This window comes from Streptomyces sp. NPDC055254 (assembly GCF_053606025.1).
Genome location: NZ_JBSGQV010000045.1, coordinates 1 through 52,569, shown reverse-complemented (window position 1 = coordinate 52,569; position 52,569 = coordinate 1). Strand labels below are relative to the sequence as shown.

At 70.5% G+C, this 52,569-nt stretch carries 57 protein-coding genes; 46 read left to right on the top strand and 11 right to left on the bottom strand.

The annotated features are described in order from the left end of the window. Positions 1-1,030: 1,030 nt before the first annotated feature. The 8 genes from ACWFQ8_RS29405 to ACWFQ8_RS29370 all read left to right on the top strand — a co-directional run bounded on the left by ACWFQ8_RS29405 (position 1,031) and on the right by ACWFQ8_RS29370 (position 12,095). The gene (locus tag ACWFQ8_RS29405) at positions 1,031-5,980 is read left to right on the top strand and encodes a DNA cytosine methyltransferase (protein WP_453789317.1); all 4,950 of its coding nucleotides are present in this window, start codon (positions 1,031-1,033) and stop codon (positions 5,978-5,980) included. Continuing rightward, positions 5,946-7,046: a TniQ family protein gene (locus ACWFQ8_RS29400; RefSeq protein ID WP_453789316.1), complete on the top strand. Its 1,101-nt coding sequence runs from the start codon at positions 5,946-5,948 to the stop codon at positions 7,044-7,046. The genes ACWFQ8_RS29405 and ACWFQ8_RS29400 overlap by 35 nt, the downstream gene beginning before the upstream one ends. A 226-nt stretch (positions 7,047-7,272) precedes the next feature. Then, positions 7,273-8,247, top strand: a complete 975-nt coding sequence (locus ACWFQ8_RS29395) for a hypothetical protein (protein ID WP_453789315.1) — start codon at positions 7,273-7,275, stop codon at positions 8,245-8,247. 65 nt (positions 8,248-8,312) lie between these two features. Then, positions 8,313-8,606 (top strand): hypothetical protein, encoded by a 294-nt coding sequence (locus ACWFQ8_RS29390; protein ID WP_453789314.1) that lies wholly within the window; start codon positions 8,313-8,315, stop codon positions 8,604-8,606. Between the two features lie 382 nt (positions 8,607-8,988). Then, on the top strand, positions 8,989-9,525 hold the full coding sequence (locus tag ACWFQ8_RS29385; RefSeq protein ID WP_453789313.1) for a hypothetical protein: 537 nt from the start codon (positions 8,989-8,991) through the stop codon (positions 9,523-9,525). Between the two features lie 120 nt (positions 9,526-9,645). Then, a complete protein-coding gene (locus ACWFQ8_RS29380) occupies positions 9,646-9,861 on the top strand; it encodes a hypothetical protein (RefSeq protein WP_453789312.1) in 216 nt (71 codons plus the stop codon). Positions 9,862-10,035: 174 nt separating this feature from the next. Further along, the gene (locus ACWFQ8_RS29375; RefSeq protein WP_453789311.1) at positions 10,036-11,007 is read left to right on the top strand and encodes a ParA family protein; all 972 of its coding nucleotides are present in this window, start codon (positions 10,036-10,038) and stop codon (positions 11,005-11,007) included. Continuing rightward, positions 11,004-12,095, top strand: a complete 1,092-nt coding sequence (locus tag ACWFQ8_RS29370) for a hypothetical protein (protein WP_453789310.1) — start codon at positions 11,004-11,006, stop codon at positions 12,093-12,095. The genes ACWFQ8_RS29375 and ACWFQ8_RS29370 overlap by 4 nt, the downstream gene beginning before the upstream one ends. A gap of 604 nt (positions 12,096-12,699) precedes the next feature. Here the strand turns inward: ACWFQ8_RS29370 and tap are convergent. The 4 genes from tap to ACWFQ8_RS29350 form a co-directional block, all read right to left on the bottom strand. Continuing rightward, positions 12,700-14,409 carry a telomere-associated protein Tap gene (tap, locus tag ACWFQ8_RS29365; RefSeq protein WP_453789309.1) on the bottom strand — a complete coding sequence of 570 codons (1,710 nt, stop codon included), beginning with the start codon at positions 14,407-14,409 and terminating at the stop codon, positions 12,700-12,702. Continuing rightward, entirely contained in the window at positions 14,409-14,963 is a 555-nt protein-coding gene (gene tpg / locus ACWFQ8_RS29360) for a telomere-protecting terminal protein Tpg (protein ID WP_453789308.1), read from the bottom strand. Before tpg ends, tap begins: the two co-directional genes overlap by 1 nt. Before the next feature lie 17 nt (positions 14,964-14,980). Then, a complete protein-coding gene (locus tag ACWFQ8_RS29355; RefSeq protein ID WP_453789307.1) occupies positions 14,981-15,925 on the bottom strand; it encodes a hypothetical protein in 945 nt (314 codons plus the stop codon). Between the two features lie 214 nt (positions 15,926-16,139). Beyond that, the gene (locus ACWFQ8_RS29350; RefSeq protein WP_453789306.1) at positions 16,140-16,427 is read right to left on the bottom strand and encodes a helix-turn-helix domain-containing protein; all 288 of its coding nucleotides are present in this window, start codon (positions 16,425-16,427) and stop codon (positions 16,140-16,142) included. Positions 16,428-16,601: 174 nt separating this feature from the next. Between ACWFQ8_RS29350 and ACWFQ8_RS29345 the strand changes: the two genes are divergently transcribed. From ACWFQ8_RS29345 to ACWFQ8_RS29325, 5 genes are read left to right on the top strand one after another with little or no spacing between them, the layout of a single operon-like run. Beyond that, positions 16,602-16,883, top strand: coding sequence for a hypothetical protein (locus tag ACWFQ8_RS29345; protein ID WP_453789305.1), 282 nt, complete (start codon positions 16,602-16,604; stop codon positions 16,881-16,883). A 7-nt stretch (positions 16,884-16,890) separates the two neighbouring features. Then, entirely contained in the window at positions 16,891-17,736 is an 846-nt protein-coding gene (locus tag ACWFQ8_RS29340; protein ID WP_453789304.1) for a DUF2786 domain-containing protein, read from the top strand. Position 17,737: 1 nt separating this feature from the next. Continuing rightward, positions 17,738-17,983: a hypothetical protein gene (locus tag ACWFQ8_RS29335; RefSeq protein ID WP_453789303.1), complete on the top strand. Its 246-nt coding sequence runs from the start codon at positions 17,738-17,740 to the stop codon at positions 17,981-17,983. Then, on the top strand, positions 17,980-18,297 hold the full coding sequence (locus ACWFQ8_RS29330) for a hypothetical protein (RefSeq protein ID WP_453789302.1): 318 nt from the start codon (positions 17,980-17,982) through the stop codon (positions 18,295-18,297). Before ACWFQ8_RS29335 ends, ACWFQ8_RS29330 begins: the two co-directional genes overlap by 4 nt. Then, complete coding sequence (locus ACWFQ8_RS29325) at positions 18,294-18,572, top strand: type II toxin-antitoxin system RelE family toxin (protein WP_453789301.1); 279 nt, start codon at positions 18,294-18,296, stop codon at positions 18,570-18,572. The genes ACWFQ8_RS29330 and ACWFQ8_RS29325 overlap by 4 nt, the downstream gene beginning before the upstream one ends. Positions 18,573-18,633: 61 nt before the next feature. Here ACWFQ8_RS29325 and ACWFQ8_RS29320 read toward each other — a convergent pair whose 3' ends face one another. The 3 genes from ACWFQ8_RS29320 to ACWFQ8_RS29310 all read right to left on the bottom strand — a co-directional run bounded on the left by ACWFQ8_RS29320 (position 18,634) and on the right by ACWFQ8_RS29310 (position 20,773). Next, complete coding sequence (locus ACWFQ8_RS29320; protein WP_453789300.1) at positions 18,634-18,858, bottom strand: hypothetical protein; 225 nt, start codon at positions 18,856-18,858, stop codon at positions 18,634-18,636. A 111-nt stretch (positions 18,859-18,969) separates the two neighbouring features. Further along, positions 18,970-19,641 (bottom strand): hypothetical protein, encoded by a 672-nt coding sequence (locus ACWFQ8_RS29315; protein WP_453789299.1) that lies wholly within the window; start codon positions 19,639-19,641, stop codon positions 18,970-18,972. Between the two features lie 340 nt (positions 19,642-19,981). Then, positions 19,982-20,773: a GntR family transcriptional regulator gene (locus ACWFQ8_RS29310; protein WP_453789298.1), complete on the bottom strand. Its 792-nt coding sequence runs from the start codon at positions 20,771-20,773 to the stop codon at positions 19,982-19,984. A gap of 229 nt (positions 20,774-21,002) precedes the next feature. Here ACWFQ8_RS29310 and ACWFQ8_RS29305 point away from each other — a divergent pair, with 229 nt between their 5' ends. The 18 genes from ACWFQ8_RS29305 to ACWFQ8_RS29220 all read left to right on the top strand — a co-directional run bounded on the left by ACWFQ8_RS29305 (position 21,003) and on the right by ACWFQ8_RS29220 (position 33,335). Further along, a complete protein-coding gene (locus ACWFQ8_RS29305; RefSeq protein ID WP_453789297.1) occupies positions 21,003-21,371 on the top strand; it encodes a hypothetical protein in 369 nt (122 codons plus the stop codon). Then, complete coding sequence (locus ACWFQ8_RS29300) at positions 21,368-21,664, top strand: hypothetical protein (RefSeq protein ID WP_453789296.1); 297 nt, start codon at positions 21,368-21,370, stop codon at positions 21,662-21,664. Before ACWFQ8_RS29305 ends, ACWFQ8_RS29300 begins: the two co-directional genes overlap by 4 nt. Beyond that, positions 21,661-21,846: a hypothetical protein gene (locus tag ACWFQ8_RS29295; RefSeq protein ID WP_453789295.1), complete on the top strand. Its 186-nt coding sequence runs from the start codon at positions 21,661-21,663 to the stop codon at positions 21,844-21,846. Before ACWFQ8_RS29300 ends, ACWFQ8_RS29295 begins: the two co-directional genes overlap by 4 nt. Then, complete coding sequence (locus ACWFQ8_RS29290) at positions 21,843-22,121, top strand: hypothetical protein (RefSeq protein ID WP_453789294.1); 279 nt, start codon at positions 21,843-21,845, stop codon at positions 22,119-22,121. The genes ACWFQ8_RS29295 and ACWFQ8_RS29290 overlap by 4 nt, the downstream gene beginning before the upstream one ends. Next, positions 22,118-23,395 carry a hypothetical protein gene (locus tag ACWFQ8_RS29285; RefSeq protein ID WP_453789293.1) on the top strand — a complete coding sequence of 426 codons (1,278 nt, stop codon included), beginning with the start codon at positions 22,118-22,120 and terminating at the stop codon, positions 23,393-23,395. Before ACWFQ8_RS29290 ends, ACWFQ8_RS29285 begins: the two co-directional genes overlap by 4 nt. Continuing rightward, complete coding sequence (locus ACWFQ8_RS29280) at positions 23,392-23,631, top strand: hypothetical protein (protein ID WP_453789292.1); 240 nt, start codon at positions 23,392-23,394, stop codon at positions 23,629-23,631. Before ACWFQ8_RS29285 ends, ACWFQ8_RS29280 begins: the two co-directional genes overlap by 4 nt. Beyond that, entirely contained in the window at positions 23,628-23,942 is a 315-nt protein-coding gene (locus tag ACWFQ8_RS29275) for a hypothetical protein (protein ID WP_453789291.1), read from the top strand. Before ACWFQ8_RS29280 ends, ACWFQ8_RS29275 begins: the two co-directional genes overlap by 4 nt. A gap of 75 nt (positions 23,943-24,017) precedes the next feature. Next, complete coding sequence (locus ACWFQ8_RS29270; protein ID WP_453789290.1) at positions 24,018-26,288, top strand: hypothetical protein; 2,271 nt, start codon at positions 24,018-24,020, stop codon at positions 26,286-26,288. A 220-nt stretch (positions 26,289-26,508) separates the two neighbouring features. Then, positions 26,509-27,015 (top strand): hypothetical protein, encoded by a 507-nt coding sequence (locus ACWFQ8_RS29265; protein ID WP_453789289.1) that lies wholly within the window; start codon positions 26,509-26,511, stop codon positions 27,013-27,015. 11 nt (positions 27,016-27,026) lie between these two features. Continuing rightward, positions 27,027-27,665 carry a hypothetical protein gene (locus ACWFQ8_RS29260; protein WP_453789288.1) on the top strand — a complete coding sequence of 213 codons (639 nt, stop codon included), beginning with the start codon at positions 27,027-27,029 and terminating at the stop codon, positions 27,663-27,665. A 181-nt stretch (positions 27,666-27,846) separates the two neighbouring features. Continuing rightward, complete coding sequence (locus ACWFQ8_RS29255) at positions 27,847-29,010, top strand: hypothetical protein (RefSeq protein ID WP_453789287.1); 1,164 nt, start codon at positions 27,847-27,849, stop codon at positions 29,008-29,010. A 78-nt stretch (positions 29,011-29,088) separates the two neighbouring features. Further along, positions 29,089-29,856: a hypothetical protein gene (locus ACWFQ8_RS29250; protein WP_453789286.1), complete on the top strand. Its 768-nt coding sequence runs from the start codon at positions 29,089-29,091 to the stop codon at positions 29,854-29,856. 79 nt (positions 29,857-29,935) lie between these two features. Continuing rightward, on the top strand, positions 29,936-30,334 hold the full coding sequence (locus tag ACWFQ8_RS29245) for a hypothetical protein (RefSeq protein ID WP_453789285.1): 399 nt from the start codon (positions 29,936-29,938) through the stop codon (positions 30,332-30,334). A 70-nt stretch (positions 30,335-30,404) separates the two neighbouring features. Next, on the top strand, positions 30,405-30,833 hold the full coding sequence (locus ACWFQ8_RS29240) for a transcriptional regulator (protein WP_453789284.1): 429 nt from the start codon (positions 30,405-30,407) through the stop codon (positions 30,831-30,833). Positions 30,834-30,908: 75 nt separating this feature from the next. Continuing rightward, complete coding sequence (locus ACWFQ8_RS29235; RefSeq protein WP_453789283.1) at positions 30,909-31,655, top strand: NUDIX domain-containing protein; 747 nt, start codon at positions 30,909-30,911, stop codon at positions 31,653-31,655. Between the two features lie 34 nt (positions 31,656-31,689). Then, positions 31,690-32,439 (top strand): RapZ C-terminal domain-containing protein, encoded by a 750-nt coding sequence (locus tag ACWFQ8_RS29230; RefSeq protein ID WP_453789282.1) that lies wholly within the window; start codon positions 31,690-31,692, stop codon positions 32,437-32,439. 51 nt (positions 32,440-32,490) lie between these two features. Next, positions 32,491-32,691 carry a hypothetical protein gene (locus tag ACWFQ8_RS29225; protein ID WP_453789281.1) on the top strand — a complete coding sequence of 67 codons (201 nt, stop codon included), beginning with the start codon at positions 32,491-32,493 and terminating at the stop codon, positions 32,689-32,691. A 104-nt stretch (positions 32,692-32,795) separates the two neighbouring features. Continuing rightward, positions 32,796-33,335, top strand: a complete 540-nt coding sequence (locus ACWFQ8_RS29220) for a hypothetical protein (RefSeq protein ID WP_453789280.1) — start codon at positions 32,796-32,798, stop codon at positions 33,333-33,335. A 251-nt stretch (positions 33,336-33,586) separates the two neighbouring features. Here the strand turns inward: ACWFQ8_RS29220 and ACWFQ8_RS29215 are convergent, their stop codons facing one another. The 3 genes from ACWFQ8_RS29215 to ACWFQ8_RS29205 form a co-directional block, all read right to left on the bottom strand. Then, positions 33,587-33,832: a DUF7848 domain-containing protein gene (locus tag ACWFQ8_RS29215; RefSeq protein ID WP_453789279.1), complete on the bottom strand. Its 246-nt coding sequence runs from the start codon at positions 33,830-33,832 to the stop codon at positions 33,587-33,589. Positions 33,833-33,836: 4 nt separating this feature from the next. Next, entirely contained in the window at positions 33,837-34,274 is a 438-nt protein-coding gene (locus ACWFQ8_RS29210) for a hypothetical protein (protein ID WP_453789278.1), read from the bottom strand. Positions 34,275-34,486: 212 nt separating this feature from the next. Continuing rightward, the gene (locus ACWFQ8_RS29205; RefSeq protein ID WP_453789277.1) at positions 34,487-34,978 is read right to left on the bottom strand and encodes a hypothetical protein; all 492 of its coding nucleotides are present in this window, start codon (positions 34,976-34,978) and stop codon (positions 34,487-34,489) included. A gap of 80 nt (positions 34,979-35,058) precedes the next feature. Here ACWFQ8_RS29205 and ACWFQ8_RS29200 point away from each other — a divergent pair, with 80 nt between their 5' ends. The 4 genes from ACWFQ8_RS29200 to ACWFQ8_RS29185 all read left to right on the top strand — a co-directional run bounded on the left by ACWFQ8_RS29200 (position 35,059) and on the right by ACWFQ8_RS29185 (position 39,651). Then, complete coding sequence (locus ACWFQ8_RS29200) at positions 35,059-36,303, top strand: helix-turn-helix domain-containing protein (protein WP_453789276.1); 1,245 nt, start codon at positions 35,059-35,061, stop codon at positions 36,301-36,303. After that, on the top strand, positions 36,300-36,854 hold the full coding sequence (locus ACWFQ8_RS29195; RefSeq protein ID WP_453789275.1) for a flavoprotein: 555 nt from the start codon (positions 36,300-36,302) through the stop codon (positions 36,852-36,854). Before ACWFQ8_RS29200 ends, ACWFQ8_RS29195 begins: the two co-directional genes overlap by 4 nt. Before the next feature lie 144 nt (positions 36,855-36,998). Next, positions 36,999-39,266, top strand: a complete 2,268-nt coding sequence (locus ACWFQ8_RS29190) for a type IV secretory system conjugative DNA transfer family protein (protein ID WP_453789274.1) — start codon at positions 36,999-37,001, stop codon at positions 39,264-39,266. Next, positions 39,259-39,651: a hypothetical protein gene (locus ACWFQ8_RS29185; protein WP_453789273.1), complete on the top strand. Its 393-nt coding sequence runs from the start codon at positions 39,259-39,261 to the stop codon at positions 39,649-39,651. The genes ACWFQ8_RS29190 and ACWFQ8_RS29185 overlap by 8 nt, the downstream gene beginning before the upstream one ends. A 32-nt stretch (positions 39,652-39,683) precedes the next feature. On the opposite strand, the gene ACWFQ8_RS29180 is transcribed toward ACWFQ8_RS29185, so the two are convergent. After that, positions 39,684-40,115, bottom strand: coding sequence for a helix-turn-helix transcriptional regulator (locus ACWFQ8_RS29180; protein WP_453789272.1), 432 nt, complete (start codon positions 40,113-40,115; stop codon positions 39,684-39,686). Positions 40,116-40,342: 227 nt separating this feature from the next. Between ACWFQ8_RS29180 and ACWFQ8_RS29175 the strand changes: the two genes are divergently transcribed. From ACWFQ8_RS29175 to ACWFQ8_RS29125, 11 genes are all read left to right on the top strand, one after another. After that, complete coding sequence (locus ACWFQ8_RS29175; protein ID WP_453789271.1) at positions 40,343-41,458, top strand: conjugal transfer protein; 1,116 nt, start codon at positions 40,343-40,345, stop codon at positions 41,456-41,458. A gap of 89 nt (positions 41,459-41,547) precedes the next feature. Next, complete coding sequence (locus tag ACWFQ8_RS29170) at positions 41,548-41,802, top strand: hypothetical protein (protein WP_453789270.1); 255 nt, start codon at positions 41,548-41,550, stop codon at positions 41,800-41,802. Positions 41,803-41,837: 35 nt separating this feature from the next. Beyond that, positions 41,838-42,374 (top strand): hypothetical protein, encoded by a 537-nt coding sequence (locus tag ACWFQ8_RS29165; protein ID WP_453789269.1) that lies wholly within the window; start codon positions 41,838-41,840, stop codon positions 42,372-42,374. Further along, positions 42,371-44,929 carry an ATP-binding protein gene (locus tag ACWFQ8_RS29160; RefSeq protein WP_453789268.1) on the top strand — a complete coding sequence of 853 codons (2,559 nt, stop codon included), beginning with the start codon at positions 42,371-42,373 and terminating at the stop codon, positions 44,927-44,929. The genes ACWFQ8_RS29165 and ACWFQ8_RS29160 overlap by 4 nt, the downstream gene beginning before the upstream one ends. After that, positions 44,926-45,549 carry a hypothetical protein gene (locus ACWFQ8_RS29155; protein ID WP_453789267.1) on the top strand — a complete coding sequence of 208 codons (624 nt, stop codon included), beginning with the start codon at positions 44,926-44,928 and terminating at the stop codon, positions 45,547-45,549. Before ACWFQ8_RS29160 ends, ACWFQ8_RS29155 begins: the two co-directional genes overlap by 4 nt. Positions 45,550-45,620: 71 nt before the next feature. Beyond that, positions 45,621-47,630 carry a hypothetical protein gene (locus ACWFQ8_RS29150; protein WP_453789266.1) on the top strand — a complete coding sequence of 670 codons (2,010 nt, stop codon included), beginning with the start codon at positions 45,621-45,623 and terminating at the stop codon, positions 47,628-47,630. A 3-nt stretch (positions 47,631-47,633) separates the two neighbouring features. Further along, positions 47,634-48,407 carry a hypothetical protein gene (locus ACWFQ8_RS29145; RefSeq protein ID WP_453789265.1) on the top strand — a complete coding sequence of 258 codons (774 nt, stop codon included), beginning with the start codon at positions 47,634-47,636 and terminating at the stop codon, positions 48,405-48,407. After that, on the top strand, positions 48,408-49,601 hold the full coding sequence (locus tag ACWFQ8_RS29140) for a peptidase M23 (protein WP_453789264.1): 1,194 nt from the start codon (positions 48,408-48,410) through the stop codon (positions 49,599-49,601). 17 nt (positions 49,602-49,618) lie between these two features. Then, the gene (locus tag ACWFQ8_RS29135; protein WP_453789263.1) at positions 49,619-50,554 is read left to right on the top strand and encodes a hypothetical protein; all 936 of its coding nucleotides are present in this window, start codon (positions 49,619-49,621) and stop codon (positions 50,552-50,554) included. A 391-nt stretch (positions 50,555-50,945) separates the two neighbouring features. Then, on the top strand, positions 50,946-51,284 hold the full coding sequence (locus tag ACWFQ8_RS29130) for a transposase (RefSeq protein ID WP_453789262.1): 339 nt from the start codon (positions 50,946-50,948) through the stop codon (positions 51,282-51,284). Between the two features lie 2 nt (positions 51,285-51,286). Beyond that, a complete protein-coding gene (locus ACWFQ8_RS29125; RefSeq protein WP_453789261.1) occupies positions 51,287-51,850 on the top strand; it encodes a hypothetical protein in 564 nt (187 codons plus the stop codon). Positions 51,851-52,569 lie beyond the last annotated feature (719 nt).

The following is a 52,569-nucleotide window of genomic DNA, read 5'->3' as shown; positions in this document are numbered from 1 at the left end:
TCGTGGGCTCGGAGATGTGAAAAAGTCACTGGGTATGTAGCGGCGAAGCCGCTACAACCAGTGATCGGCTTCGCCGATCACCTGACGCCGTTTCACGGCGTCGTCGCCGGCCGCTTCGCGGCCGTAGTGATCCGCTTCGCGGATCACGGTGGAGCCGTGCGGGTTGAGTGATCTAACTAGGTGGAACCCGCCAAACGGTGCACCCCTGTGGACAACCTCGTTTGCCCAGGTCAACCGGCATTCTCGATCATTTTCCGACCTCGACCCTTCCCACAGGTAATCACCGTAACCGCCAAACCGTGCACCCTTTTTCCACACCCGCAAAATCGAACAGACCCCGGGGGGTGCACAGTTTGGCGGGTTCGGGTTTGACCAGGGAAAACGGCCGATCTTGACCCCTCCTTGATGGGAATGGTTTCCAATAAGCTGTTCGAGTAACACTCGCCAATATGTCACTGACCCTTACCAACTCCGGTGCACCTTTGGCGGTTTCGGTGCCCAATGAGGGTCTTTCCGCTGGTCAGCCCCGAAACCGCCATGCAGTGCACCCCTTTTCCACAGGTGGCCCGATCAGCGCAGATGTCACAGGCGCCCCGTAGGCGCCCGATCTGGTGCTCGTCGGTCTCTCCCGTCCGACCGCGTCACCCTAGGCCAGCACGCGGGCGCATAGGCGCCCTGCCGGGGGTGCACCCGGTGATCCACTCGCGCGGGGGAGGCTGCGGACCCGTTCGGCCGGTCAACCCGCCGCGCGTCGTGGCGGGTTCGGCCGCGGCCCTCGACGCGCGTCGTGGCGGGTTCGGCCGCGGCCCTCGACGCGCGCCGTGGCGGGTTCGGCCGCGGCCCTCGACGCGCGCCGTGGCGGGTTCGGTCGAGGGGTGGGCCGACGAGGGGACGAGTCTCAGTGAAACTCACAGTTCAACTTGCAGTTGTGCTGAAACTTGCCTAGGGTGGGGACCGCGCCAACCGCCGGGGAACCGTCCCGGCGGGTCGGATCGGAAGGAACCCGCGAATGATCGTCAACTCAGCCCCGATGTCTGTCACTTCCGCACTGGAGAACGGCGCCCCTCGGAACCTGGGAGCGCTCGCCGCTGCGGCGACGCGTCGAGGCTGGGGCGCCATGGTGGAGCGGGAAGAGACGCGGGACGAGTGGACGCTCGTCGTCGCCACCCCGTCCGACTCCCGTACGGGCCGCTACGTGTGGCGCGCGGGCAAGTGGGTCACCTTCAACACGCACGGTTACCGCGAAACGGTCGCGTTCTACCGCACGGGCACCGATGGGGCGCCCCGCGCGAACACCCCGGCGGAGGCTCCGGCCGCGGCGGCGGACGTCGTTTCCGACCCCGTGGCGGACGCGGAGGAGCGCGCGGACGCGGAGGCGGCGGAGGCGTTCCGGGTCAAGGCGACGCGTGCCCATGACCGTGTGACTAAGGGGCACAAGCGGGTCGTTGCTGCTGCGGAGCGCGCCGGTAACGCATGGGAGCGCGCGGTGTCCGCGCTGGAGCGCGCCGAGGCTTCCGAGGAGCGGGAGACGGAGCGCGCTTACGTCCGGGTGGCGGAGGCGGACGCGCTGATGTGGTCGCACCGGCCGGGGAGCGCGGAGTATCACGCCGCTTTCGGTGCGTTCCTGACGGCGCGTTTCGATGCTGAGTCCCTGCCGGTGGCGGAGGCGGCGGAGGAGGTACGGGAGTACACGGAGCGCGCCCGTACGGCGTCCGCCGACACGTGGGCGGACGCGGACGGCGAGGAGCACACCGGCGCCGGTGCTGCCCTCGAAACCGCCGACCACGCACGGAAAGAGGTCATGATCGAATACACGACCTTTGAGCGCTCCACCCCCGCCGGTCGGTTCGATGCTGAAACGGCGTGCGACATCATCTGTGGTCACGCGCGCGACATGGCGGCGGCGGTCCGGCACGCGGAAGCGGCGGCCGAGGCGGCGGAGGCGGCGGCCGATCAGGCGGAGTCGTGGGCGGACGCCGCGGAGGCGGAGGCGGACGCCGAGGCGTTCGAGGCTGACGGACTGTTCACCCTGGGCACGGCGGACCGGCGACAGGTTGCGTTGGCGCGTGCTCACTGGGGCGTGTCCGACGTCGTGGCGGACGCGTACGCCGAGGCGGCGGCGGACGGATCGGCCGAGGAGGAGCGGCGCGCGGCGGTCCGCGCGGCCGAGGCTGCGACCGCGGCGGAGCGGGAGGCCGCGCGGCCGGCGGAGCGCGCCGAGGCGCAGCGGGCGGCGGAGCGCGTCGCCGCGGCGGAGGAGGCAGAGACGCACTCCGCGCGGGCGGCCGAGGCGTACGCGATCACGCGGGACCTGATGACGTACACGCTGAGCGCTTGGGCATCGCGGCCGGTCGACAACCTGCCCGAGGCCGAGGCGGCGGAGGCGCGCGCGTTCCTGCGACTCCTCGACCGACGGTCGAGGACGGCGCACACCGTCGATTTCGCTGCCCGGTGGGACTGGTACGACGGCGCCCGGGTGACCGACCCGCAGCGCGCCCGAGACTGCGCGAACCGTGCCCGTGTGCTGGCGGACGGGTGCGAGGCTGACGCGCGGCGCGTGGCCGAACTGTTCGCGTGGACGGAGCACGCGCAGCGTGAGGCGGCGGCCGAGGAGGAGCGGCGCGCGGCGATCCGTTGGGCCGAGGAGGAGCTCGCGCGCGCCGAGGAGCGCGCCCGGAATCAGAGCGGGTACCCGTCCGCCCAGGCTCGCCGGATCGGAGAGGGCAACGCGCGGCGCGCAGTGCAGAACGCCCGGTGTGCGCTCGCCGAGTTGAACGGCCGTCCGTTCGTGGCGCGTGCCGAAATCAGCAGTGCGGGTCACGACCGGAGTTGGTACGTGGTCGACGCGTCCCGGGGGCGCCGGATCATCGCATCCGGTTTCGGGTGCATGGCCGAGGCGGAGCGCGACGCCGAGCGTCGCAACGACGAGCGCGCGGCCGAGGCGGCCGAGGCGGCGGCGGTGGCCCGGAAGGCACAGCGGCGGGTCGAGGAGGCGGAGGAGCGGGCGGCCGAGGCGCGGCGACGGGCCGAGCGTCTCGACGCTGCGGCCGGAGTGCACTACGGCCGATTCGCGGGCGGTCAGCCCATCCTGATGCGTCACGGTTCCGCCCGGGGCGCGCTGCGGGACCGTGCGCGGGGGGACGCTGCGACGCGTCGAGCCATCGAGGCGACGGCCGAGGCGGACCGCGCGGAAGGCGCGGCGCGGAAGGCGCGGCAGGCGGCCGAGCTCGCCGAGACCGTGGCCGGGCGGGCCCGCCCGTGGGAGCGGGCCGACTTCCGGCGGGGCGACGTCGTCGAGGTGCGCAAGATCTACACCGACGCGTATGTCGTGGTGCGCGCGAACGCCAAGACGTTGACGCTGCGGAACGCGAACACCATCGACGACGTCAAGGCGCGTTACGACCAGGTCCTTTCGAGGACGCGCGCCGGCGAGACCCTCAAGGACCCGGGGCTTTCCCAGAAACTTGACGAGGACACGTCAAATGGAGACACCCCCCGCGGGGGTAAGGGGGGTTTTACCCGGAGACTTGACGCGGACGCGTCAAAAGTAACTGTTCCCGCCCGTCCGGTGGACGTGATCAGCGACCCCGGCACGGTCGACGCATGGGAGGGCGAGGGCGGCGCCGTGCCCGGCGTCGAGACCCCGACCCCCCGTCAGGAGCCTGCCCGGACGTCCGCGCTCCTGGCAGACGGGAACGCCGAACACGCGTGGGATCGGTGGGGAGAGTGGAGCGAACACGGCGAGTGGCTGGGATGGACGTGCGCGGACTGCACGACGTGCGCGGGCGAGGCCAGGTGCGCGGACTGCGCGGACTGCACCGAGTTCGCCGCCCCGTGCCCGCCGCACTGGGCGCGGGACTGGCGGAAAGGCGAGCCGGAACGCTGCGTCGAGATCTTCGGCGGACCCGGCGGGATGCAGGAGGCCCGTCGCCTGATGATGGCCGGATGGGACGTGGTGGCCATCGAGTGGGACGAGGGCGCAGCCGCTACCGCACGCGCCGCCGGTCACACGGTGATTGTCGCGGACGTTCGCACCCTCGACCCGCGGCACCCCGCGTTCAGGGACACGCGCCGCTTCCACGGCTCGCCCCCCTGCCCCACGTTCAGCACGGGCGGCAAGCTCGCGGGCCTGAACCCGACCGAGATTATGCGCTTGATGGACCTGTTCAACCAGGCCGGGGAGGCGTTCGGCTGGCTCATGGTCGACGACGTGTGCTCAGTGTTCGGCGGCCCGCATGACTACTGGGGGAACGTCCTCGAAGACAGGGAGGACGACCCGCACGCCCACACCTACGACGGTCCTGACTGCATCGGTGGACTGTTGCCCCCGTGCATGACCCCGGACGAGTACCGGGAAGCCGCCCGCGAGATCGTTTCGGACGAGCGGACGGCGCTCATGGCGGAAATGCTGATCTGGCCTCTGGTGCTGATGAAGCACGGCGCCCCGCTCCAGTCCGTGACGATGGAGCAGAGCAACAACCTGTTGTTGAAGGCCGCGCCGCTGTGCGAGGCGATTCAAGAAGAGCTGCGGTGCGCCGGGTTCGACTACAAGGGCTTTGACTGGGTGTCCTTCCAGATCGCCGACGCCGTCGACCAGGGCGCGGCGTCGCACCGGGTGCGTACGTGGATGGTGGCCACCCGCGACGGAAACCCGTGGGGCGCGTCGTACGACTACGCCCGCGAGAACGCGTGGAAGGTGTCCACGCAACTCGACGACTGCCGAACCTGCGAGGGGTGCACGGACGGCGAGCGGTGCGTGAACCCGGTGGCCCGGTTCGTGAAGAACCCGGCCGGGTGGGGCCCGGAGGGACACGTTTCCGTGGACTTCCTCCAAGACCGCCCCGCGCTGCCCCTCGTCACCATGGCCGCGGCCCTCGGGATCAACCCGGCGAGCACGATCAACACCCGAGGCAAGCGGAAGGTAGACCCCCTCACGGGCTGGGTGAAGGGAGGCGGAAGTTTCCGCGCCGGGGCGGACGCCTCGCAGTGCATCACCGGTACGTGGTACGGCGCCACCATCGAGGACCCCGACCAGCCCGCGCACGTCCCCGCGCGGCGCCTCCGTCAGGACGAGCTAGCTGTCCTCGTCGGCTTCCGCGCCGGGTACCGATGGCAGCACGTCGGACGCGGGGCGGGCATCCGCAACAAGGCGCAGCAGTGCGCCGACGCGGTGTCCCCGTTCGCGGGCATGGCTGTCACGGCGGCCGTGACCGGACGGGACTGGTACGAGGTGGCCAAGGCGTACCGAGCGCGGCTGTACCGGCTCGACGAGGCCACCGGCGAACCCCTCGCCTACGTCGTCGAGCGGGACGCCCACCCCGAACCTGTCACCCGTCGAGCGATCGAGCCGAGGCCCGTCCGCCTCGCCCTTCCCGCTCCTCCGGCGTTGGTCGCGGTGGTGCCTCGGCCGCGCCCGGCCGTCGAGGAGACGGCCCCGGCCGCGCTGGTCGAGGGGACGGCCCGAGCTGCGGCGCGGGGGATGGTCCCGGCGGTGGTGCTGGTGATGCGGACGGCAGTGGCGCGGGTGCTGCGGGCGGTGGCCCCGGGGCGGGGGGCGCCGGGGACGGCCGTCGAGGGGGCCGCGCCGGCGGTGGCGGGCCCTGTCCGCCGGGCCCTGTCGCGTCGTCTACAGACGCGGGGGTTGGGGGGTGTTCGTGCAGGTCACAGCCCACGACAGGGCGCCACGCGACAGGCCACGCGACAGGGGGCGCGACAGCCCACAGGGAAGGCGTTCGGGGGCCGCGGCCCACCGTACCGGGCCGGGCCCGCCCGGCCCGGTAGCGCACAGGGTCAATTCCCAGAACTTGACAGGAGCACATCAAGAACGCGACACCCCTCCCCCGATCCGCTCCCCCCGCCGCCCCCCAAAACCGCCGCCGCGCTCGCCCCGGTGGATACCCCACGAACGCCCCCGAGGCGCCGCCCGGATGTGGGACGGTGCCGACATGACCGGCCCCGCACCCGCGCCCCTCACGCCTGACGATCTCCCCATCCGCGTACCACTGATCCACGGCGAAACCGTCGCCTCGCTCCTCACCCGCACGGCCACGGCCAACGGCCTACCGCTCCCCCGCATCCTCGGCGCCCTCGGCGGTGGGTGCGAACTTCCGGCGGACGGCCTGTCGCCGCAGCGCGAGGAGCTCCTCCTCCCCGCCGAGGCCCTCGCCCGCCTCGCGCTCCTGGTGAACCGAGACCCCGCCCAACTCGCCCGCGCGCTTCCCACCCTGCCCCCCGAGCACACCGCCGGCGCCGAGGCCCTCGCCGTCACGCCGTGGCCCGACGAGCTCGGCGCGGCCCCCCTGCCCGCCTGCCCGCTGTGCATGGAACCGGGGGCGTGGCTTGCCGCCGCCGGGCACCGGTGGCGGCCGTGCGGGTGCGGTCGGCGCTGGATGGCCGGAGATGACGGCGGGTACCTCGTCGACACCGGCCCGCTCCCGGAGCTGGGCCGGGCACTACTGCGGCACCGGGCCCTTGTGCACCGCCTCGGACCGACCGGTGACGCCCTCGCAGCCGACGCACATCAGGTCATGCTCTGGTGGTGGGTCAGTGGACAGGTGCGCGCTCAGGAGTGGCGTGCACGCGAGGACGCCCTCGGCCTCGCCCGGCACCGCCGGCGGGCCGCGCCGGTCGTGGTCTACCCCGAGACCATCACCCTCGCCGAGGCCATGTGGACGTGGGAGGAGAGGCGTCGGAAGCGCGCAGCCGTGCCCGGAAAGTGGGTCGAGGAGATTGGTCGGTTGATCGCCCCAACGGGTGTCATTTCGCGGCGCGAGCGCGCACCACTGGACTACTGGCTAGAGCAGCACCGGCCCGAATCCGCGGGGCGGGTGCGAGGGAAAACCACCATCGAGCGCCGATGGAACCGGCTCCCTGCCCTGCATCAACCGCCGACGGATCACGGACCGTTCCGGGCCCCGCCCTGCCTGATGTGGGTCTACGGTCTGCCTCTCACCTCGACCTCGGCCGTCTGCCCGCGCTGCGACGGACGTGCGCCGAGTTGCCGATGGGTGCCCTTCCCTGGGTGTACGGGACTGCCCGGGAAATAGGGCCGGGACGCGGGCGACGGATCGACGGCGGACTGTCGGCGGTGTGCGCTACGGTCTCCCGCAGGGCAGATACCGCCGCCCACACCGTCCCCGCGTACCCACGCTGCGCAGGCGCCGACGGTAGGAGGTCCCCAGGGATACCGGTCTGTGAACCAGTGAGCTGACGATCCGTTCCGTACCGGGCGGGTGGCGTGGGGACCAAGGCCCGGACCGGGAGGGCATCGCCATGCCAAAGCGCAACGCCGCACAGAAGCGCGCACGGGAGATCCAACAGGCCGAGGGGATCGGGTATCACGACGCGCTGAACCGGGCGCGCTCCGAGCTCGCCACCGAACCCGCTACCGAACCCGCCACCGGGGAGCAGCCGGCGCCCGCCCCGGCCGCCGTGGCATACATCCTCGAACCCACCCCCGCCGAGGCCGCGGCGGGGATCACAGCCGAAGAGCTCGGCGTCCGCGCGCTGCCCGCCGACGCCACCCCAGCGCAGCGCGCGCACTCCGAGGCGGTGTGGCGGCCCGAGATCGACCCCACCCGGCCGTGTCGATGCTCCGGGGTCGACTGCCACCACGGCGAGCCGTGCGCGGAGGAGTGCGACGACGACCCCCAGTGCACGGGGCGCATGGTCCACGTCGACCGCCATCCCGGCTCGTTGTTCGACCTCACGGCCTGGTACGACGTCTACCGCTGCACCGAAGAATGCGAGGGGGCATTCGAGGTCACGGTCACACTGCCTGACCTTCCGTGGGGCGAGGTCCGCAACCGGGACGAGGTCGAGGGCGGCCGATACACCGGCGTCATGGGCGAGGGGCGCGTGACCGTGATCTACAGCGGCATTCGTCATCCCAACTTCCCCGACCGTTTTTTCGGCGAGGACGACGAGGACGACGAGGACGGGCGAGACCCCGACCCCGACGACTACCTCACCCCCGAGGACGACTACTACGGCGACGAGGGCCAGGAGGACGAGGAGCCGCTCGCCGGCGGGGGCCAGGAGGAGGCGCCCGACTACCTCGACGACGGCCCCGAGGGCGACGTCGACCCCGACGGCGGACCCCCCGAGGACTACTACGAAGGCGGGCCCGGCGAGGCCCAGCTCGGGCAGCCCTCCCGGGTGCTGGTGGTCGACCACGACCCGCAGCCGACGGCCGCCGACTGGTCCCCGGTCTTCGATCTCGACAACGCGCCGCCCTCCGCATGGTGAGGCGCGGGCCCCTCGGCGCCCTCGGTTCCCCGCCTCGGAGAGCCGAGATCGACATCGACCCCGAGATGCACATGTACGACTGCCCTGGGACCGGCCCCGGCGGACGCGGCTGTGAGACATGCGAGGGGTGGGAAGGCCGCTCGTTTGAGTCCATCCGGGCCGAGCTCGAAGGCCGGTCCGCGCCCACCCCACGGTGGGCCCCCATCAGGCCGGAGCAGTCCGAGGCCCCCCACCGAGACGGAGCGTGCGAGCGGGACCTCTACGAGGGCGGCATCTGCACCTGCGGCGCCCCCGACGACTACGACCGGGAGCCCGCGAACATGGCCGACCTTGAGGACGGGATCGACCCCAGTTGGTGAGGGCTCCGCTCGCGCCACACAGGCTCTGAACACCGGCCCCCGCCGCAGCCCGCGGCGGGGGCCTCTCGGTGCCAGGGAAAACCACTCGCGCCTCGTCGGCAGCGGTGACAGGGTCGTATGTCCCCAGCTCACAAACCATGAGCAGAGCGCATAGCCCCAGGCGGCGCGGGGGGTGCACCGTTTGGCGGGTTCGGTGTGAGGGGGGTGCACGGAATGGCGGGTTCGGTCTGACCTGCACTTTCTCCCCTCCCTCGCAGCCGGAACGGACGGGGAAGGCCCGCGCGATGGCGGGTTCGGTGCACGGGTGGCGGGTTCGGCTTCCCCGGGGTGCACCAACACGGAAGACTCGGGGCACACCCGCGCCCCCAGGAGGCCACCGCCCATGACCGACACTGCCCACCCGGCGCACGCTCCCGAGCTCGCCGACGCCGAGGAGTGGCTCCTCTCCTTCCTGCGTATGACCGCACGGGACCGCGACGGATGGGCGTACGGCACTCTTGCGAGCCTGCTCCTCGACCGCGGGCGCCTCTTCACCCCCGCCCCCTGGTCCGGCGCCGAGGAGCCCCCCGGCGAGCCGGGGAAGTGCTTCATTGAATCCGTGTCCTGGGCCTGGGCTGCCGGCGGTGCCCTCGCCTACGTCGAGGGCTGGGCATGGGACACGTGGATGCAGCAGGAGGCGCACGCCTGGTGCGCGGGCACGGACGGGACCGCCCTTGACCTCACATGGCGCACCCCGGGGCGGGCGTACGTGGGCCTACCCGTCGAGGCAGAGGCCGCGGCGCGCATCATGGGGGACACGGGCGGGCCGCTCCTGCACGGGCGTGGGGGTCTGATCTCCTCGACGGCTGAGCGGTGGATGCGCGACGGTATCCCTGACGGCCTCCTCGTCGACATCGGCCGCCCCGTTCCTCGAACCTGACCGCGGTACCCCGTGGCGGGTTCGGTCAGGGGGTGCACGGACCGACGCCGGCGGCTGTGGCGGGTTCGGTGACCGGCCGCCGGGATGCCGGGCAGAGGCGCCCGCCGCACCCTGGGAGGTATGCACGGGGCCGCCGTCATCGTCTACCCGCCCGACGAGGGCGGCGGGCGTCGCGTGCGTGCCGGTGACGCGATCCTCGGCCGCGCGGTCGGCCTCCGTGACGTCGTCGAGTTCCTGCGCCGGGCCGGACTGGAGGGCCTCGACGAGAGCGACGTCGCACGGTCCGAACTCATTCAGTGGCGCGGCGGTGGCCCGCACGTCTGGGGTGCACAGTGACCTTTCCGAGCCCTCCGGGTTGGTCCGATGCTCCGGGGCCGCTTCCGTGCCTTCCGCGCGTGCCGTCCGTGCGTGTCCGGATTTCCGGACACCAGTAACCGCAAGGGTTCCGGGCCTCCCAGCGTCACGAATGGGGGTGAGTTCCGGGGTGCGAGTACGTCGCACGGTCCGATCATGGCTACCGTCTACGCCATGACGACACTCACCCCGATTCCGCCCCTTGCGGACGATCTTGAATTCCTGTCGATCGTCAGCGAGTGGAATACGGAGGCACCGCACCATCAGTGGTCCGCTGCCACCCTCGTACCGGCCACCTTCCGCCCCGCCGACCCGGCCCGCGTGTTCGTGGTCACCAACAACAAGGGCGGCGTGGGCAAGACGACTACGGCCGTTGAGCTCGCGGCGGCCTGGGCCGCTATGGGGCTGCGTGTCCGACTGATCGACGCAGACCCGCAGAACGCCGCCATCACGTATTGGCTCGGCGTGCTGTACCCCGAGAGCCTCCCGATGGATCAGCGCTACAGCCTCCGTCACGTTTTCCTCGGCGCCGAACCTGACCCGGCGAACCCGGGCGCCCCCGTGCGGGATGTGACCTTGGATGAGGCCACCTATCCGACGCGGTTCGAGAACCTCTACGTCGTCCCCTGTGGCGCAGACCTCTCCCGCGTCGAGTACGAGCGCACGAGCGGCACGGACAACGCCCTGAGGTACGCCATCGCCGAATCAGAGATGCGGTTTGACGTGACGGTCATCGACGCCTCGCGAACGATGAGCCTCGTCACCCTGGCCTGCCTGATCGCAGCGGACGACGCGATCATTCCTGTGAAGCCGGGCGCCCTCGACGCGCAAGGCGTCCTGAGCATCAGCGACACGATCGCCAAGATCCAGCGACGCGAGAACCCCAAACTCCGCGTTGCGGCCATCCTCACCACCATGTGGGAGCGGACCAATCTCGCCCGGGAGGTCGAGGAACAGGCCGCCGAGGACTACCCCGACGCGATCGTCTCCCCCATCCGCAAGACGACCAGCGTCGGCGAAGCGCCGGCGACTCACCAGCCGACGCGGCTTCATGCTCCCCGAGCTACCGCCGTAGCCGACTACGGACAGGTTGCCCGCCTCCTCCTCAACCCGGTGAGGGTCGCGTGAGCACCGAGACCGGCACCGGCAGCAGGCGCCGGCGAAAGCTCGGCATCGTGACCCGCTCCCAGGCCCCGGACTCCACGGAGACGGCCGAGACGCCGGACGGGACCGCCCCGGCGGCCGACCCTGCCCAGTCGCCGGGCGGGGCGATCGAGCCCGCCCCCGCGGCAGTCGGCACGGTGGGGAACGAGGACCAGGAGGAGGATCTCCTCGCCAACTTCGGCGGCGGCCTGCCCGCTGCCGTCGCCGACCCGTTCGCCCCCCAGCTCCTCGACCGGGCGAGCCTTCCCGACGACCCGGAGGAGCGACTCCTCGCGTACGAGGCGGCGATCGAGACCTCACGGAACAGCCTCGCCCACACCGTCATGAAGGCGCGGTTCCGCGCCGAGATTGAGATCGGCCTCGCGCTCGACGGCATCCGGGGGGATGAGCTGCACATCCCGAAGTACGGAACCATCGAGAACTACGGCTTCGAGCGGTGGGGATACAAGCGCTCAACCCTGTACGAGCTCATGGACACCGCCCCCATCCGCATTGCCGCAGCCGCCGGAAAGAGCGTGTCCGGAAATCCGGACACCAAGGGGCGCAAGGCCCTTGGGCCTCCCGCTCAGCGGCAGGCCCTCGAAGCCGGCGCCCCCAGCACCCAGACCGAGGCGCCCACCCGATCGGTCAAGGTCGAGTTGCCGAAGTCGGCGGCCCTCGAACTCGTCACCACCTGGAAGAAGGAGGGGGAGGAGACCACGCTCGCCATACTGGCCGACGCGGTCGAGGAGGCCGAGACGTCCGGCAAGAAGCTGACGGCCGCGCTGATCAGGAAAACCCGTCTGGACTGGGGTGTGACGGAGACCCCGACCGAGCTCACCCCGTCCGAGGAGGAGCAGCGACGAGCGGTGAACAAGACGCTCGCGGACGTCGCCGCCACGGCCGAGAAGCTCGTCGCGACCCTCGGTAGGCTCGGCGAGGAGGTCCCCCCGTTCGACAGCGTGGCCGCCGACAAGGACGTAAAGGCTATCCGGGCGGCCGGGCGGTGGCTTAACACTCACGCCAAGGTCCCGGCGGGAGTCGAGGTCGTCGAGGCCGAGATCGTCGAGTAACAGAACCGCCCCGAACAGGCCCCCGTACGAGCGGGGGCCTGTCGCGTTCTGTGCGCTACCGAGGGCGCGACGTCGGCGACGTCGTCAGGGCCCGGATCTACCATGGAGGCATGGGCGGACAGGTTCGCCGGTGCGCGTACATCAACTGTTCCAGGCCGCTGCCGGTGACTTCTCGCAGCGACAAGCGGTTCTGCTGCCCGGCGTGCAAAGCCGCCGCGCGCCGGTGGCGCAGCCACCGAATGGAAGCGGTGGCCGTCGGCCTTTGGTACACCCTCGGTCGCGAGACCGAGGCCGTCGCGCGCTGCCCCGCATGTGGCCACCGCTTCGCCCGTGGATACGGCCACCGTCGCGATGCCGTCTACTGTCGGCCAGCATGCCGCCAAGCCGCCTACCGGGCCCGTAGGGCATCTGAGGAGCTACGCGAAGCCGTCACCGTCCCTCCCGTTGTGACGGTTCCCGGTACCCGCTCCACAGCGTTGAGCAGCGATAACACCACGGACTAAGACGTCCTGGTCATGAGGACGTCGGGCGGGGACGGGAGAGGACACAAAGGGGCGGGGCCTCGGCGATCACCGAAACCCCGCCCCTTTGCTGTACGCCCTGCCTACTCCTCGCGCCCGGCGTCCTTGCCCTCCTTGATGAATCTCGCGGGGTTCGCCTCCTTGGCGACCATTTCCCTGAACCAGGTCATCGAGCGAACGCCCTCCTCCTTGACGAACCCGGGATTCGGGCCGAGGCGGAAGCCTCCCGGCAGCGGCGTTCCGTCCGGCTTACGCGGCACCACCGCGCGGGCCGTCGGGTGACCGGACGGGTAGATCACGCAGTCGGAGAGCACCGCGAGCGGGACCAGGCCGGTAGCGGCCCACGTCTTGGTCATCTTGCGGTGGGCGCCGACTCGGGCCGCGCTGATCACCGCCGCCCGGATGTCGGGGCGCCAAGTCGGGCGCTTGAGTGCCGGCCACGGGGCGAACTTCCCCGCCCGCTTGCCCTGGGGCCGCTCGCGCATCTTGCCGATACCGCCCTTTGCGGTCTGCTTGATCGCGGACAGCAGGGCGACGGCCTCGGGGTCGCGTTCCTTGATCGTCGACATGGTTTTGAGGAATGCCTCCTCGTCCATGTCGGCAGTCACGCCGAGGTCCGCGAGGGTGGCCATGTACGCATCCCGCAGCCGGTTGTGCCACAGGTCGAGGTACCCGCCCGACTCCGGGCGCAGCCACGCGGCGATGGGCTGGACGTCGATGCCGAGCTCGACGGCATACGCGAGGGTCTGCGTCGCGTACCAGGCCGGGCCCGTCGGCGCCTTGCCGGTCGGAGTGAACGGCGAGGGGAAGTGGTCCGGAAGGGGCATCCATTCCTTGGTGGTCAGGTGCTTGGTCCGCAGCGTGGCGCCGGACAGGTCGACCAGCCACGAGCCCGGCACCTTCTTGTCGAACCGCGGGCCGTCGGTGTAGACGGCCGGACCCATGCCCACGGTGAGCCGGTTCGCCGCCGCCAGGAACGCCACGTTGAGATCAAGGCCGACGACGTAGGGCGCGCCGGTCTCGTGCTCGGTCGGCTCCCGGTACCAGGCGAGGGCCTCCTCGTTGAGGACGTGCGCCGGGTTTTTGGCCTCCTCGCGCGTCCGCTCGGCGGCGAGGGGGTGCTCGTCGGGCGCCTCGGGCGGAGCGGGGTCGACCGGCTCCGACAGCGACCCGGGCACCGGGACCCGCCGCATCCGACGCGTCCCCTGGTCGTAGACGAGGCGGGTTCGGGGACGTACGGCCTCCATCAGGGTGAGGCTGCATCCGGCGGTCGAGCCGGTCGGACTCACGACCCGCTCGGCGTAGAGGCCGAGGGTGTACGCGAACGCCGACGGGTCGACGGCGACGAAATCCATGTCGCCCCATCGCATGTGCTCGCCGAACGCACCCCACGACACCACGGCGATACGGACCTCGTCGCGGTTGCGGTACAGGTGCGTCCAAGCACCCAGACCCGCCCGCGACATGGTCCACCCCGCCTCTTCCACGCCCTTGACGGCCGGGTGATCGTCCGGCACCCGCAGTCGCTTGCGGTCGTCGAGCTGCGCCGGGAGCCCGAGGGCCTCGACCGCGGACTCGGTGAGGACCAGGAGCGGCGCGGAGTCCTCGCCGAACTCCGACAGCTTCGGGGCGCCCAGGCCGTACGCGAGGGCCCACTCTGCGGCGGACGGCAGGTCTACGACGGCCGCCGGGACGTCGAGCCGCTGGACGTCCGGCCGGTGGGCGACGAGGGAACCCGCGGGCGCGTCGAGGACCAGGAGGGGCGCGGTGTAGGTGGTCTCAGACATGGTCATCACCGGTAGTCCAGTTCGATGTAATCAATGTCGGTGAAATCGACGTCGAGCCCGCGCACACCCTCGGTGTCCGGCTCGCGGAAATACTCCCGGGCGAGACCCTCGGCGATGATCTCCCGGGCCTTGTCCTCGTCGCCGTTGCGCAGCGCTTCGAAGATCTGGGGGACCAGGTCATCGGGGACGTCCTCGGTGAGGCGCCGCATCCGTGCATCGTCCGTCGTCTCGCCGGCGGCGGTGAATCCGAACCGCGCCCGCGTCTCGACGTAGAGCCCGCGCTCCTTGGCCTCGGCCTCGGCCTTGGCCCGTACGCGCGGCTGGTGGTCCTTGGACACTTCCTGGGTGAGGCGGTCGACGATCTCCGGCTTACTCTTGCTGATGTCCCGATCGCCCTTGACGTACCGCTGCACCGTGCGGCGCGAGACGCCGAGACGCTCCGCCACCTTGGCGGTGTCGCCCTTCTCCTTGCGCATCAAGGCGTTGAAACGGCCTTTGATCGTCTTGGGGATGTCGCGGGTCTGGAACCGCGACTTCATGGCGTCGATGATCTTTCCCATGCCGGGCACAACCCCTCTCAGGCGATCTTGAATACGCGGGCGTCGAGCGGGATCACGGCGAGCTCGGGCCGAAGGCAGAAGCCGCCGCCGCAGAGCACCCGGCCGGGCACCTTGGTCTTGAACGGCGTGTCACAGATCGGGCAGTCGACCTGCCGTTCCGCTACCTCGCCCCGCCAGACCTGTTGGGCCGGGATGACGTACTCAGTCGGCAACTTCCGCAGCAACTTGGACAGGTAGCCGCCGGGGTTGTACGCCTGCCGGTTCTCGGACACGTCCAACGCCCGGAGGAGGACCTCCTCCGGCCAACCGTTGCGCAGGCACCACGTCACCGACTTGACCGCGTTCGAGCGCGCTTCCTCGGTGTAACCGACGAACCAGCGGACACGCTCGATCACCCGTGCCGCCACCGCCGGCGCCTCGTCCCACGCGGCCCCGGCGAGCTTCGGCGCGGTGAGTCCGCTCATGAGGGTGAAGCGGTCCGGCTTGCGACCGTAGTTCTTCCCGTCCTCCCCCGAATTCGGCACCACGCGAAACGCGAGGAGGTCCGCGGCGATCAGGTGCGCCCGGTGTCGCTCGGCCGTCCGCTTCGAAACTCCCGCAGCCGCGGCGAGCTCATCCCAGTGAATTTGCCCCTCCCAACCGAACGCAGCGAGGGCGACGAGGCACTTGGCGCACGTCGGGTCAGGCGCCACGATGGCCGCCGCCCACTCCTGGGCTCCCGGCAAGAGCGGCTGACCGAGTCCGCCGACGAGCGGCGTACGACGGTCCGCGTCAATCCGCCCCTTGGCGAACAGGTGGCCAAGGTGATCTTGGGTGGCGCGCTTCTTGAGACCGACCACCTTCCCGATCTCCACCGTGGTGAGCCACGTCTCGGGATCGGCGATCCGGTGATCTTCGAGTGCCGCGAAAACGCGGCGGCAATTTTCGCAGTTGTCCGGGTTGATGTCCCGATGTGGTGCCACAAAACGGCCTTTCCGGCCTGTGCGGTGTAGCGCCCGGCATAGCGTGGCACAATCGCAGTAGACCTAAGAGCGGGTCATGCGGAGAGCCTCATCGGGCGGGAGCTGGTAACTCCCGACACACCCCCGATGGGGCTTTCCGCATGATTGGAGCCGAACCAAGGGGTAAACCCCACCGCGCGTGTGATAGCGCGGATACCGCCTGTGACCAGGCGATTTAAACCGTGAATACCTCTTGTGTGCCGCCGATCGTTTGCGCCAACCGGACGTGCGGCAACTTGCTAACCGCGTGCGACGGACCGGCTACAAGATCCGGAACCGGAACGCCGTAGTGCTTGGACAAAAGGTCGAGATCACCGAAGGACCACGCCGCCCGCCCGTTCTGTTTCCGGCTGAGCTGCCCCTGAGTGATCCGGAGCCCCGCGGCCAACCTCGTCTGGTTCTCGCCGCACGCCCGCATCAGGGCGGCCACCGTCACCCGGAGCGTCGACTCGGTCGAACTCATGGCGCTAGCGAACTTCCCCATATGCTTCGCCCCCACAGTTTGTGAGCTGGACTCATAACGACTGGTGGATCGGTGCGTTGGTTAGTAGCCCCGATCACCGGACACTCTTCCACGGTCGCAGCCCAACTGCAAGTGTTGCTTGCAGCGTACTTGTGAACGTGTCATCCTCACCCCATGACTACCGACACCCTCGACGCGCTCCGCAAGAAGGCCGAACGGTCCAAGGAACAGGCCGAGAAGGACAATGCGGCACTACTCGCCGAAGCCGTCGCCCAGGCCATCACCTCGGACGAGTACGGACACCTGTCCGCCGTCGCCCGTAAGGCCGGCATCGCCGCCCAGTACCTCCGTGACCTCGTCGAGAAGGAACACCCCGGATGGCTCGCCGAGGCCGCCCGCAACCGCAAGGCCCGCAAGGACGCCACCAAGGGCAAGACCTCGCGAGCTGCGGCCTGACCACGTCATGACCGAGTGGGCAGACTGGAGTCTCTCCATCCTGGGTAGCGCCGCCGCCCTCGGAACCGCATGGGTGGCGCTCCACACCTACCTACGAGGCGGATTCGGCGGGGCGCTGCGGGCGCTCGTCCTCGGCGGCCTCGTAACGGCGGCCCTCATGTGGCCCCGAGAGATCGCCGAGTTCGTCCTCGGTCCCGATGCCCCGCAGCCGCCGGCGCCCAGCGAGGAACCTACCGAGGACGGGCCGCTCGTCCCGGCCTGGGCGCTCTGGACGGTCCTCGGTCTCGCGGCAACCGCAGCCGTCGCCGTTCCCGCCGCCAAGCTCAGCAACCGGCGCCGTCGCCGAACGGCCGCACGACGCGAGCGCGCCGCCGCCCAGCTCGCCCGCCGCCACGTCATCGAGACGGACCACGACGAGGTCACCGAGACGTACGGCGAATACGTCTGCGACGTCCTCGCGTTCCTCGACCGTCCGGCCCTCGACGACGTCACCGTGCCCCAGACCGCCGCACTCCTGCATGCCATGGATGCCGCCGGCGACGCCCGCCGGGGGGACGACCTCGCCGCGTACCGGACGGCCGTAAGCGCCCTGAAAACCGCATGGCGGGCCGCAGACGAACACGCACGCAGAACCGGCACCCGCCACGTTCCCCAACCGGAGCGCGCCATCGTCGCCAAGGCCCGCGGCCTCCTCGAAATCGCACTCGACGGACGCGGCGGAGAACACGAGCGACAGGCCGCGTACGCCAAGGCCCGCACGCTCCTCGACGGCGTTCTCACCATCCCCCGGCAGGCAGCCGCGCAACTCGAAACCCAGCACCGGCTTACCCTCACCAAGGCCCAAGGAGCCTGAGATGCGAGAACCGCACGAGATCGACGCCCCCCGTCTCGACCACGGGCAGACGAGGCCCGTCGCGTTCTGGAGCGAGCAGAGCACCCCCGAGGGCAACACCCTGATGGTCGGTACGGTCGGCTGCGGGAAGACTTCCGCAGTCGTCATGCAGCGGGCGATGATGGAAGCCGCAGGCGTGGAGTTCGAGGAGACGACGAACCCCGGCACCGGCACCACCGAGTTCCGATTCAGGAGGGCCGAGGCGTGAGCGCAGCACCCGCCGAGGAACCCATCGACCCGTTTCGCACCCACCCCGACGGCGGCCCGCGGACCGTGACCCAACTCCGTGCCGCACTCACCGCGGCCAGTCCGGCCGACCGCGAGGCGTTCGAGGCCCAGCTCGGCGAGCTCGACCTCGACGACCCCGAGGCGTACGCCACTCTCGTTCGCGTGTGGCGGCACCGGCTTGTCATGCGGACCAACCCCACGATCCTTGCCGCCGTGGCCGCGAGCACAGACCCGGCCGCCCCCCGGTGGACGTCCGCCGACATCCTCGACGCCCCCCAGGAGTCCAGCCGGTGACCGCCGGCGCCTCCTCCTGGTCCGTCGTCTACAGCGACACCGGCCGTGCCGCCCTCGCCACGGCCACCCCCGACGAACGGGCCTCCGTCCTCAAGTTCGAGGCCCAGCTCGCCGACGCCCCGCACCACCTCGGCGAGCTCTACCCCGACCGCGTCGGCGGCCTCTACACCGCCCTACTCACCGTCAGCGGTCGTCCCGCGTGGACGAGCGTCCTCTATCGCATCGACGACGTCCGCCGGGAGGTTCTCGTCGTCGCCTTGGTGTCCGGCCCCTGACAGACGCGCAAGAGGCCCCGCCCCGAAGTTCCCGGGGCGGGGCCTCTCGTCGTTGTGCGGCCTACCTTGTTCGAGCAGCGTCCGGCGCGGCGAGGTCGAGTGTCGCCGCAATCTCGAATGCGGCGTCGCTCGGCCGGTCGGTCCCGAGCAGTGCCCCCAGGACTTCGAGGTACCCAGCGATCCGGCCCTGTCCGTAGAGCCCATCCTCGGGTCGGACAGCCCCGATCCGCTGGACCAGGGCGACAGCGAGCGGGCCCGGAATCTCGGGTGACACGGTCTCAGACATGTTCCCGAGAATAGGGGTGGGCTGCACATCGCGTCGCCCTTTCCGTGAGGACCATCGACGCTCGCAGAGGCCCCCCGCTCGGGAGCGTGGGGCCTCTGTCGTGCCGGGGGACTACCTAGCTACCGCAGCGAGCGGGGACCGCCGCCCTTTCTCGACGGCGCGCAGCGCGGGCCAATCGACCTCGGGGTGAGCGGCGGGCAGGGCGTCGACATCGGCCACCCGGTACATGGGCACGTCGACCGCTCCGGCCCTGCTGGTTCCGAACTGGACCTCCCGCCACTCGGCCGGTGCGATCCACTTCAAGCGCACCATGTGATCCCAGTCGGAACGCCGGACGCCGAGGCGGGCCGCGGCCTGGTCAGGGCCGAGCGGTGAGGCGCCCGCGACGAGTTCGGCCAGATCGGGGCGGGCGCAGACCTCGGCCACCTGGGACGGATGGACGAGGGAGCCGTCGGGGTTAGCGGACAGCTCGGTGAGCAACCCGGCCGCCATGAAGCGGCGCACGACGAACGCCGTGACGGCCGGGGGCTCGCCGGGAATGTTCGGCGTGCCGAGGGCCTCGGCGATCCGGTCCGCGGCTTGCCGGCCGGACAGCGGTTCGCCGGGCAGTCCGGCCGCGATGGCGTCCCGGTCCATCGCCTCGACCGCCGTCCGGGACCACTTCCATTCGGACGCATCCGGCCGGGGCGCGATGCCCGCGTGAATGGCCCAGCGGAACGCTGTGATGGCCACGCGCAGCCGCCCGGCGGCCTGCCTCTCGTCGTACTCGGTGAGTCGTGCCATGGGTGATCGACCTCTCTCTCGGTACGCCCGGGGTGGGCGGGATCGAAATGTGGCAAAACATTGCGAAAGCGTCAAATGCTCCCGAACCATGATGAGTTGGGCGCGCCCCATCAGGCTGCGCCCGCGTACGCGAGGGGGAGAACCACCCGTTCGGACGGCGGGGGTGATGCCCGGAAACGCAAGAGCGCCCGGCCCCTTCCGGGGCCGGGCGCTCGTCCTTCGGGCGGGGCGGTGATCGGTTGAGCGGCACGGGGTAGCACGCCCCCAGTCCGCCGGAAAGGCCGTGTCCGGAAATCCGGACACCAAGGGCGCAAGGCCCTTGGGTCTCCCGAGCGCTCGGTTACGAGCCGGACGTGCGGCCTCTACGGGGTACGCGGACCTGGAGCGGGAGAGGGGAGTACACCAGTTGCAGCCGGTCGGACGCGCCCGTGACCCGGACAAGCTCGATTGCCCGGCCGGTGCGGTCCTTGGTGACGCGGTCGATCACCAGGACCGAAACCCGGCCCCCTATGGCCAACTGGGCGGCCTGCTGCGGTGTCGGCTCCTCGGCGGTCACGTACTCGTCGGCCTCGACTGGTAGGAGACCGGCGGCGAGGAGGGCGGCGAGGATACCGCCCGTGATCTTTTCGGGTCGGTCGAGACTCGCCGCCTGGGCGACGTCGAGGGGGTACCAGGCCTCTTGCAGAGCGACGACGTCCGAGCCGATCAGTGCGCGGCGCCGGCGGCGAACTGCCTGGGTGCCGGGGTCGAGCTCTAGGAGCTCGGCGACATCGGCGGGAGCGTCGAGCGTCTCGGCGGCCGGGGTGGCGACTTCCATTCGTCCGTCTAGGCCCTGTTCGGCAGTCGCGGCCTCCCATGGGCCCCGGGTTCCGCCGGGGTCGAGGACGCGCTCGAACCGATTCAGCGGCACCCGCACACGGCTGCGGTCGCGCACCACTGTTCCGTGGCCGCGGCGAGAGGTCACCAGCCCTTTAGCCTCAAGCTCCTGATAGGCGCGGCTCACGGTCGCCTTTGCCCCCGCGCCGGCCGCCACCTGATCAAGGATCTGCGGCAAGGGCTCTCCGGGCTGATACACCCCCTCCTTGATCTCGCGTTCGAGCCTGTCGGCCAACGCTTGCCACTTACCGGCCATGCCTCGCACTTCCTCCCGTCGGGTGTATTCAGTACAGCACATTCCTAGGAATGGTTGACAGTGGTTCCGGGGGATGTCATGGTCTTACCAGCCGCCCCATTCCTAGGAATGGAGGAGGCGGAAAGTGTGACCCGCTGCCCAAACGGGCGCGGCCCCAATGCGTCTAGTCCACGCAAAGGGGCCGCTAAGCGGGCTCGACTCACCAGCCTGAAACAGGGAGTTGATCCGCGTGAGCACCACCATGCCCGAATCCGGTCCGATTCCGCGAATCGCCACGGCCGCCCGCTTCCTCGACGAGTCGGCGCGGCTGGACGTCTCCGCCGTGATCGGCCTCGACGTCGACCTCGTCACCGGTCACGAGTACAAGATCGCCGACGACCTGAGCGACGCCGACCACGCCGCGGCCCTCTTCGCCGCGTTCGAGGACGAGGCCGCCCGGGTCGCCGCCCTCGTCGACATGATCGACGCCGGGTTCGTGAACGTCCCGCAGGCGTACGGCCGCCTCCTCGTCCTGGCCGACGAGATGGAGCGCGCCGACAACGCCGACGGCTACGAGCTCGACGAGACCGACGAGGTTCTCCGGGGGTGGGCCGCGTGACGATCACCCGCCACGCCGCCGCCCGCGTGCTGCGCGCCCTCCTCGGCTACGCCGACCGGCTGCACCCCGCCGCTCTCCTGGTCCTGGTTCTCGTCCTCGCGGGCCTCGCCCAGGCCGCCGCCCCCTTCGTCGTGACCCTGTTCACCGCCCTGGTGACCCTGGTCAAGGCCGGGACGTTCGTTGCCGGGGCCTTGGTCCTGGGCCGCCTCGCCGTCCGCCTCGCCGCGATGGTCCGCAGCATCCCCGCCGCGCCGCCGGCGCCCTCGATCCCGACGCCCCGCCCGGCGCCGTGACCGCCGCAGCGTGCGCCCTGGTCCGCGACGTCTCCCCCGAGACTCTCGCCCGCCACGGGTTCACCGACCCGGCCACCGCCCACCAGGCCGCCCGATGCGCCGTCCTGTGGGCCGCCGAAAACCACCGCCGCCGCGCCCGCGCCGCCCTCGACCGCCACGCCGACGAGGAGACCCCCCGATGAGCACCACCGCCCGCCACATCCTGAGCGACTCCGCCGCCGGACTCGCCGCCACCGTCCATCACGTCGCCACCTCGACCGCCGCCCTCGTCGCCGTCGTCGGATGGGCCGCCGTCTCCTACCTCGACGGCCGCGCGGCTGAGGCCCTCGCCGCCGCCGCCCTTGGCTCCCTCATGTGCGCCGAGTGGCTCCGCGCCCACGTCCGCGGCATCCCCTTCACCGCCTGCCCCCTGTGCTCCATCAACCGCTGGGGCGCCCGTAAGGAGATCACCAAGTGAGCACCACCTCGTTCTATGACGAGCGCCGGCGGGACAAGTCCGCCGACCGCGCCGAGGACCGCCTCGACCGCCTCACCGAGCGCGAGGAGGACCGCAAGGAGCGTGCCGCCCTCGCCGAGCTGGAGCGCAAGGAGCGTGCCGCCCGGGTCGAGGAGGAGCGCCAGGAGCGCGCCGCCAAGGCCGAGGAGGAGCGTCGTCTCCGCCGGGAGCGCGACCGCGAGAAGACGCGCCGCAAGGCCGAGCGCAAGGCCGCCCGTGCCGAGTTGTTCGCCAAGCTCAGCCGCGAGGGCGACACCGTCGGCGCGATGATCGTTATGGCGTGCGGCATCGTCCCGGCCTTGTACTTCCAGCTCCGCGCCCTCAACGGCGAGAGCCTCCCTGGCGTGATCTCCCTGTGCCTCGCCGTGATGCTGGAGGCCGGGGCGTGGGTGGCCACCGTTTCCGGCGAGCGCGCCAAGCGCGAGGGAAGGCCGGTCGGCCGCTTCCGGGTGGTCATGTGGGCCTGCGCGACGTTCGCCGCGGTCATCAACTACAGCCACGCCCCGGACTCGCCCGGCGGGTGGCTCGCGTGGGTCCTCGCCGCTGCGAGCTATGCGGGGGTGTTCTTCTGGGAGGTCCGCGGCTGGGGTAGGCACGGCGTCAGCGCCACCCGCACCAAGGCGCAGCGCAGGGAGGAACGTCGCAGCCGACGGCACGACCGCAGGCGCCGCCGTCGCTTCCCCACGGTCTACAACCGGTACACCGACATCCTGACCGCGCACCCATACGGCACGGTCGACACCGAGGAAGCGTGGCGGACCGCATGGCGCGACGAGCACGGCGCCGAGCTTGCCACCACCGCTCGCGTCGTCGCCCGCCGTGGCCACGCTGACAAGGCCCTCGCCGCAGCCCACGGCGTGGGGGTTGAAACCCTCGCCGTCGAGCAGCTCCTCGGGGACCTCTTCCCGCCCGACGGAGGCGACGAGGGACCCGCCGCGCGCCGCTCCTCGGGCGGCCCGACCGGCGGCCCGAGCAAGGGTGGTCGAAGCGCGAAAACCCTTGGGCGCAAAGGGAAGCAGGCTCTAGGCCGAGTCGTCGGACGGACCGCCCCGAAGGTCCCCGACAGGCCCCTCGACGCCGCTCACATCGCCCAGGTTCGCGCCCTTGCCGACCTCCTCGGCGGCGCCGCGCATCTGTCCGTGAAGAACGTCCGGCAGGCCATCGGAGGCGGTAACTACCGCTACGCGATGCGGCTCCGCGACCACGTCAAGGCCGAGAGGAAGAACGCCCGATGAGCGCCGCCAGCCACAACCCCCCGCGCCTCCTGATCCCGGCTGGATTCGGGTTCTCGTACATGACGATCCGTCTCGTCCCCGAGAACGGATGGGGCCCGGCCGCCGTCGTCGGACTCCTCGTCCTCGCCCTGATCCTCTGGGGCCCGGCCGCCCTCAAGTGGGCGTGCAAGAACCTCGCCGTGCGCAGGGCCGCCAAGAAGAAGGCCGAAGCGGAGAAGAAGGAGAGCGGCAAGTGACGACCCATCGCAGCCTGTACCGGCTCGCCGCCGGCGAACTCGCCCAGATGGCCGACACCGAGGCCGCCGGGGATCACCACCACCTCGCCAAGGCGTCCGCCGAGCTCGGCCTCGTCTACCTCAAGTTCGAGACGGCCGACCTCGCCAACGTCCACGTCGGCAAGGCGTGGGAGGCCGCCGAGAAGGCCCGCGAAAACCTGATGTATGGGGACGCGATCGGGGTCACCTCCGACACCTCCCGGGCCCGGCTTCACCTCGCGCTCGCCGAGCTGGACGCCGCAGACCTCCCGGCCCCCGCCCCCGCCCGCTGAAAGCGCGCTCGCCCCCTGAACCACGCCCGGCCGCTTCCCCCGGCGGCCGGGCCCCCCCGAGAGGAAGCACCCCGCATGTCCACCACCAGCACCGAGCACGGCGAGCGCGAAGCCCAGTACATCGACCTCGCCGCCTACCAGGACCCCGAGACCCTCGACCGCCTCGAACTCCTCGCCCGCGCGGCCCGCGAGACCGTCCGCACCACCCCCGCCGGCATCGCGGACCTGTCCACCGGAACGGTGCGGCTGGACAAGGTCGACGAGGCCCCCGCCGACCAGCTCGGCGACGAGGCCGGGGTCCTCGAAGTCCTCGACGAGCGCGAGGGCTGGAACCTTCGCCGCCTCGTCCCCGAGTCCCTCACCGACATGGGCGTATGGCGCCAGCGCCGCGCCGAGTGGGTCAACGCCTCCGCCTTTCACGCCCTGCGCTCGCCGGTCTACCTGTGGCGCGCGACGAACGTCGCCGCCCTCGGCGCGCGGGTCGGCGTCCGTGACGCCTGGTCCTACGTCTTCGCCACCGAGTACGGAGACATCGCCGACAAGGTGAGGCGGACCAAGGCAGGCCCGGAGCACATCGCCGACCTTCGCGCCGACCGCCGCAAGGAAGCGCGGGCCCGCCGGCGGGAGCCCCTCACCGTCTACAGCCTCACCGGGTGCAGCACCTACCTGGGCGCCGTCCTGGCCCTGGGGGAGACCTGGGGTTGGATCATGGCTGCCCCGGTACTGCTGCCGGTGTTCGGCATCCTCTACGCCCTCGGCCGTCGCGAGATGATCCGTCGCGAGCCCGACGGCACGTTCACCGTCACCGACGCCGTCGACTTCACCGGCGCCGGGGTCCTCACCGACGAGGGCCTCAACAAGGCGTTGCGTGCCCGTAGCGTCGGCATCCTCAAGGACGACGAGAGCGTGACCGTCCTGGGCTTCATCGCCCGCGAGCCGGGCGACAGGGCGTCCGTCGTACGGTTCGAGCTCCCCCGCGAGTCGGGCAAGACGGCCGCCGAAGTGGGGGCCAAGCGCAAGGCCATCGCCGCGGCTCTCGCCGTCGACTCGATTCAGCTCTCCATCCGCCAGGACGGGCACGAGGGCTCCGTATACATGCGCGTCGCCGACTCCCACCCCTTCGGCGGCGAGCCGGTGGCCTCCCCCCTCGCGACGGCCGAACAGTGGGACATCTGGGATGGCGCCCCCACGTTCGTGGACGAGACCGGGCGCATCACCGCGATTGAGCTCCTGTTCTTCGGCCTCCTCGTCGGCGCCATGCCCAGGCAGGGCAAGACCTTCACCGCCCGCGCGGCTGCGGCTGCGGCCATCCTCGACCCGCTGTGCCGGGTGATCGTCGCCGACGGCAAGGGCGGCAAGGACTGGGCGGCGACGGCCCTCCTCGCCGAGGCGTACGTCCGCGGTGTCACCGAGCCCGCCGTCCGCCGCCTGACGCACGTCCTCGAAGACCTCGTCAAGGAGATGGAAGCGGCGTACGACGCCCTGTTCGAGCTCCCCGACGAGGTATGCCCCGAGGGCAAGATCACGCCCGAAATCGTCCGGGATTACAAGGTGTATCCCTGTGTCCTGATCATCGACGAGCTTCAGCGCTACCTCGAAAACCAGGGCAAGGAGAACGAGGACGACAAGCTCACTTACGGGAAGCGGATCGAGGAGGCCCTCGAAACGCTCGCCAAGGTGGGCCCCGCCGCGGGCCTGATTCCGATTCTCGCCTCACAGAAGCCGACCGGTGACGCCGTCCCGAGCGCCATCCGTGACGCGATTCCGCAGCGCATCGCCCACCTGTGCGCCACGTACCAGATGAGCGACTCGATTCTCGGCACCGGATCGAGCGCGAGCGGCTGGAACGCAAAGGAGCTCGCCCCCGCGTTCAAGGGCATGGGCATTCACGCCGACGAGACCGGACTCCGCTTCATCCGCTCCCTGCTGATCAAGCTTCCGGCGTTCCGTGTCATCTGCGAGCGCGGCCGGTCGCTGCGCATCGCCGCCGGCACCCTCGCCGGGGAAGCGGCGGGGCAGTCCGGGCGCGCGGCGCGGGTCGGCGGCATCCTCGCCGACCTCCTCGCGGTGTTCGAGGACAAGAAGCTTCCCGAGCGTCTGGCCACCGCCGACATCCTCGACGGCCTCGCCCAGCTCGACCCCTCGACCTGGGCGCCCGCCGCCCTGGGCGTCGGTGAGGAGGACCGGGCCGCCTATGTCCAGACCGGCGGGACCGAGCTGCGGAAGGCCCTCGACACCGCCCTCGACGGCACCGGCCGGAGCCTCGCCTCCCGGGGCTGGTCGAAGGGCGGAAGGGCGAACGGCTACTACCTCGACGACCTCCGCCAGGCCGCCGGGATTGTGTAGGTATGCACCCCGGTACGGGGTCCGTACGGGTCGGAACGTCCCAGGTCAGCGCCCGGTACGCCCTCCGTACGGACCCCGCCCCGGCCGGTACGTGAACCCGCCCCACGGCCCCCGTACCGGCCCCGTACGGGCCTCTGACCTGCACTAACCCGACTCGAACCGGCCCGTACCGATATCTCAAACCCATACAAATTGATCACGACGAGGAGCACCGACGATCATGGAAAACACCGCCCACCGGTACGCAGAGGCCCCCGTCGTCTACCGCCCCGAGCCGATGCCCTCCCACCCGGTCGAGACCCTCCCGTTCCTCTCCCCGGTCCCGATCCCGGGCGCCGTCGAGGCCCGGACCGTCGACGGCCGCACGGTGTGGGTGTACGCCACCGTCCCCGCCGGCGCCGAGCCCGCGACCCCGCCCGCGGCGCCCAGCACGGTCCCGGCCTGGGCCAAGACCACCGCCCTCCTGATGACCGCCGCCTCGGCCTCGCTCGCCCTCGCCGCCTACGCGCTGCGGGTGTTCGCCGAGGCCGCCGCCGCCCTCGCCGCTGCCCTGGTCCTCCTCGCCAAGATCGCGTTCGTTCTCGCCCTCGTCGTCGCCCTGGTGGCCGCCGTCGTCAAGAGCCGCCGGTCCGGCGGGGCGCAGACCGCCACGGCCACCGCCACGGCCACCGCCGGACTGTTCGGCCGCGCCAAGGCCACCGCCACCGCCACCATCACCACTCGATAGGAGCTCCGCACATGACTGCGCTCAAGATCCGCAAACTCACCGTGGGCGGCGTCGCCGTCCGGTGCCCGAGCCGAGGGACGGGCAACGTCCCGCGCGAGCTCACGCTCATTCCCTCGGGCGGCGTCATCAACGCGACGTGCGGCGAGATGCACCCCGACGCCTCGGGCAAGCGCCGCAGCCGGGCGCAGTGCTTCTTTCAGGTCGAGAACCTGACGACGCCGCACCTCCAGACGCTTTCCCAGGCCGAGGAGGGTAAGCCGTTTCGCCTGACCCTCAAGGCCGGGAACATCGAGGGCTTTCTCGTCGCCAAGGGCAAGGGCGCCGCACAGTCCCAGGCCGCCCGCGCCGCTGCTGCCGCCGCCGAGAAGTCCGGCAAGGCCGCCCCCGCTGGACCGGCCAAGCCCGCCGGGCGCGCGACCGGAGGCGCCATGGCCGCCGCGTTCGGCGCCGTCGCCGCGGTGGCGGGCGCAGTCGGCCAAGTTGCGGGCGCTGCCGGGCAGGTGGCCACCGCCGGCGCCTCGGCCATCGAGTCGACGGCGAGCCTGGGCCGAGAGGGGATCGGCGCGGCCCGCGACGGAATCCGCGAGGCCGGGGCGTACGGCGAGCGGCGCCACGAACGCAAGATGCGCGACGGCGACGCGGAGGAGTAACTCCCGGTGCAGCGCCCCCGAGGGGCCCGTTCTGCGGACCCCTCGGGGGCGCCGTCGCGTCCGGGCGACCTCGAACAAGGGGAGAGTTTCAGTACAACTCACAGTTGGACTTGCAGTAAAGCTGCATCTTGTGTCAGGGTTGGGGCACGCAAGAACCGAACCGGAAACGGAGCAACACCGCATGTCTGAACACGACTTCAAGGCCGGAACGATCTGGGCCTACACCAAGTCGAATGCCGTCCTCGGCCACGCCTTCGACGCCGACGGACGCGCCCTTTGCAACCGCCGCATCCGCCCCCGCGTGGACGGCCAGTTCTCCACCCGCGAGACCATCGCGGAGCGACCCACGTCCCAGGCTCACGACCGGTGCGTGAAGAAGGTGGCGGAGCGCGCCGAGGCCGAGCGTCTGGCCGCGGCCTCCCCGCTCGCCGCCGCGGTCGTGCAGCTCGTCGAGACCGTCGAGGCCGCCGACGCCACCCGGACCGTGCAGGCCGCGCCCGCCGAGCCCCGCATCGTCGAGGGCGTCGTCGTCGATCACCTGGGCACCGCCCAGGGAAGCCGCCCGAGCGACATCACACACCCCGACGTCGTTGCCGCCCGCGAAGCTCTCCGGCCGCTGCTGCCCGCCACCGTCACCGAGCACACCGAGATCACCGAACCCGACGAGGCCGATCCGACCGTGCGCGGCTACCTCGTCGAGCCCCGCGGGAACGGCCGGATCGCCGCGTACTGGATCGAGTCCGGCCTCATCACCAGCCGCAAGGACAAGTGGAACGGCGTCTGTGTCGAGATCCTCGCCAAGGCGTTCACCGATGCCGGGTGGAAGGTCGAGCCCCACAGTCTGCGAGCCGTATTCGCATGGCGGCCCGACACGAACACCACCGCCCAGACCGAGGAGCAGCCGACTCCGCCGGCGTCGACCGCCCGGTTCATGTCCGGCTCCCGCGTCGTCTGCGGCGACGGCCAGGAGCGCCACGTTGTGGGCATGACGTACCGCGCGAACGAGCCCGCCCGGGTCGTCGTCGCCGGAGGCGCCGAATGGATCGCCGCCGACTGCACCCCCGTTGTGACGTGCCTGCACCGGATCGCCGCCCGGCCGGATGTGTCCGGCGATCCGGTCAAGGAGTGCAGCCGCTCGCACTGGGCGCAGGAGGCGGGCGTCTTCAACGACGAGGGGTGCGTCGAGGCGTACGACTGCGCGGTGCAGGCCGCCAACCGGGCCGCCGAACTCAACGCCGAGGAAGACGCCCCCGCCGATGAGCCGGTCCACACATGGGCGCTGATGTGCCCCAACCACCGCGAACAGGCCGCCGAGTCCTGCGAGGACTGCACCACCGAGCCCTAGCCGCCGCCCCCGCCAGACCATCCGGCCCCGGGTCTCGACCGAGACCCGGGCCGATCCGAACCGAAGGAACTCCCGCACATGAAGCCGAACCCGAACGTCGAGATCACCGGCACCGTGACCCGCTTCAACCTCGAATCCGACGCCGCGGGCGCCGTCCTCGTCGTCTACGCCGAGGACGAGAACGGGAAGGTCGGCCGCTCCTGGCTCCGCTTCCGCCCGGCCGCCGCGAACGCGCTCAAGACCCGCGCCACCGGACTGCGCGACTTCCCCGGCCAGTCGGGCGGGTCCACCGACGCCGAGCAGCTCGGTCCGAGCGTCGTCCGGTGCCCCGCCGCCCTGCCCACCGACCCGACCCCCTGCGACGGGGCCCCGGCCGTGACCGTGCTCGACTCCTCCAACGCAGGGGCCGACGGGTGCGAGCGCCACGGCGCCCGCCTCCTCGCCATCCTCGCCGGCGGCCGGGTCTACGCCCTGCCGGACGCACCCGAGGGTGCCGCGCTGCGGGTCCACCGGTCCGCCGGGACCGGCCGCCCCGCCGGGCGGGTGACCAGCCTCCGGGAGCTCGTCACGGCGGCCCCGGCCGCGGCCCCCGCCCCTCGCCCGTTCCCGCGCTTCACGCTCGAACCCGGCTGGGTCGACGTGGACGTTCTCGGCTGGGAGCTCAAGGGCGACAAGGAGTCCGGCGAGTACCTGAGCGACTGTCACGAGACCTTCCGGCCGGACGACTCGAACGCGGACATCGAGGCCGCCATGGAGTGGGCCGAGCAGCTCATCGGCGCCCGACAGGAGTGGACCCACCTCCGTGAACGCGGCTTCGACCGGTGGGAGTCCGGCACCCGCGACTGACCGCCCACACATCGCAGTACCGGGCCCCGCTGGGTGAATCACCGGGGCCCGGCCCGACCCCCAGAGAGGAACCACCGCAGTGAAGACCGAGACCCGAAGCAACACCGTCCACACGATCCCGCTCGGGACCGCCCGCCTCCGCCTCCTGGCCCTCGGCCTCGTCCGCACCGCCGTCCCGGCGCTCGCCGCCGTCGCCGCCGCGTGGGCCGTCGAGCCGCAGCTCAACGCCGACGGATTCGCCCGCGTCGCGTACCTCGTCCTCGTCGCCGTCCTCGCCCTGTCGGCCGTCGACAACGCCCTCGTCAACGCCACCGAGCGCGCCTACCGGCGGGCGTACGGACGCGTCCACGGGCCGCGCTCCTGGTCCTGCGAGGACTGCGGGCGCCAGATCACGGCCCGGGAGTGGACGCCGTTCGACGCCGCCGCGTTCGAGACCCACCTCGCCGACCCGCGCGCCCACGGCTGCACCCACAGCTGACCCGCCGGCGCCGCCCCCGGGGCCTCGCCCGAGGCCCCGGCCCGCACATATTCGAGAGGAACCACCCGACATGACCGCCAACCGCGCCGCCGCCTTCCCCGCCGTGTACGCCCTTCTGCGCGTCGCCGCCGACGTCGCCGACCACTGGGTGCAGAGCGACCACCAGGCGCAGCACAAGGCCAAGCCCGGCGCCGAGGGACACAAAGCCCTCGCGGGACACGTCGCCTCGTACGCCGCCACGCAGGCCGCCGCGCTCCTCGTCGGAAACCGTGTCCTCGGCCTCGGCCTGCGCCCCCGCAGCATGGCCGCCGCCCTCGTCCTGTCCGGCGCGACGCACTACCTGATCGACCGCCGTTGGCCGGTCCGCAAGACGGCCGAGGCCACCGGAAAGGGCTCGTTCTACACCCTCGGCGGCCCCCTCGGCGGCGCGTACCTGCTGGACCAGGCCAGCCACCACCTGATGGAGGGCCTCGCCGCGTACGTCGCCGTCCGCGACTGACCCCGTCCCCCCCCCCGTCCCATTCCCCGCCGGGCGGCGGCGCCGCCCGGCGGATTCGGACCGAACAGGAGAAACATGGATGCGACCCGCTATGCCCCGGTCGACCACCCCGGCGCGATCGTGCCCGAGGACCGGCGCCACTGGTCGGTGATCTGGCCGGAGTATGCGCCGGTCGAGATCACGCCGCCCGAGCTGCGCCCCCTGGCGCTGGCCCAGCACGTACCCGACTGGGCCCAGGGACACGCCACGCCGGAACAGGTGCGCGACTGGAGTCAGCGCCAGGCCGACGCCTTGGTTCCCTTCGAGCTCGACGAGCGCGGGTGGCCGCTGCACCCGCACGGGCGCACCGGCCGCACCGGGCGCAACCTCGGAAAGTGGGGCGAGAACCCGGCCGCCGACCCCATCGTGATTGCCGGAACCGGCGCACAGCGGTCGGTACTGCTGATCACCCGCGACGACATTGGAGCGGAGGCCATCCCCGGCGGCATGGTCGACCCGGGCGAGACGGCCCCGGCCGCCCTGGTGCGCGAGCTGCGCGAGGAAACCGGTATCGACCTGTCGGGCCAGCGTCCCGCCATCCTCGGTCGGCAGGTCGTCACCGACTGGCGCAACACCGATCACGCCTGGGTCGCGTCTACCAGCGCGCTCTATCGGCTGCCTGAACAGGTCACCGCCACCGCCGGGGATGACGCCGCGGACGCGGGTTGGTTCCCGTTCGGCTCCCTCGACCAACTCGAAGCGGCGGTCACCGCAGCCGGTCGAACCCTCTACGCCGCGCACCGCCCGCTACTGCTGCGCGCCCTCGACCACCTCAACCACTAGCCCTGACCCTGCAACCAGGAGAAACGGACACGCCATGACCGACACCACCACCACCGCCGGCGCCCTCGACCTGTACCGCCAACTCGCCGACCTACAGCGGGAGTCCGACCGGCTGCGCGTCGCCTCGGCCCTGCGCGGCGCGTACGACGACGTGTGCAAGCGGCACGCCGACCTCACCGCCCTGACGGCCGAGGGCACGCACCGCGAGGAGTACGAGGCCGTCCGCGAGGAGCTCGCCGCGTACACGGGCAAAGAGCCGAAGCCGGTCGACCCGCTCGACGTCCTCGCCTACCACCGCCGCAAGGTCGAGGTATTCCGCGGCCTCGACCAGGCGGGCGTACCGGACGCCGCCGAGGCCCTCGACGAGGCCGAGGCCCAGCTCGCCGACGCCCTGCGCGCCGCCCCCGCCGAGATCGAGCTCGTCAGCTTCGGATACCTGCACGACGACGCCCCCACGGACGTTGACCTCGTCATCGACATGCGGCGCCACTTCCGGGACCCCCACGTCAGCCCCGAACTGCGCGAGCTCACCGCCGAGCACGAGCTCGTCATGCGCGCCGTGTTCGCCACCGAGGGCGTGCCCGAGCTCGCCCGCGCCGTCCTCGCCGCCATCGCCGCCTTCCGCTCCGGGCCCTCGGCCGGAACGGTCCGCGTCGCCGTGGGATGCGCGGGCGGCCGGCACCGCTCGGCCGCAATGGTCAACTACCTGGCCATTCAGTACGGGAACGAGCTGCGAGTCAGCACCGAGCACCGGGACATTCACCGGCCGGTCGTCGACCGATAGGCCGACCGACCCCCCGACCCGCCAACCCGCCTCACTCAAGGAGTGCCCCGCATGTACCAGGCCCGTGACGAGGTACGGATCGTGTCGTGTGAAGACGATGACCGCGCGGCCGGAAAGACCGGCGTCATCCTCGACGAGGTTCCGCCCGGCCGCCTCACGCAAGGCCGGTGGACCGTGAAGGTTGACGCCTTCTGGATCGCCGACGTCCTGTGCCGCTCGGGCGAGCTGGAGAAGACCGGCAACCGCAGGTAACGGCACCCGCGCCACCAGGAGCGCCCGGCCCCGTACGAGGGCCGGGCGCTCCGGCGTACCCGCATGACACCCTTTACCGGCGACGAGTCGAGGGAGAACATCGGATGACACGAGACCAGGACCGCAGGACCGCGGGCGGCCTCCTCGGCGGCGCCGCGGCGTGTGCGGTGCTCGGCGTCGGCACCGGCAGCACTGCCCCCGTGTGGCTTGCGGGCGGGATGCTCGTCGGGGCCCTCATGGTCTACCGCCGTACCGTCCCGCCCCGGCCGTACGCCTATTGGCCTGCCTGGGCAACCGGCGCCGTGATCGCTCTCCTCCTCGCCTGGCTCCAACCCGGAGCGCCGCGCCTGGGCCTGTTGCCCGTCGCTGGGGTCGAGATGGTCGTCGCCCTGGTCCTCGCGCTCCTCTGGTTCCGGCGTCGAAACGGGCGCGGCGACTGGATCGTGTGGCTACCCGAGGAGGGTGTTCTCCTGCGCCGAGAGTGGACCCGCCGGGAGGCGATCCGATGGGCCGAGGACGACTACCGCCGCCCCTGCGCGATCAGCCTCCTCGACGAGTTCCCCGCCATGGCCAACGAGGTTCCCCACTACCCGGACCGCGAACGGCCGCTATACCGCGCGCCGCGCCTCGACGAACAGCCGTAGACAACACACACGGAAGCGCCCGGCCCCTCGCGGTGAGGGCCGGGCGCTTCCATGTTCTCGGGGGCGGGGGAGCGGGGCGGCCTACGTGGGCCGCCCCCTCGCCCGTCGGGCCCGCTGATCGGACAGGGCCGTGCGGACGGCACGAGCGTGATCGACTCCGATACGCAGTCGCTCGGCGCGCTCCCACAGCTCGCGTCGCCGTTCCTCGGGTATCGCCGCCTCGTCGAGCAGCCGCTCGAACCTTCCGGCCGTCACCGCCACGACCCAGCCTGAACCGTGGCGTAGTCCCAGCGGGCCCGCCTGAACCGGTCGTGTCCGGTGTCGCGGGTGTGCTGAGCCATCCACCGTGTGAGCTCCTCCTCGTCGGGCTGGTCTGCGGAGTCCGCCCCACAGTCGGTTTCGTCCCCCGACACGCACACCGCCTGATACGCCGACAGCGCCGACTCGTCAGCGGTGACGGCGTAGTCCCGCAGCCGATACGTCTTGGCCCCGTGCACCTCGTCACCCCCGCCTGTCGGCGTGATGGATGGGCGCGCCGAACTCCCCGGTCTCCGGGTCGCGCGAGGTCACCGTCATGGTGATGTGGTACTCCCACAAGCCATCAACCGGGCCCGGCACCCGGGCGAGGGTCAGCCCGTGCGGTTCGAGTCCGGGCGTCCGCCGCGCGACGTCGGCCGCGGCCTGCAACGCGTCCGCCGGTGTTGCTCCGGTGCACACCAGGGCGGTGAGGGCGCTCACCGTGACGTCACTGGACGGCCCGAGTCGGTCGAGGGCGGTCACGCCTTGGGTGGCCTCGTCGAGGGAGCGCACGAGATCGAGAGCGAAGGGCGGCGTACGGTCCTCGCGGAAGCCGACGACGTCCTCGGCTGGGCGACGGGTGGCCGGCAGGTGGCCGGGGCCGCCTTCGGGGAGGGGTGTTCCATTCGTTGATTGCGCCATGCTCCGGACGGTAGGGGCGGCAGCACCCGGAGTGGGCACGCAATGTGCGTGCCTCGTTCGGTGGAGCCTCATATGTCCCCAGCTCACAGAACATGAGCGATCCGCATAGGCGCAGGGAGTTGGGTGCGAAGAAGCCCCCGGAGCCAAGGCGCGAGGCTCCGGGGGCTGGGGGCCGTGCACAGCTCCCACGGGGGGAGGAGCCGCACACGGGGTCAACAGGCGGGGACATGCTCCCCGCGGCGCGCGTCGGCGTCGAGGACCGCCGCGCACAGGTGGAAGGCGTCAACGTACCGCGCGGCCCCGCCCGTTGGGCGACTCAGCCACGCCGCGACGAATGACCCCGAGGGGCCGCGCGGAACGACGAGGTACGACCCGGCGGCGAGGGAGCGCACCCCTTGCGGGCCGGCGGCGGCTGCCCGGTCCGCCGTACCTCCCGGAACCAGCGCGATGAGCTCGTTACGCGCATGGTCGGCAATGACCGGATGACCGCCGTCGAGGGGAAGGTCGAGCGCGTCGAGTGCGGCGAGGCCGCGCTCCATCGGGGCGACGACGAGGGCCTCCCACCCGCCACCCACGGTGTCCCACGCCGCGCCGACGCTCACGAGCGCGTGCGCCGGGGAGCGTCGCAGCCGGTCGAGCGTCGCCTCGTCAGGGTTGAGGAGCGAGCCCCACGATTCGGGGCGCAGGTTCTCGGGAGTGGCCATACTCGGACCGTAAGGGGCGTACAACAGGGAGTAGGCACGCACAGTGCGTGCATTCACTTGTTCCGGCCCGGAGTAGTGCCATGGACAACCGAGGAATCGGCCGCCGCGTCGCGTACTGGCGGACCCGACGCAAGATGACGCAAGAGGACTTCGGCGCCCTCATGGGACAGTCCCGCCGGTGGGTGCAGGATTTCGAGGGCGGCAAGCGGCAAGCCGACCCCGCCCTGTCCGTCCTCGAACGCGCAGTCGCGGTTCTACAGGTGCCCCTAGAGGCCCTCCTCTACGACACCCCCAACCGCGAGTGCCTCGACACTGCCGAGCTCGACACCATCCGGGCCGCGCTGCAACGACACGACGTGCTCACCGGCACAGCCGACAACGACCCGGCCGAACCCCTGCCCCTCGACACCCTTCACCGCCGCCTCGTCCACGCCCGTACCGCCTTCCAGTCCGGCCATTTCGCCAGCCTCGGCCGCCTCGTCCCCGAGCTCCTGATCGACACCAACCGGGCCGCCGCCCGCCACCAGGGCGATACCCGACTCGGCGCGTTCCGGCTGCTGTCCCTGACCCTCGAACTGACCGAGGCCGCCGGCATCAAGTACGGAGACCACGACTTAGCCCTCATCAGCGGCCACCGGGCCGTGGCCGCGGCCGAGCGGTCCCACGATCCGGTCATCATGGCGTCGGCCGCCCGGCACCTCACGGACGCCATGACCATGCACGGGCAGGCTGAGGCCGCCGCCGCGTTCGCCGTCGCCGCCGCCGCCCGCCTCGAACCCGAACTTCGCGCGTGCGGCGCTGACGGCCTGTCCGTCCTCGGGATGCTGTACCTCAAAGCGGCCATGGCCGAGGCCGTCATCGGGGCCTCGGACGACCGCCGCGCCGCAGCGGCGGCCCGCAGCGTGCCCGGCCTCCTGGACCAGGCCGACGAGCACGCCGAGGAGCTCGGCGCCGACGGACTCAACCGGATGTGGACCGCGTTCGGCACGACAAACGCGCGGCTGTACCGCGTCGCCGCACACGTCCAGCTCTCCGAAGGAGCAGACGCCGTCTCTGTCGCCGCGGACATCCCCGCCCCCGCCCGCGCCGCCCTCCCCAAGGAAAGACGCGGCCACCTCCTCACCGACCTTGCCCGCGGCCTCACCCAGGCCGGGCAACGCACCGAGGCCGTCGACACCCTCCTCGACGCCGAGCGCGCGGCCGAGGAAGAGGTTCGATGCCGCCCCCGCACCCGCCAACTCGTCGAGGATCTCCTCCTCTTGGGTGTGGGGAGCGCAGAGGGCCGCTTGCGGGCGCTCGCCGTGCGTTGTGGACTGCCCGGGTGACACAACGAACGCTCTACCTGATTGCCTGCGCCGCCCCGCCGGCCCGCCACCTGACCATCCCCATCCGCGCCGCCCAGGCCCGAGGGTGGGACGTCTGCCTGATCCTCACCCCCAGTGCCCACCGGTGGGCCGCCGAGGACCCCGAGGGCAATATCGACGAGCTGCGCGAGCTCACCGGCCATGTGGTGCGCCACGACTACAAACTTCCCTCCCAGCCCGACGCCCTCCCCGCACCCGACGCCCTCCTCGTCGCTCCGTTGACGAGTAACACCCTGAACAAGTGGGCCGGCGGGATCTCCGACACCCTCGCCCTCGGCCTGATCACGGAAGGGATCGGCCTCGGTCTGCCGATCGTGGCCCTTCCGCACTGGAACGACGCCCAGGGGCGGCACCCTGCCGCGGCCCGCAGCGTCGCCGAGCTGCGCGCGGCCGGGGTGACGCTCCTCCTGGGCGACGGCGACGAACCCGGGTTCGTTCCGCACAAGCCGCGCCAAGGCGACGTCCACGCCTACCCGTGGGAGCTCGCCCTCGACGCGCTGCCGACGCCCTGACGCACGCGCCCCCACCCGCGCCCGGCTCCTCGGAGCCGGGCGCGGCGTTGTGCCGGGAAACCTCCCGGCGCCGTGTCCGCGTCGTGCGCGAGGATCATCACGCACGCCCTCGCGCGGGCGTGCGGACAGAAAGGGGGACAGCGCGTGGAATCACCGAACCTTACGGATCTCCTCGACTCGCTGCCCGGCGGCGCGTACGGCATCGGCGGCCTGTTCGCCGCGATGATCGTTATTGCGGTGCTCGCACAGCAGGGCACACCGGCGGACCGCGAGAAGTTCAACCGCAGCATCGAGCAGGGCATAGGGACCGCCGTCGCGTTCCTCGGCCGGTACCTCTCCGGCCGTGAACTCCTCGGCGAGCCCAGGAGCGAGGCGACGTGGTGGAAGGGGGGCGCACCGCTGCCCGACGACAAGGCCACCGAGACCCCCGTCGGCCAACTCGGGACGCCTTCGGCCTCCCCGCCGCCGGGGCCGCTCGACAAGTCCGACCGGCCCGGCGGAGTGCTGCGGGCGGTCCGGATCGTCACCGCTCCGTTCCGCCTCCTGGGGGGCACCCTCGCGGGGCTGTGGCGCGTCCTGAACGTCTGGCATCGGTGGCCGCGCGCCGCGCGCTCAGCGGTCCGTCTGGCGCCGTTGCCGATCGCCTGGGGCCTATGGCGATTCCCGGCCGGGACTCAGCTCGTCCTAATCGCCGTCGCGGGGGCGGCGATTGTCGCCGCCCTCACCAGCCCGGCCGGTCTCGGCTGGTGGCGGGTACGGCCGGTGTGGACACATGGCCAAATCTACGGCCCCGGCCTGTGGGTGGCGTTCCGTCAGATCCTCCGTATGGAGGACACCGAAACGCGTCACCGGTGGCTGTCCGTGCCCGATGACATCGGCGCGGAAGACGCTCGAATCGTGCTGCGAATTCCGGCGAAGTGGATGGGAGGCCCCGAGGCCGTCACCGCCACCGAGCGCGTAATCGAGGAGCGGGTTCCCGGGGAATGGGTCGTGCACTGGGAACGCACCACCAAAGAGCATTATGTCCAATGGACTCCCAAGCCGAAGCCCAAGCCGAAACCGGTCCTTCCCGACTATGTTCAGTGGAAGTTCACCGGAGACCCTCGGCGCGTGTTCGTCGGCCTCGCCATCGAGGGAGACAGCATTGTTGACGCGGTGGTCCAGACGCAGACCGCAACACCGCATTGGGGTGTGGCCGGTGACACCGGTTCGGGTAAGTCGACAGTCCTCTATATTCCGGTCGTGCACGGTCGGATCAATGGCGAACTGATCGACATTCTCGACACCAAGAGGAACAGTCTTATCGAGGCTGAGGGATTCTCAGGTGTCCGTGTTCACAAAACCGTACGCGAATGCATTTCGGCATTCGCCGAGTTCCTTACCTCGATGATGGCGGCCGAGGCCGCGAACGAAAAGGGAGCGGACCCGGCGCTCAGAAGTCAACTCGTCGCCCGGACGCTCGTTGTCGACGAACTCCCGACCTTGATCAAGCTCGCGTATACGTGGTGGAGGTACGGCCTCAAGGGAAAAGGAACGCCGCCTTTCCTTGACTGGCTCGGAATCATTCTCCTGCAAGGCCGTTCCTCGAACCATCGCGTCGTCGTCGGAACGCAGCAATTCGCGAACTCCTTCTTCGGAGGCACGATGGAGCGCGCCCAGATCGGAACGCGTATCGCCGTCGGTCAGCAGGACCGCGTTTCTTGGAGCGTGGCGTTCGGGCAGAGCACACCGGTTCTCGGGTTCGACGTCGACATCAAGGGGAGAGGCGCCTACTCGGACAAGAGGAAAGACCCGGACGCCGACTATCTGTACGTCCGGGAGATTCAACCGAGCTACATCACACCCGACGTCGCAAGCTATCTCACCCGGTGCGATCCGGCCCCCGGCTGGTTCGATGCGGGAGAAATTGCGCCCTGGATCACGCCCGAGCTCCTCGACGAGGTCAACCAGACCGCGGCCACCCGGGAGTTCCTCCCCGGGGGCAAGTACGGCCCGGCTGTCGCGTCCGCGCAACCACCGGGGATCACGGGGGGTCCGCCCAGCTCACAGCACACGACAGCCCCCCACGCGACAGCCCCGGCGACAGCAGGCGCGACAGCCGCCGGCGCCGCGCCCACCCCGGCACCCCGCGTCGCCGCCGAGGAGCCGCTCCCCGAGACGTACAGCCTCGCAGACGCTCACACTCGCGGAATTCTCCCCTGGAAAGCGGCCACGGTCCGGACCTATTTCAAGCGCGGCGAGAAGCGCGGAATCCCGGTCCCCGACGGAATCACGGACGGGCAAACCTCCTACTACACGGAGGAGGAGCTCACGGCCTGGCTCACCGCGTGGCGGAGTTGGCAGGACGAGAACGCCCCGGCCACCCGCAAGGAAATCCCGGAACAGCAGAGCGAGGGGGCGCCGCATGTCTGACGCGGCCGTGCAGAAGATCACCCGCAAATATCTTCCGCGCGGCGGCGCCGTCCTGGGGGAGGGGAAGGCGGCGTTCGTTTCCTTCGACCTCGTCCACGGAGTCCTTAGGGCGGTGGTGACCGACGACTACGCGAAGGTTCCGCCCGTCCTCGTCGGTGTCGGGTGGCACATGCGTTGGCCCATTCCGCCCGTGCCGAACGATCGGGTAAACGAACTCCTCGACGATCTCGCCGAGCACGCGGAAAACCTTCAAAGGCAAAGCGCCATGCGTGTGGAGCCGGACCCCCCGGGCGTCATCCTGTATGCGGGGGCAGGAACCTCGATCGACGCAATTCAGCGCGAGTGTGCGGCCCTTTGGATGGAAATTCCAAGGCTGTCGGACTGACCCCGGAAACATGACGGCGGGGGTGCGGGATCTTAATTCCCCGCACCCCCGCCGTCATGTTGCGACGCCTGTCTCCGAGATAAAGAACGCAGAATATCTGCCGGTACATCGAACGTCTTAGAGAGAACGGGAACCCAGCGATCCGGCAATCCCTGACGCTGTCTTTCAACGTCACAATAGGTCGGAATTCCCACCGCAAGATGAGCCGCGACGTCTCGTTGCAGCATCCCGGCCCGCCGCCGCAATGTGCGAAGGGTTACCGACCCCTCATCCTCGACCAGCTCCGAAAAGGGAACCCCCAGAAACTTTGCGAGGCTGTGGAGACGATCAGGCAACGGCATTCGCCCCTTTGTCTCCCAGGTCGATACAGCGGACCGGGAACAGCCGAGGACTGCCGCTATCTGGCTTTGCGTCAGGCCGCGCGTCCGTCTCAGCTCCCGCAGCCGCTCCCGACGTATCCGCACCCGCCACGCCCCCCGTCTCGTTGTCAATCCGCGGCGGCACTCTAGCGGCTAGTGATCACCGCGCATCCGCAACGACCGATGTTGGCTGCAAGGTGTCACCCGACAGTTACGAACTTCTTTGACGCACGCTCAGGGCGGACATAGGGTCGATCATCATGGGCCCAATGGGCCGTAACACGGGGGAGGTTGCGGGAGTGCCGTCGTTCGCCACAATCGCTCGGAAGGTGATGGGCCTGCCCGAACCAACGGGTGAGCCCAAGCCCAAGTCCAAGACCAAGAAGAAGCCGACGGCGGACGTCCCTCGACAGAGCGAGAACGCGGCGCCGGCGAGGCCCTCGAACCCGTGGGAGTCCGCGGGCGTCGAGCTCGCGGCGAAGCAGGCCGAAGGGCGCACGGCCACGCGCACCGCCGCCCAGCCCGGCGCCGCTCCGCCCCCGCCGTCCGGCACGCCATGGGTGCCCCAGGACGAACGGTCGGGGGCCGTGTTCGCCCGCCGCCTCGGCCGCGGCCTCGTCTGGTTCGTGTTCATCCTCGCCGCCGTCACGGGCGTGCGTTCCTGGATCATCCCGCCCAAGGCACCGGCCCCGGCGCCCGCTCCCGTCCAGACAGCAGCGGCCTACCCGGACGCCGAGGCGCAAGCCGTCGCCGCGCGTTTCGCTCGGGCCTACCTGTCGTGGGACGAGAGCAAGGCCGCCGAGCGCGCCGCGCTCCTGGCCTCGGTCCTGCCGGCCGGAGCGGAAACGGCCATGGGATGGGACGGGCGCGGCCGACAGGAAGTGCTCACCGTCCAGCCCGGGGCGGTCAAGCCGGGCGCCGATCAGCAGGCGCGCGTACGTGTCGACGTCCTCATTCGCGCGGGCGAGGCCCCGGCCGGTGCGACGCCCGCCCCGGCCGCTGCCTCGGCCCGCTGGGTGGGCCTCGACGTGCCGGTGATCGAGGCGGGCGGACGTGTCGTCGTCACCGGACGGCCCGGCCTCGTCGGCATCCCTGCCACTGGACCCAAGACGCCCGCCCTGCCCGCAGTTCAGGCCGACCCCGAACTGAGCATGCAGACCGAGACGACTGTCGGGAAGTTCTTCCAGTCGTTCGCCGGCGGTGACGTCGAGTCTGTCACCGCCCCTGGCGCCAAGGTGCCCGGCCTTCCCGCAGGGATCACCTTCAAGGGCCTCACGTCCTGGTCCGTGGACGCCGGGAGCGGCCGGGACCGCAGCGGTACCGCCGTCGTCGCCTGGACGCTCGGCGGCGCCGCTGTCGAGCAGGTCTACCGCGTCAAGCTCACCCAAGTGTCGAGCGCCGACGCGCAACGGTGGCAAGTCGCCGACGTGCACGGCGGCTCGCTCTGACCGCCGCTATGTCCCCAGCTCACAGAACATGAGCACCCGTCATAGTCCCTGGTCAGCAAGCTAGAAACACTCACAAGGGGGAAACACCCGTGCAACACCTCGTCGAGCTCGCCGCGCCCCTCACCACCGGGGAAGGGCTCAAGAACTGGATTCTGATCGTCGTCGGCAACCTGTTCATGGCCTTCCTCGCGATCCGGGCCCTCGGCCACTTCATCAAGAAGGAATGGGGGGAGATGGTCACGCTCGCGGTCGCGGCCGTCTTCGTCGGCGCCATCGTCTGGGCGCCTGTCGTCGTCAAGGACTTCCTTACTGCCGTCTGGGAAAAGGTCGCGGGGACGTCCTGATGCGCGTCGGTCAGACCTACACCCGGCATTTTGATTTGGAGACCAAGCAACACGAGCTCCTGGGTATGGACTTGGGCGAGGGTGCCCCGCGCCGTGCGCTGATCCTCGGCCTGATCCTCTATGTCGTGTGGACCGGGCCCCTGTTGCTCCTGTTCGGTTTCCCGAGCGAGATCACGTTCACGATCTACTTTCTCCCCCCGCTGATCACTGCCGTGTACGGCACCCAGCGGTCGACCAAGCTGGAACGCCGGTGGAACATCGCCAATTGGTCCATCAGCGCCCGGTACCTCGTCCTCGGACACCGCCCGATCATCTGCGGCGGGCGCCGCGCCGCGACCCGTAGTGAGTGGCTGCCCCGTCGGGCCCGGTGGGCGGGAAAGACCGAGCTCCTCCTCGCCTCCCCCCTAGGCGGCCTCGTCGAGCGGTGGCTCGGCGAGGAAGAGGACTCGACCCCGGCCGGGGCCGGCAGCCCGATTCGGCTCGCCGCCCGCCCCCGGCTCTACGGCCCGGATGCCGTCGCCAAGGCGTACGGCCGGAAGGCACTCGCGCAGCACCAGGGAGGTAAGCGGTGAAGGTTCTACACAAGATCGGGAGTTTCCTCGGCGTCGGCGGTGACCGCTCGGCCACCGCCCCGCAGTACGTGGCCCTCGCGGACGGCCTCATCATCACGGACAGCCACACCGAAGCATGGTTCGTGCTCGCCTCCTCGAACACCGACCTCATGAGCGAGAACTCGCGGGATGCCGAGCTGGACGCCGCGAGCGCGTCCCTCGCGCGCACCCTCCCCGGGTACGACTGCCACCTCCGCGTGATGTGGTCCCCCCTGCACGCCGAGGACTACATGACCGAAGCGGCCGGGATGTTCACCGCCGGCGGGTGGGAGGAGTGGGCGGATCTGCGCGTCCGGCGCCTCGAACAGATCGGGTTGCCCACCCGTCACCTCCTCCTCGGTGTCCGGCTCACCGAGCGCACCGGGCAGGCTCAGAAGGTCAGCCGCCGGGGCATTCAGGAGGGCCTCGGCCTCAATGCCCACACCATCAGCACGCGCGAGCTCGCGAAGCTGGACGCCCAGATGCGCCGCCTCGGCCGCCGGCTGGAGGCGAGCCCGTGGAAGGCGCAGCCCGCGGCCGTCGAAATGCTCGCGTGGATGATCAACCGCGAACAGCACCGCACGACACCGCTCCCCGCCCCGAGCGCTGCGGGAGTCATCAGCGGCGCCAAGTTGGCGGCCCTCACGAGAGGGCGCATCCTGCCGCACCCCGATCACCTCCGGGTGGTCGACGCCCACGGGAACGTAACGGCCTGGGTGTCGGTGCTGACCATGCACGGGTTCCCCGAGCAGATGGAATCGCCCGGCAACGGCGAGTGGCTGCGGGTGCTGAGCGAGATCAACTACGTGCCGAACGTGGACGAGGAGGAACTCCCCGACGACGTCGACCCGGCCGCACTGATACTGCCCGTCAGCCCGGAAGCCTCCGTGCGATTCCGTGTCATGCCCAAGCGGGATGCCCTCAAGAAGGTTGAGGCCGCCCGCCGCCTGGCCAAAGAACAGCGGACCAGCGCCGCCAAGCAGAGCGCCGAGGACCCCGGCCGGGACATCGAGGAAACCGAATACAAGATGGCCGAGCTCACGCGCGACATGCGGCGTGAGGACCTGACGCTCGTCGAGGATCACCCGCGCCTCATCATCACGAGCACCGAATCTCTCGACGATCTGCGGGCCCGGGTCGATGCCGTGATCACGCATTACGGCGGCCTCGGTATTGAGATCTCCGTCGGCGAGGAGGAACAGCGCGAGCTGTGGCTCGAAGCGCAGCCGGGCGACCAACTGCGCGTGCCCGACCTGGGACACACGCGCGACGTCACCGCCCTGTCCGGGTCCTGGTGGTGGGGCGGGGCCAAGGTCGGCGACGACTCAGGCCCCATCGTCGGCTACCTCACCGGCAGCACCCCAGGGGTGTTCCGGAACGACGTCACCGCCGGATCGGACCGCGGCGACGCGACGACGACGGCCTACGTCGGCCGGTCGGGTCGAGGAAAAACCACCGCGATGATGCTCTCCATGCTCGACGCGGGATTCCGCGGCGGCTACTGCCTGGCCTTGGACTTCAAGGGTGACCTCGGGGGAGTCGTCACCGCCGCGCGCCGATACGGTCTCGACGCCCACCTCGTCGAGACCGGCGCCCAGTTCGCCGGCGTCGCCGACCTGTTCAAGCTCCTGGCCGCCGAAGGAACCGACGTCGCACGCGGCGAGGTCCCCGCACAGCTCAGCATCGCCGCACCCGAGCACCTGCGGGAGCGCGGCGCCGAGACGCCGATCACGCACGCCACGAATGCGGTGATCGAGGCGGGCGAGCCTGCCACGTGGAAGGTGATCGAGTATCTCCGCAACATGGAGGACCCCCTCGCCCGCGAGACGGGCGAGGCTCTCTACGAGCTGTCGCGGAACGGCCTGGGGGCCCCGTTCATGGGCCGCCCGACCGGCGACGCACTGCCCCTGACGCCGCAGCCCGGAATCTGGGTCGTGCAGATGCCCGGCCTTTCCCTGCCCGGGGTCGAGTCCACCCGCAAGGAGTGGAACCCCATGCAGCGGCTGAGTGTGGCGCTCATGCACTCGATGTTGGCGTACGGGGTCACCACCGCCGGCCGCCGAGACCTGCGCGGCCTGCGCAAGGCGGTATGCGTCCCGGAGGTCCACGTACTGACCGCGACCCGCGAGGGCTCGAACTTCTTGCAGTACATCGCTCGCGTCGGCAGGGCGCTCGCGACGTCCCTCCTCCTGGACACCCAGGACCCCGAAAGCCTGGTCAAGCTGACCGGTGTCATCGAGCAACTCACCACCGTGGCCGGGTTCCAGCTCACCACGCGCGAACAGCAAGACGCCTTGGCCGAGCTCCTCGGCCTGCCGAAGGACGCGCACAGCCGCGCCCTGATTCAGTCCGTCGGCCTCCTGCCGGACGGTGAAATCAGGCACGGACATTGCATCATCCGAGACCGCCGTTTCTCCTGCGCCACCGTCCAGTGGGACATCCCGTCACTGGAGCTCGGGAAGCTCCTCGACACCTCCCCCAAGGCGGCACAGAACGACCAGGGCGACGCGGTGACCATGGAAAAGGTGGGGGTATGAAGCGGCACACCACAGCGGCCCTGATCGTGGCCGTCGGCCTACTGGCGGCCGGGTGCTCCTCCTCGGACGGCGGCACCAAGGACGAGGGGAAGGCCAATCCGACGGCCGCCGTCCTCAAGGTGGCCCGCACGTACCAGGAAGCCAAGAACGCTGACGACTGGCGCACAGCGTGCGAGCTGAGTTCCGCGCGGCAGCGATACGGCACGGTCGAGGAGTGCGTCGAGAACAACACCAGGAACTCGCCGTCGCCCTCGGCGTCGAGCTCCTCGCCGTCGGCCTCGTCGAGTCCGTCGCCGTCGGTCGAGCCCCCGCGGTACGCCGACGGCTCCACCCCGCATCCGAAGCAGACCCCGACGACCAGCGGCCCCGAGCGCGCCGACCTCGGCCCGGTGGTGGCCTCGGACGTCGTCGAGGCGCCGGCCGCCGGTAAGCACCCGGCCGGATACGGAGTCCTGGTCACCTACACCGTCCAGTGGCCCGGCAAGCCGTCCACGAAAACGCTCCGCGCGCTGCGCCTTATCCAGGAGTCCGGGGCCTGGGTCGTCGACCAACACGAGAGCGTCAGCGAATCCGACGCGTCCCACGGCTCACCGGTCCTGACCGCTCTTTCTGGGGGGTAAGAGTGCTCATTCGCCACATGCCACGATTCAGAAACTTGGTAATTCCGCTCCTTTTCGCCTACGTAACACTCATGTTGGCCGCGGGGCAGGCGCACGCCGGAGAAATCGAACCATCCGGTATCGGCGACCTGATGCCCTCTCCCGACATGAAGGTGCCGGATGGGGAGCGCACCCTCTACGAGACCTACGGGAAAAACCAAAACCTGTGGCTACTCGACGAAGAGTTCGGATTCAAGGACGGGTTCACGGCGACGTTTCACTTTATCGCCGACCTGTTCATGATCCTGACCGTCGTTGTCGGCTCCGCAGCCGTTGTCGTCGTGCAGTGGATTTTCCAGCTCACCTCAATTCCCGAGCTGGAAAGCGCCATCACGAAGAGCATCGGAGGGGCCTCCAAGGGGCTGACGCTCACACTCCTGCCGGCCGCGCTCGCCGTCGGCGGGTTGGTGGCCTTCGCCCAGCACAAGAAGGGCGGCGGCGGCGGGGGGCTGTCGCAAATCGGCTGGGTGTTGGTCTCGGGCGTGTTCTCGATCTCTCTCCTGAACAGTCCGCAAACCTGGGTGGACGGGATCGACTCCGTCCGGCAGGTCGGTGCGAGCGTCACCATGCAAGCGACGTCCGCCGGTCTGGGTGACGGAAAGGTCGAGCACCCGTTCTCGACGCACCATGAGCCGAAATTCACAGGCAATGGCCGTGACGACATGCTGCGGAAATCCAGTGATTCCGTGTGGCGTGCATATGTTGCGACCCCGTGGTGTGTGGCGGAATTTGGATCTCTGGAAGCCTGCAAGCTGTACGCCGCTGATCTACTGGACCAAGGAACAGACCGGGATAAGCGCCAAGACTGGTTGGAAGACCATGTCAGCGATTCGGACGTAGGCGAAGCCTCCATGAAATGGCGTCAGGGCAAAAACCCTGGCGGGCGAATCGCCGTAACCGTTGCCGCTTTCATCAACGTGGTTCTTTTCGCCGCCCTCGTCGTCATGCTCGCCTTCACTTCCCTGGCGGCCCTACTGGGCGCCCTGATGCTGCTTCTTACCGGCGTCATCTTCGCGTGCCTGTGGGTCATCCCCGGGCGGCCGAGGCAGTGGGGCTTGGCCTGGTTCGATCAGCTCCTCGCCCGCACCCTCGAAAGCCTCATCGCGACGATGGTCCTCGGGGCCGTGCTGTCGCTACAGGCAGCCACGAACCAGATCTTCGGCGAGTACGGATGGCTGCCCACCAGCGGCCTGAGCATCGCCGCCGCCATCGTCGGAATGCAGTTCCGTGCCGTCGTGGCCCAGATCTTCGGCGTCCGGGGGTCCAGCTCCGGCGGGATGGTCGCGGGCTTCCTGGCCTCCCGCCTCCTCAACCGCGGCGGCAACAGGAGCGGACGCCGAGACGACTACTTCAACCACCGACCCGTGGAGACCATCCCCCGCCGGCGGCGCCCAGGCGGTGGCGGTGGCGGTGGCGGCGGTGGCGGCGGACCTCTCCCGCTGCCGCCCGGCGGCAACTCGGCCGACGACTACAGCACGACTATCACGCGCGTGCCGAGGCAGCGCCCACCCGTGCCCCAGCCGCTCCCCAGCGGAACCAACGCAGGAAACGGCGGCCCCACCGCGCTCCCGCCCGGGGGGACCGGAACGGGCGGAAGGACTGGCGGCACCGTGCCCAGCACAACCACGAGCGGCGGCTCGGTGGTCACGCTCGAACGCGACCGTGGCGCCGCCCCCGCTCCTCGCCCGGGTCTCCCGGCCCAGAAGCCCCGCCCGGCCCTGCCGCCGGGCAACAGCAGCGGCCCGGCCACCCAGAACAACCCGGGAGGCCGCGCCCTGCCGCCCGGCCCGACGATGCGCCCCGAGACCGGAGGCACGCCCAACTACGCGTTCCGGCAGGCCCCGCCCGCCGCCGGCCGTGCCAATCCCCAGGTGATTCAAGGAACGGTCATCCGCAGTACGACGGTCCCGACGACACCGCAGCGGCCGAGCCGGGGCACGCCCCCGCCGCCGCCCCGGGCCGTCGCACCCACTGAGCGGCGCCCGGCAGCGCCTCGACCCGCAGCCGGACCGTCCAACAACCGGCCACCAAAGAAGGGGTGACCCATGGCCGACAACGACGAGCCCACCCCCCAGGAGTGGCGTGAGATCCTGGCGAGTTTCGACTACCCCGAGGAGGTCAAGCACGCTCCCCGCCGAGCCCGCGGCCGAGCCAAGCGCGAGCACCGCGAGGAGGCACGGCGACAGACCAAGGAATGGGTACGCGAGCAGCGCCGCCGCGATCCGATCCGCCCGGCCGGGGCCGCGATCATCATTGCTCTGATCCTGGCCCTCGGCCTGGGCGCCCGGTGGCTGTGGCCCGGCCTCCTCGGCGGCGATCATGCCCCGGGGAGCCGCGTTACGGCCACGGCCTCGCCCGCCGCCGACGACGACAAGCCGTCCAGCTCCCCGAGCTCCTCCCCGACGGGATCGAGTTCGCCCTCGGCCCCGACCGTCGACCTGAGAGACCCCAAGCGCGTTGCCGAGGAGGCCGTACGCCTCTACCTCACCCGCAACCCTCCCGAGGACGGCACACACAAGGCCGTCGTCCGGCGCGCCGCCCCGTACATGGCGCCGCCGCTCGTCGAGAACCTGACCGAACACCAAGACCCGGCATGGGACCGGCTCGTCAGCCGCGGCGGCGTCTCCACCGTGAGCGCGGTCAAGGTCGAGGCGGCCGGCGCCGATCTGCCCGCAGACTCACCACTCCGGGTCTGGCGCAAGGTCACCGCCACGGTGAACGTCAAGGGCTACACCGACTACCAAGAGACCCCGGTCCTGCAACTGGAGCTGATGCTCAGCGGCGACGAGTGGCGGGTCACTCGAATTCTGGGGCTGTAGGTGGACGGACGCGACGCACTCCGCGCCCTCACCAACCTGGGGGGGACAGCACTCAAGCTCAAAATAGGGGGGATCACCCTCCTGGCGTTCATCGTCGTCATGGTGTTCGTCGGCCTGTTCAGTGGAGGTATGAGCGGCTCCGCCAACGCCTCGAACCCGTGCGGGGGGCGGGGGACACCGGGAGTCGACGACGGCAACGCCGGCGGCGGCGGAGTCAGCGGCCCCATACGTCAGCAGCAGATCGAGCACGCGAAGATCATTGACAAGGTCGCCGCGGACGGCGGGTTGAGCGGGTTCGCGACGCTCATCGGCCTGATGACCGCCCTACAGGAGTCGACCCTCCTCAACGTCGACCACGGAGACCAGGCGGGGCCGGACTCGCGGGGTCTGTTCCAGCAACGCCCCTCCCAGGGGTGGGGGACGGAGGAGCAGATCATGCAACCCACCTACGCCGCGAAGATGTTCTATTTCGGCGACGAGGACGGTTCTCCCCGAGGTCTGGTCGACGTCCGGAACTGGGAGAACATGGACCCCGGCCGGGCGGCTCAGGCAGTCCAGATCAGCGCTCACCCCGACCTGTACGCCGGGCAGGAGGATGCCGCGCGCAAGGTTGCTGCCGAGGCCGGCATCGACCTTGAGCGCCGCGGGACGACCGAGAACCCGGACCGTCAGAACCCCGGCGACGACGGCAGCAACGGAGACCAGGACGACGAGGAGGAGTGCTACCCGGGCAGCGGCGGCAAGCCCGGAAAGCCGGGCGATCCGTTCTACGACGGCGCCGCCGGATGGCCCGAGGAGGTCAAGAACCCCCGATCCAACGAGGACGCCATCCGTTGGGCCCAGGAGGAGGCGCGCACCGGCGGCAAGAAGTGGTATCGGATGTGTCTCGCCTTCGTGGCCGTGGCCCACGGCTGGAACTACTCCGGGACCTACTACGCCATCGACCACTACCAGCAAATGCCCGCGAGCATGAAACACGACAAAGACCGGAACCCTCCGCCGGGCGCCCTGATGTACTGGGACACCGGCCAAAGAGCCGGACACGTCGCCGTCTATCTCGGAGACGGAAAAATCGCGAGCAATGACATTGTCCGTCCTGGTTACATCGACGTCGTACCCGCGTCGGACATAGAAACGGTATGGGGCGCAACCTATCTGGGATGGGCACCGCCCTATTTCCCCAAGGGCGGATAGTCGGAGGAGCAAGAACCATGACCATCACAAACCCCGACCTCATTCCCGCAACCCCCGTCTACACCATCACCGTTAGCGCGGACGGCGCCGCATCAGTCAACGGCGAACGCGTCACCGAGGAGGGCCTCGACCCCTCCGCGGCACGCGTCGCCGCCCTCGCCGAGGTCCGCATCAAGGCCGCGTATCACGGGCGCCCCGTCCGCGTGATCGCCAAAGAGGCCGACGGCTCCGCCTGGCCCCTGATCGTGGCCGTAGACGGCTCCGTGACGACGCTCGACCACCCGCACCCCACACCGCCGCCGGCCGCGGACGTACGGCCCGCGGAGCCGCTCCCAGCACCGCGCAGCGCCCCCGCTCCCGCCCCCGCTCCCGCCCCCGCACCCGCCCCCGCACCCGCCCCCGCACCCGCTCCCGCTCCCGCACCCCGCGCCGACGCGGCGGAGCAGCCACGCCCGCCGTCCCCGGGGGAATGGGGCGCGCCCCTGCCCGAGCCGTACCGGCTGCTGTGGGAGACCCTCGTCACCCAGGAGAGGGCCGAGGCCCTCGTCGAGGCGATCGTCACTGCCGACCGCCTCGAACAGGAGCTAGGCAAGGAGTACGGCACAGAACACCCGCACACGCTCAACGCCCTGAACGTTCGCGCGTGGCTCACGCTGCGCAACACCACCGAATGGGCCGAGACGACAGAGCTCCTCATCGAGACCGGGGAGCGGCTCCTCGCGGGCGGCGCTCCGGTCGTAGGGGACAACATCCGGATCGTGCGCAACGCACACGGAGCATGGCGACACCTCCGGGCCGAGGACACGGAGACAGCGCGCGAGCTCGTCGAGCGGCTCCTCGCTCTCCTCGATGCGCTCGTACCGCTGACCGGACGGACCGAGGAGAGGGACGCCCGCGCCCGCGACGTCCTCGACTGGGCGCAGAGCGGCGCAGCGCGGCCGGGCGCAGCGTAGCCGCAGCCAACCAACGAACAGCCCCCTACCGAATCGGTAGGGGGCTTTCCTATTTCCGCCGAGATCCGGGCGCAGCTAGGCGCAGCGAAAGCGACTGAGAGGCCCTACGGGCCTATTTCTTCCGGGGCGTGCCGCAGGATGCCACACGGCACCCCGCGCGCCGCCCTACGGGCCCTAGCGGGCCCTCCGGGCGAATCGCCGGGCGCCTTCGGCGCGTTCACCGGCGATTCGGTCCGCTTCGCGGACCGCCCTTTTGCCTGCGCCTTCGGCGCGCACCGGCAAAAGGGTTTTTGGCCCTGCGCCTTCGGCGCGCACCGGGCCAAAAAGCACGCGCTGTGCCGCGCGGCTTCCTGTGGCTCGCCCCGGAAGCAAAGCGCGAAAGGTGCCCCGGATGAACCATGTCTCATGCCCGCATTGCGGTGGGCTCACGCCGTACCGAATTCGTTTCGACGGCCTGTTTGGCTGTGACGAGTGCGGCAACCTCCTCGACTCCCGCGATATCAGCCTCGACGGAAATGACGTCTGGGGAGTCGACTCCGAGCGTCAGCTCGTCGTATTCGGTGACCCGGTGACCGCTTTCGAGCGGCTTCACGAATACCTCGCCGACTTCCTCGACGAGCCCGCCGATTCCTACGGCGAAACGGCATCCCTGAACGCCTTTGAATGGGCTGCTGCTGACCTGATCGACGCCATTCACGCCGGAATCCGACTCCCCGAAATGGAGAACTAGAAATGACCATCACCAACGAAACCCCCCGCCACCAGCTCGGCGACGCCGACCAGGAATGCCGCTACCCGGTGCTTATCGACGGCCAGCACCTCGGAATCATCTTCCGGTGGCACGGCGCTTGGCTCGCGACCCCGGCCGGAACGACGGGCGAGATCCGAGTCGCCGCCGGACGGATCGGCAGCGAAGCCGCCGCCCGCTACCTCGTCGCCGAGTTCGACGCGGGCCGCATCACTCCGCAGCAGGCCCCGGAGGCACCGGCCGTCGCGGCCCACGACTGGCACGGCCCCGCGCCGCTCCTGCACCCGCGTATGCCCGCCAGCCCCCGGAACCTCGCCGGGGCAACGGCCGCCCTGGCAGGGCTCGCCGAGTACCTGTGGACGCCCCTCGGCGGGTACCCCGGCGCTGACAACCCCTGGGCCATGCGGTGCGACCTGTGCGGCTGGACCGGCGTCCGCTACTGGTCCCACCTGCGAGGCCGCAACGGCAACCCGCCCAGCACCCACCGGCACCCGGGGTGCATCGAGCCCGACCAGGTCCGCGCACGGATCGCGGCCTACAAGAAGTAGCCGAAACTAGATAAGAAATTCCCGGAAAGGGGCGGCCGATGCCGCCCCTTTCCTTATGCCCAAAAATGCGCGGGCAATCGACAGCCCTTCGGGCTGGGCCGCCCTCTAAGTGGCCTTCGGCCACGGGCGGCCAGGGTCCCGCTTCGCGGGCCCTATAGGAACCCCCGCCCCCCTAAGTGGCCTTCGGCCACGGGGCGGGAAAAGACACCTCCCTCCGGTCGGCCGCTATCGCGGAGGGCCCCCCTAAAGTGGCCTTCGGCCACGGGGCCCACCCCTACGGGGTAATAGGAAAACGGCCTACGGCCGCCCAAGATAAACACCCCGATAATCAATCTTGGGAATTCCAATTCAGGCGCTGAGGGGAATTGATAAACAGGCGACCACCCCACTTGTCAAGAAATGGAATGTCATGTATGGTGAGCCCATAAAACAATAGAGGAGGAGGGAAAAGGGAGTTATCGGTTCCATGTTCGAGCAGAAACGGAACCGACCACCTCGGCCCACCCCCTCGTAGCCAGCCAAGCCGCGAAGCGGCATCTTTGGCCGCGAAGCGGCAAAAGGCCAGGTCAGAGGCCGCGAAGCGGCCCAGCAACCACCCGCCGGCCCCTGCGAAGCAGGGGCCCAGCTCCGCGAAGCGGAGCGCAGGACGGCGTGAAACGCCGTCAGGTGATCGGCGAAGCCGATCACTGGTTGTAGGTGGCGAAGCCACCTACAGACCC

What these genes read in the sequence shown, in the direction of transcription:
- ACWFQ8_RS29385 (WP_453789313.1), top strand. Translation starts at nt 8,989, where the DNA reads ATGACCGACACTGCCCACCCGGCGCACGCTCCCGAGCTCGCCGACGCC.
- ACWFQ8_RS29340 (WP_453789304.1), top strand. Translation starts at nt 16,891, where the DNA reads ATGACCGAGTGGGCAGACTGGAGTCTCTCCATCCTGGGTAGCGCCGCC.
- ACWFQ8_RS29230 (WP_453789282.1), top strand. Translation starts at nt 31,690, where the DNA reads ATGACCGACACCACCACCACCGCCGGCGCCCTCGACCTGTACCGCCAA.
- ACWFQ8_RS29250 (WP_453789286.1), top strand. Translation starts at nt 29,089, where the DNA reads ATGAAGCCGAACCCGAACGTCGAGATCACCGGCACCGTGACCCGCTTC.
- ACWFQ8_RS29225 (WP_453789281.1), top strand. Translation starts at nt 32,491, where the DNA reads ATGTACCAGGCCCGTGACGAGGTACGGATCGTGTCGTGTGAAGACGAT.
- ACWFQ8_RS29375 (WP_453789311.1), top strand. Translation starts at nt 10,036, where the DNA reads ATGGCTACCGTCTACGCCATGACGACACTCACCCCGATTCCGCCCCTT.
- ACWFQ8_RS29335 (WP_453789303.1), top strand. Translation starts at nt 17,738, where the DNA reads ATGCGAGAACCGCACGAGATCGACGCCCCCCGTCTCGACCACGGGCAG.
- ACWFQ8_RS29130 (WP_453789262.1), top strand. Translation starts at nt 50,946, where the DNA reads ATGAACCATGTCTCATGCCCGCATTGCGGTGGGCTCACGCCGTACCGA.
- ACWFQ8_RS29270 (WP_453789290.1), top strand. Translation starts at nt 24,018, where the DNA reads ATGTCCACCACCAGCACCGAGCACGGCGAGCGCGAAGCCCAGTACATC.
- ACWFQ8_RS29395 (WP_453789315.1), top strand. Translation starts at nt 7,273, where the DNA reads ATGCCAAAGCGCAACGCCGCACAGAAGCGCGCACGGGAGATCCAACAG.
- ACWFQ8_RS29235 (WP_453789283.1), top strand. Translation starts at nt 30,909, where the DNA reads ATGGATGCGACCCGCTATGCCCCGGTCGACCACCCCGGCGCGATCGTG.
- ACWFQ8_RS29390 (WP_453789314.1), top strand. Translation starts at nt 8,313, where the DNA reads ATGCACATGTACGACTGCCCTGGGACCGGCCCCGGCGGACGCGGCTGT.
- ACWFQ8_RS29220 (WP_453789280.1), top strand. Translation starts at nt 32,796, where the DNA reads ATGACACGAGACCAGGACCGCAGGACCGCGGGCGGCCTCCTCGGCGGC.
- ACWFQ8_RS29290 (WP_453789294.1), top strand. Translation starts at nt 21,843, where the DNA reads ATGAGCACCACCGCCCGCCACATCCTGAGCGACTCCGCCGCCGGACTC.
- ACWFQ8_RS29310 (WP_453789298.1), bottom strand. Translation starts at nt 20,773, where the DNA reads ATGGCCGGTAAGTGGCAAGCGTTGGCCGACAGGCTCGAACGCGAGATC.
- ACWFQ8_RS29255 (WP_453789287.1), top strand. Translation starts at nt 27,847, where the DNA reads ATGTCTGAACACGACTTCAAGGCCGGAACGATCTGGGCCTACACCAAG.
- ACWFQ8_RS29135 (WP_453789263.1), top strand. Translation starts at nt 49,619, where the DNA reads ATGACCATCACAAACCCCGACCTCATTCCCGCAACCCCCGTCTACACC.
- ACWFQ8_RS29155 (WP_453789267.1), top strand. Translation starts at nt 44,926, where the DNA reads ATGAAGCGGCACACCACAGCGGCCCTGATCGTGGCCGTCGGCCTACTG.
- ACWFQ8_RS29320 (WP_453789300.1), bottom strand. Translation starts at nt 18,858, where the DNA reads ATGTCTGAGACCGTGTCACCCGAGATTCCGGGCCCGCTCGCTGTCGCC.
- tap (WP_453789309.1), bottom strand. Translation starts at nt 14,409, where the DNA reads ATGACCATGTCTGAGACCACCTACACCGCGCCCCTCCTGGTCCTCGAC.
- ACWFQ8_RS29175 (WP_453789271.1), top strand. Translation starts at nt 40,343, where the DNA reads ATGGGCCTGCCCGAACCAACGGGTGAGCCCAAGCCCAAGTCCAAGACC.
- ACWFQ8_RS29260 (WP_453789288.1), top strand. Translation starts at nt 27,027, where the DNA reads ATGACTGCGCTCAAGATCCGCAAACTCACCGTGGGCGGCGTCGCCGTC.
- ACWFQ8_RS29240 (WP_453789284.1), top strand. Translation starts at nt 30,405, where the DNA reads ATGACCGCCAACCGCGCCGCCGCCTTCCCCGCCGTGTACGCCCTTCTG.
- ACWFQ8_RS29350 (WP_453789306.1), bottom strand. Translation starts at nt 16,427, where the DNA reads ATGAGTTCGACCGAGTCGACGCTCCGGGTGACGGTGGCCGCCCTGATG.
- ACWFQ8_RS29185 (WP_453789273.1), top strand. Translation starts at nt 39,259, where the DNA reads ATGTCTGACGCGGCCGTGCAGAAGATCACCCGCAAATATCTTCCGCGC.
- ACWFQ8_RS29145 (WP_453789265.1), top strand. Translation starts at nt 47,634, where the DNA reads ATGGCCGACAACGACGAGCCCACCCCCCAGGAGTGGCGTGAGATCCTG.
- ACWFQ8_RS29405 (WP_453789317.1), top strand. Translation starts at nt 1,031, where the DNA reads ATGTCTGTCACTTCCGCACTGGAGAACGGCGCCCCTCGGAACCTGGGA.
- ACWFQ8_RS29265 (WP_453789289.1), top strand. Translation starts at nt 26,509, where the DNA reads ATGGAAAACACCGCCCACCGGTACGCAGAGGCCCCCGTCGTCTACCGC.
- ACWFQ8_RS29345 (WP_453789305.1), top strand. Translation starts at nt 16,602, where the DNA reads ATGACTACCGACACCCTCGACGCGCTCCGCAAGAAGGCCGAACGGTCC.
- ACWFQ8_RS29380 (WP_453789312.1), top strand. Translation starts at nt 9,646, where the DNA reads ATGCACGGGGCCGCCGTCATCGTCTACCCGCCCGACGAGGGCGGCGGG.
- ACWFQ8_RS29400 (WP_453789316.1), top strand. Translation starts at nt 5,946, where the DNA reads ATGACCGGCCCCGCACCCGCGCCCCTCACGCCTGACGATCTCCCCATC.
- ACWFQ8_RS29200 (WP_453789276.1), top strand. Translation starts at nt 35,059, where the DNA reads ATGGACAACCGAGGAATCGGCCGCCGCGTCGCGTACTGGCGGACCCGA.
- ACWFQ8_RS29150 (WP_453789266.1), top strand. Translation starts at nt 45,621, where the DNA reads ATGTTGGCCGCGGGGCAGGCGCACGCCGGAGAAATCGAACCATCCGGT.
- ACWFQ8_RS29280 (WP_453789292.1), top strand. Translation starts at nt 23,392, where the DNA reads ATGAGCGCCGCCAGCCACAACCCCCCGCGCCTCCTGATCCCGGCTGGA.
- ACWFQ8_RS29315 (WP_453789299.1), bottom strand. Translation starts at nt 19,641, where the DNA reads ATGGCACGACTCACCGAGTACGACGAGAGGCAGGCCGCCGGGCGGCTG.
- ACWFQ8_RS29125 (WP_453789261.1), top strand. Translation starts at nt 51,287, where the DNA reads ATGACCATCACCAACGAAACCCCCCGCCACCAGCTCGGCGACGCCGAC.
- ACWFQ8_RS29205 (WP_453789277.1), bottom strand. Translation starts at nt 34,978, where the DNA reads ATGGCCACTCCCGAGAACCTGCGCCCCGAATCGTGGGGCTCGCTCCTC.
- ACWFQ8_RS29210 (WP_453789278.1), bottom strand. Translation starts at nt 34,274, where the DNA reads ATGGCGCAATCAACGAATGGAACACCCCTCCCCGAAGGCGGCCCCGGC.
- tpg (WP_453789308.1), bottom strand. Translation starts at nt 14,963, where the DNA reads ATGGGAAAGATCATCGACGCCATGAAGTCGCGGTTCCAGACCCGCGAC.